The 57,413-nt window shown below is 51.4% G+C and carries 58 protein-coding genes, 2 tRNA genes and 1 pseudogene (1 of these 61 running past the window's edge); 27 read left to right on the top strand and 34 right to left on the bottom strand.

Annotation, left to right across the window (positions count from 1 at the left end):
- The 3 genes from OR1_RS22355 to OR1_RS17970 form a co-directional block, all read left to right on the top strand.
- Nucleotides 1–52 carry the final stretch of a hypothetical protein gene (locus OR1_RS22355; protein WP_160295279.1) on the top strand. 95 nt of this gene lie to the left of the window's left edge, so the window shows 52 of its 147 coding nt (coding positions 96–147); its start codon lies off the left edge, out of view; it ends in the stop codon at nucleotides 50–52.
- Entirely contained in the window at nucleotides 52–816 is a 765-nt protein-coding gene (locus OR1_RS17975) for a hypothetical protein (RefSeq protein ID WP_041973873.1), read from the top strand. The genes OR1_RS22355 and OR1_RS17975 overlap by 1 nt, the downstream gene beginning before the upstream one ends.
- A 234-nt stretch (nucleotides 817–1,050) precedes the next feature.
- Nucleotides 1,051–1,647 (top strand): tyrosine-type recombinase/integrase, encoded by a 597-nt coding sequence (locus OR1_RS17970; RefSeq protein WP_041973870.1) that lies wholly within the window; start codon nucleotides 1,051–1,053, stop codon nucleotides 1,645–1,647.
- Nucleotides 1,648–1,655: 8 nt separating this feature from the next.
- Here OR1_RS17970 and OR1_RS21150 read toward each other — a convergent pair whose 3' ends face one another.
- The 14 genes from OR1_RS21150 to tilS all read right to left on the bottom strand — a co-directional run bounded on the left by OR1_RS21150 (nucleotide 1,656) and on the right by tilS (nucleotide 15,463).
- The gene (locus OR1_RS21150) at nucleotides 1,656–2,684 is read right to left on the bottom strand and encodes a hypothetical protein (protein WP_052440637.1); all 1,029 of its coding nucleotides are present in this window, start codon (nucleotides 2,682–2,684) and stop codon (nucleotides 1,656–1,658) included.
- Between the two features lie 2 nt (nucleotides 2,685–2,686).
- The gene (locus OR1_RS21145) at nucleotides 2,687–4,405 is read right to left on the bottom strand and encodes an N-6 DNA methylase (protein WP_052440635.1); all 1,719 of its coding nucleotides are present in this window, start codon (nucleotides 4,403–4,405) and stop codon (nucleotides 2,687–2,689) included.
- Between the two features lie 189 nt (nucleotides 4,406–4,594).
- Nucleotides 4,595–4,671, bottom strand: a tRNA-Arg gene (locus tag OR1_RS17960).
- Nucleotides 4,672–4,737: 66 nt separating this feature from the next.
- Complete coding sequence (locus OR1_RS17955; RefSeq protein ID WP_041973868.1) at nucleotides 4,738–5,253, bottom strand: adenine phosphoribosyltransferase; 516 nt, start codon at nucleotides 5,251–5,253, stop codon at nucleotides 4,738–4,740.
- A gap of 17 nt (nucleotides 5,254–5,270) precedes the next feature.
- Complete coding sequence (locus OR1_RS17950; RefSeq protein WP_041973866.1) at nucleotides 5,271–6,248, bottom strand: RNA polymerase sigma factor RpoD/SigA; 978 nt, start codon at nucleotides 6,246–6,248, stop codon at nucleotides 5,271–5,273.
- Nucleotides 6,249–6,276: 28 nt separating this feature from the next.
- The gene (locus OR1_RS17945) at nucleotides 6,277–6,924 is read right to left on the bottom strand and encodes a protein-L-isoaspartate(D-aspartate) O-methyltransferase (RefSeq protein WP_041973924.1); all 648 of its coding nucleotides are present in this window, start codon (nucleotides 6,922–6,924) and stop codon (nucleotides 6,277–6,279) included.
- Between the two features lie 87 nt (nucleotides 6,925–7,011).
- Complete coding sequence (surE, locus tag OR1_RS17940) at nucleotides 7,012–7,758, bottom strand: 5'/3'-nucleotidase SurE (protein WP_041973864.1); 747 nt, start codon at nucleotides 7,756–7,758, stop codon at nucleotides 7,012–7,014.
- A 139-nt stretch (nucleotides 7,759–7,897) separates the two neighbouring features.
- Nucleotides 7,898–8,617, bottom strand: a complete 720-nt coding sequence (locus OR1_RS17935; protein ID WP_041973861.1) for a pyridoxine 5'-phosphate synthase — start codon at nucleotides 8,615–8,617, stop codon at nucleotides 7,898–7,900.
- A gap of 4 nt (nucleotides 8,618–8,621) precedes the next feature.
- Complete coding sequence (gene glmM / locus OR1_RS17930) at nucleotides 8,622–9,977, bottom strand: phosphoglucosamine mutase (RefSeq protein WP_041973858.1); 1,356 nt, start codon at nucleotides 9,975–9,977, stop codon at nucleotides 8,622–8,624.
- 34 nt (nucleotides 9,978–10,011) lie between these two features.
- Nucleotides 10,012–10,398: a hypothetical protein gene (locus OR1_RS17925; RefSeq protein WP_041973856.1), complete on the bottom strand. Its 387-nt coding sequence runs from the start codon at nucleotides 10,396–10,398 to the stop codon at nucleotides 10,012–10,014.
- A complete protein-coding gene (gene cdaA, locus OR1_RS17920; protein WP_041973853.1) occupies nucleotides 10,395–11,165 on the bottom strand; it encodes a diadenylate cyclase CdaA in 771 nt (256 codons plus the stop codon). Before cdaA ends, OR1_RS17925 begins: the two co-directional genes overlap by 4 nt.
- Before the next feature lie 54 nt (nucleotides 11,166–11,219).
- Nucleotides 11,220–12,089: a dihydropteroate synthase gene (gene folP / locus OR1_RS17915; RefSeq protein ID WP_041973851.1), complete on the bottom strand. Its 870-nt coding sequence runs from the start codon at nucleotides 12,087–12,089 to the stop codon at nucleotides 11,220–11,222.
- A complete protein-coding gene (gene ftsH, locus OR1_RS17910; protein WP_041973849.1) occupies nucleotides 12,089–13,927 on the bottom strand; it encodes an ATP-dependent zinc metalloprotease FtsH in 1,839 nt (612 codons plus the stop codon). The genes folP and ftsH overlap by 1 nt, the downstream gene beginning before the upstream one ends.
- Before the next feature lie 114 nt (nucleotides 13,928–14,041).
- The gene (gene tilS / locus OR1_RS17905) at nucleotides 14,042–15,463 is read right to left on the bottom strand and encodes a tRNA lysidine(34) synthetase TilS (RefSeq protein WP_152609967.1); all 1,422 of its coding nucleotides are present in this window, start codon (nucleotides 15,461–15,463) and stop codon (nucleotides 14,042–14,044) included.
- Between the two features lie 245 nt (nucleotides 15,464–15,708).
- Here tilS and OR1_RS17900 point away from each other — a divergent pair, with 245 nt between their 5' ends.
- The 3 genes from OR1_RS17900 (at nucleotide 15,709) to OR1_RS17890 (ending at nucleotide 18,003) form a co-directional block, all read left to right on the top strand.
- Nucleotides 15,709–16,194, top strand: a complete 486-nt coding sequence (locus tag OR1_RS17900) for an isoprenylcysteine carboxylmethyltransferase family protein (protein ID WP_041973848.1) — start codon at nucleotides 15,709–15,711, stop codon at nucleotides 16,192–16,194.
- A gap of 76 nt (nucleotides 16,195–16,270) precedes the next feature.
- On the top strand, nucleotides 16,271–17,227 hold the full coding sequence (locus tag OR1_RS17895) for a rhomboid family intramembrane serine protease (protein WP_052440630.1): 957 nt from the start codon (nucleotides 16,271–16,273) through the stop codon (nucleotides 17,225–17,227).
- A 284-nt stretch (nucleotides 17,228–17,511) separates the two neighbouring features.
- Nucleotides 17,512–18,003, top strand: coding sequence for a MucR family transcriptional regulator (locus OR1_RS17890; protein WP_041973845.1), 492 nt, complete (start codon nucleotides 17,512–17,514; stop codon nucleotides 18,001–18,003).
- A gap of 55 nt (nucleotides 18,004–18,058) precedes the next feature.
- Here OR1_RS17890 and OR1_RS17885 read toward each other — a convergent pair whose 3' ends face one another.
- The 3 genes from OR1_RS17885 to OR1_RS21140 are packed head-to-tail and all read right to left on the bottom strand — an operon-like array spanning nucleotide 18,059 to nucleotide 22,760.
- A complete protein-coding gene (locus tag OR1_RS17885; RefSeq protein WP_041973843.1) occupies nucleotides 18,059–20,194 on the bottom strand; it encodes a bifunctional diguanylate cyclase/phosphodiesterase in 2,136 nt (711 codons plus the stop codon).
- A complete protein-coding gene (locus OR1_RS17880) occupies nucleotides 20,191–20,580 on the bottom strand; it encodes a response regulator (protein ID WP_041973840.1) in 390 nt (129 codons plus the stop codon). Before OR1_RS17880 ends, OR1_RS17885 begins: the two co-directional genes overlap by 4 nt.
- The gene (locus tag OR1_RS21140) at nucleotides 20,577–22,760 is read right to left on the bottom strand and encodes a PAS domain S-box protein (RefSeq protein WP_152609966.1); all 2,184 of its coding nucleotides are present in this window, start codon (nucleotides 22,758–22,760) and stop codon (nucleotides 20,577–20,579) included. The genes OR1_RS17880 and OR1_RS21140 overlap by 4 nt, the downstream gene beginning before the upstream one ends.
- A gap of 274 nt (nucleotides 22,761–23,034) precedes the next feature.
- Here OR1_RS21140 and OR1_RS17870 point away from each other — a divergent pair, with 274 nt between their 5' ends.
- From OR1_RS17870 to OR1_RS17860, 3 genes are all read left to right on the top strand, one after another.
- Nucleotides 23,035–25,653 carry a cation-translocating P-type ATPase gene (locus tag OR1_RS17870; protein WP_041973837.1) on the top strand — a complete coding sequence of 873 codons (2,619 nt, stop codon included), beginning with the start codon at nucleotides 23,035–23,037 and terminating at the stop codon, nucleotides 25,651–25,653.
- A gap of 101 nt (nucleotides 25,654–25,754) precedes the next feature.
- Nucleotides 25,755–26,150 (top strand): hypothetical protein, encoded by a 396-nt coding sequence (locus tag OR1_RS17865; RefSeq protein WP_041973834.1) that lies wholly within the window; start codon nucleotides 25,755–25,757, stop codon nucleotides 26,148–26,150.
- Between the two features lie 89 nt (nucleotides 26,151–26,239).
- Nucleotides 26,240–26,314, top strand: a tRNA-Gly gene (locus tag OR1_RS17860).
- Between the two features lie 72 nt (nucleotides 26,315–26,386).
- Here OR1_RS17860 and OR1_RS17855 read toward each other — a convergent pair.
- The 4 genes from OR1_RS17855 to OR1_RS17840 form a co-directional block, all read right to left on the bottom strand.
- On the bottom strand, nucleotides 26,387–27,688 hold the full coding sequence (locus tag OR1_RS17855) for a tyrosine-type recombinase/integrase (protein WP_052440625.1): 1,302 nt from the start codon (nucleotides 27,686–27,688) through the stop codon (nucleotides 26,387–26,389).
- An 89-nt stretch (nucleotides 27,689–27,777) separates the two neighbouring features.
- The gene (locus OR1_RS22185; RefSeq protein WP_152609965.1) at nucleotides 27,778–28,299 is read right to left on the bottom strand and encodes a hypothetical protein; all 522 of its coding nucleotides are present in this window, start codon (nucleotides 28,297–28,299) and stop codon (nucleotides 27,778–27,780) included.
- Between the two features lie 9 nt (nucleotides 28,300–28,308).
- A complete protein-coding gene (locus OR1_RS17845) occupies nucleotides 28,309–28,761 on the bottom strand; it encodes a hypothetical protein (protein ID WP_041973830.1) in 453 nt (150 codons plus the stop codon).
- A 1-nt stretch (nucleotide 28,762) separates the two neighbouring features.
- Nucleotides 28,763–29,560 carry a hypothetical protein gene (locus tag OR1_RS17840; protein WP_041973827.1) on the bottom strand — a complete coding sequence of 266 codons (798 nt, stop codon included), beginning with the start codon at nucleotides 29,558–29,560 and terminating at the stop codon, nucleotides 28,763–28,765.
- Between OR1_RS17840 and OR1_RS21795 the strand changes: the two genes are divergently transcribed.
- From OR1_RS21795 to OR1_RS21135, 7 genes are all read left to right on the top strand, one after another.
- The gene (locus tag OR1_RS21795) at nucleotides 29,541–30,176 is read left to right on the top strand and encodes a DNA cytosine methyltransferase (RefSeq protein WP_082003030.1); all 636 of its coding nucleotides are present in this window, start codon (nucleotides 29,541–29,543) and stop codon (nucleotides 30,174–30,176) included. The genes OR1_RS17840 and OR1_RS21795 overlap by 20 nt on opposite strands.
- A 16-nt stretch (nucleotides 30,177–30,192) precedes the next feature.
- The gene (locus OR1_RS17830; RefSeq protein ID WP_041973824.1) at nucleotides 30,193–30,684 is read left to right on the top strand and encodes a DNA cytosine methyltransferase; all 492 of its coding nucleotides are present in this window, start codon (nucleotides 30,193–30,195) and stop codon (nucleotides 30,682–30,684) included.
- 2 nt (nucleotides 30,685–30,686) lie between these two features.
- On the top strand, nucleotides 30,687–31,253 hold the full coding sequence (locus tag OR1_RS17825) for a very short patch repair endonuclease (protein WP_082003028.1): 567 nt from the start codon (nucleotides 30,687–30,689) through the stop codon (nucleotides 31,251–31,253).
- A gap of 44 nt (nucleotides 31,254–31,297) precedes the next feature.
- Complete coding sequence (locus OR1_RS17820; RefSeq protein WP_041973821.1) at nucleotides 31,298–31,945, top strand: hypothetical protein; 648 nt, start codon at nucleotides 31,298–31,300, stop codon at nucleotides 31,943–31,945.
- Nucleotides 31,946–32,610: 665 nt separating this feature from the next.
- Nucleotides 32,611–32,919 (top strand): type II toxin-antitoxin system MqsR family toxin, encoded by a 309-nt coding sequence (locus OR1_RS17815; RefSeq protein WP_041973817.1) that lies wholly within the window; start codon nucleotides 32,611–32,613, stop codon nucleotides 32,917–32,919.
- Nucleotides 32,916–33,419, top strand: coding sequence for a type II toxin-antitoxin system MqsA family antitoxin (locus OR1_RS17810; protein WP_052440623.1), 504 nt, complete (start codon nucleotides 32,916–32,918; stop codon nucleotides 33,417–33,419). The genes OR1_RS17815 and OR1_RS17810 overlap by 4 nt, the downstream gene beginning before the upstream one ends.
- A complete protein-coding gene (locus OR1_RS21135; protein ID WP_052440621.1) occupies nucleotides 33,409–33,852 on the top strand; it encodes a protein-export chaperone SecB in 444 nt (147 codons plus the stop codon). The genes OR1_RS17810 and OR1_RS21135 overlap by 11 nt, the downstream gene beginning before the upstream one ends.
- A gap of 224 nt (nucleotides 33,853–34,076) precedes the next feature.
- On the opposite strand, the gene OR1_RS17800 is transcribed toward OR1_RS21135, so the two are convergent.
- Both OR1_RS17800 and OR1_RS17795 read right to left on the bottom strand, forming a co-directional pair.
- Nucleotides 34,077–35,537 carry a tyrosine-type recombinase/integrase gene (locus OR1_RS17800; protein WP_052440618.1) on the bottom strand — a complete coding sequence of 487 codons (1,461 nt, stop codon included), beginning with the start codon at nucleotides 35,535–35,537 and terminating at the stop codon, nucleotides 34,077–34,079.
- Between the two features lie 149 nt (nucleotides 35,538–35,686).
- Complete coding sequence (locus OR1_RS17795) at nucleotides 35,687–36,376, bottom strand: hypothetical protein (protein WP_041973814.1); 690 nt, start codon at nucleotides 36,374–36,376, stop codon at nucleotides 35,687–35,689.
- A 327-nt stretch (nucleotides 36,377–36,703) separates the two neighbouring features.
- Here OR1_RS17795 and OR1_RS17790 point away from each other — a divergent pair, with 327 nt between their 5' ends.
- The 4 genes from OR1_RS17790 to OR1_RS17775 all read left to right on the top strand — a co-directional run bounded on the left by OR1_RS17790 (nucleotide 36,704) and on the right by OR1_RS17775 (nucleotide 38,700).
- Nucleotides 36,704–36,904, top strand: a complete 201-nt coding sequence (locus tag OR1_RS17790; protein WP_041973812.1) for a hypothetical protein — start codon at nucleotides 36,704–36,706, stop codon at nucleotides 36,902–36,904.
- Nucleotides 36,905–37,115: 211 nt separating this feature from the next.
- The gene (locus OR1_RS21130) at nucleotides 37,116–37,802 is read left to right on the top strand and encodes an AAA family ATPase (RefSeq protein ID WP_052440616.1); all 687 of its coding nucleotides are present in this window, start codon (nucleotides 37,116–37,118) and stop codon (nucleotides 37,800–37,802) included.
- A complete protein-coding gene (locus OR1_RS17780) occupies nucleotides 37,799–38,131 on the top strand; it encodes a hypothetical protein (RefSeq protein ID WP_041973810.1) in 333 nt (110 codons plus the stop codon). Before OR1_RS21130 ends, OR1_RS17780 begins: the two co-directional genes overlap by 4 nt.
- Before the next feature lie 296 nt (nucleotides 38,132–38,427).
- Nucleotides 38,428–38,700, top strand: a complete 273-nt coding sequence (locus OR1_RS17775) for a hypothetical protein (RefSeq protein WP_041973808.1) — start codon at nucleotides 38,428–38,430, stop codon at nucleotides 38,698–38,700.
- Nucleotides 38,701–38,847: 147 nt separating this feature from the next.
- On the opposite strand, the gene OR1_RS17770 is transcribed toward OR1_RS17775, so the two are convergent.
- The 4 genes from OR1_RS17770 to OR1_RS17760 form a co-directional block, all read right to left on the bottom strand.
- Nucleotides 38,848–39,180, bottom strand: coding sequence for a hypothetical protein (locus OR1_RS17770; RefSeq protein ID WP_041973806.1), 333 nt, complete (start codon nucleotides 39,178–39,180; stop codon nucleotides 38,848–38,850).
- Between the two features lie 253 nt (nucleotides 39,181–39,433).
- Entirely contained in the window at nucleotides 39,434–39,583 is a 150-nt protein-coding gene (locus OR1_RS22350) for a hypothetical protein (RefSeq protein WP_160295278.1), read from the bottom strand.
- Nucleotides 39,584–39,623: 40 nt separating this feature from the next.
- Nucleotides 39,624–39,818, bottom strand: a complete 195-nt coding sequence (locus OR1_RS17765) for a DUF6166 domain-containing protein (protein ID WP_041973803.1) — start codon at nucleotides 39,816–39,818, stop codon at nucleotides 39,624–39,626.
- 467 nt (nucleotides 39,819–40,285) lie between these two features.
- Nucleotides 40,286–40,702 carry a hypothetical protein gene (locus OR1_RS17760; protein ID WP_152609962.1) on the bottom strand — a complete coding sequence of 139 codons (417 nt, stop codon included), beginning with the start codon at nucleotides 40,700–40,702 and terminating at the stop codon, nucleotides 40,286–40,288.
- A gap of 925 nt (nucleotides 40,703–41,627) precedes the next feature.
- Between OR1_RS17760 and OR1_RS17755 the strand changes: the two genes are divergently transcribed.
- From OR1_RS17755 to OR1_RS17735, 6 genes are all read left to right on the top strand, one after another.
- The gene (locus OR1_RS17755; protein ID WP_152609961.1) at nucleotides 41,628–41,930 is read left to right on the top strand and encodes a hypothetical protein; all 303 of its coding nucleotides are present in this window, start codon (nucleotides 41,628–41,630) and stop codon (nucleotides 41,928–41,930) included.
- Between the two features lie 414 nt (nucleotides 41,931–42,344).
- Nucleotides 42,345–43,178: a tail fiber protein gene (locus OR1_RS21125; RefSeq protein ID WP_052440613.1), complete on the top strand. Its 834-nt coding sequence runs from the start codon at nucleotides 42,345–42,347 to the stop codon at nucleotides 43,176–43,178.
- 58 nt (nucleotides 43,179–43,236) lie between these two features.
- A complete protein-coding gene (locus OR1_RS22595) occupies nucleotides 43,237–44,061 on the top strand; it encodes a tail fiber protein (RefSeq protein ID WP_052440611.1) in 825 nt (274 codons plus the stop codon).
- 19 nt (nucleotides 44,062–44,080) lie between these two features.
- The gene (locus OR1_RS22425; RefSeq protein ID WP_041973796.1) at nucleotides 44,081–44,872 is read left to right on the top strand and encodes an RHS repeat-associated core domain-containing protein; all 792 of its coding nucleotides are present in this window, start codon (nucleotides 44,081–44,083) and stop codon (nucleotides 44,870–44,872) included.
- The gene (locus OR1_RS22170; RefSeq protein ID WP_160295277.1) at nucleotides 44,859–45,326 is read left to right on the top strand and encodes a hypothetical protein; all 468 of its coding nucleotides are present in this window, start codon (nucleotides 44,859–44,861) and stop codon (nucleotides 45,324–45,326) included. Before OR1_RS22425 ends, OR1_RS22170 begins: the two co-directional genes overlap by 14 nt.
- Nucleotides 45,327–45,604: 278 nt before the next feature.
- Entirely contained in the window at nucleotides 45,605–52,207 is a 6,603-nt protein-coding gene (locus tag OR1_RS17735; RefSeq protein ID WP_041973793.1) for a chitobiase/beta-hexosaminidase C-terminal domain-containing protein, read from the top strand.
- Nucleotides 52,208–52,392: 185 nt separating this feature from the next.
- Here OR1_RS17735 and OR1_RS17730 read toward each other — a convergent pair whose 3' ends face one another.
- Nucleotides 52,393–53,367 (bottom strand): hypothetical protein, encoded by a 975-nt coding sequence (locus OR1_RS17730; protein ID WP_041973790.1) that lies wholly within the window; start codon nucleotides 53,365–53,367, stop codon nucleotides 52,393–52,395.
- A 265-nt stretch (nucleotides 53,368–53,632) separates the two neighbouring features.
- Here OR1_RS17730 and OR1_RS17725 point away from each other — a divergent pair, with 265 nt between their 5' ends.
- Nucleotides 53,633–54,220 (top strand): recombinase family protein, encoded by a 588-nt coding sequence (locus tag OR1_RS17725; protein ID WP_041973787.1) that lies wholly within the window; start codon nucleotides 53,633–53,635, stop codon nucleotides 54,218–54,220.
- A 66-nt stretch (nucleotides 54,221–54,286) separates the two neighbouring features.
- Here OR1_RS17725 and OR1_RS21790 read toward each other — a convergent pair whose 3' ends face one another.
- From OR1_RS21790 to OR1_RS17700, 6 genes and pseudogenes are all read right to left on the bottom strand, one after another.
- Nucleotides 54,287–54,727 carry a thioredoxin domain-containing protein gene (locus OR1_RS21790; RefSeq protein ID WP_082003024.1) on the bottom strand — a complete coding sequence of 147 codons (441 nt, stop codon included), beginning with the start codon at nucleotides 54,725–54,727 and terminating at the stop codon, nucleotides 54,287–54,289.
- Between the two features lie 82 nt (nucleotides 54,728–54,809).
- Nucleotides 54,810–55,250: a hypothetical protein gene (locus OR1_RS17720; RefSeq protein ID WP_305047301.1), complete on the bottom strand. Its 441-nt coding sequence runs from the start codon at nucleotides 55,248–55,250 to the stop codon at nucleotides 54,810–54,812.
- 56 nt (nucleotides 55,251–55,306) lie between these two features.
- On the bottom strand, nucleotides 55,307–55,531 hold the full coding sequence (locus OR1_RS17715; RefSeq protein ID WP_041973784.1) for a ribbon-helix-helix protein, CopG family: 225 nt from the start codon (nucleotides 55,529–55,531) through the stop codon (nucleotides 55,307–55,309).
- A gap of 25 nt (nucleotides 55,532–55,556) precedes the next feature.
- Nucleotides 55,557–56,495 carry a TerC family protein gene (locus tag OR1_RS17710; RefSeq protein WP_041973781.1) on the bottom strand — a complete coding sequence of 313 codons (939 nt, stop codon included), beginning with the start codon at nucleotides 56,493–56,495 and terminating at the stop codon, nucleotides 55,557–55,559.
- A 36-nt stretch (nucleotides 56,496–56,531) separates the two neighbouring features.
- Nucleotides 56,532–57,101, bottom strand: coding sequence for a formylmethanofuran dehydrogenase subunit E family protein (locus OR1_RS17705; protein WP_237754344.1), 570 nt, complete (start codon nucleotides 57,099–57,101; stop codon nucleotides 56,532–56,534).
- Nucleotides 57,098–57,298, bottom strand: a pseudogene (locus tag OR1_RS17700) (protease HtpX); the annotation flags it as partial. The gene OR1_RS17705 and the pseudogene OR1_RS17700, both read right to left, overlap by 4 nt.
- Nucleotides 57,299–57,413 lie beyond the last annotated feature (115 nt).

Here is a 57,413-nt window from a genome sequence, read left to right as displayed (position 1 = left end):
GAAGAACGCCGCTTCACTCGGTAAGTCCAACGGCGCAAAAGGGGGCAACTGATGCCGACACCCGCAGAGGTATTAAAGAAGATTCACCCCGGCCTTATCAGTCGGAACAGCGACATAAATGAAAGCCTGTTCGATTTTCATAATTCCCTCGCCTACGCTTTCAACAACTTTCGGCAGGCGATAGAGTCGGCGGGGAAGGTATCGGAACGCCTCAAGCCGGAAGAACGGTTGAAGGATCAGCAGGAGATTATGAAAAAGGCCTTCACCAACCTACAGGCCGAATTCGATAAAGCGGCCCATCCCTACAAGTCAAGAACCGGAACCATCCTGCAGGAGATCGAAACGGCAAGCCGACCCGCCACCCATAAGAGCGAGACGGCGGAACTTATCGCCCTATTGAGGGCGCAGGAGATCAGGCGGGAATTGTCCACATTACCCCCTGATGAGAGAACAGCCCTTTTACGGTCAACGGTCGCGGCTGGTGATCCTTCCATCCTCTTTGCTTTGGAGGGGTCAATCCTTCCCCTTATCCCGGCGCCGGTTGTTGAGTTGGCGAAAGTCCGTTATCAGGAAACGGCCCTCCCCGATAAGATCGAAGCCTTGAACGTCGCGGGGATCTTTGAGGACAGCGTTACAACCTCCGAACGCTTTATGAAGTCAGCGGCGGCGGATATCGCCAAAGCGGAGGGGTTGGGGGCCATCTTCGATTCTATGAGCGACCCCGACAAGGCGGCGTTTATGAAGATGACTGAAGGGGAGAAAACGGCCTTCATCTCTGATAATGGGTTGGACGCCTTCAAAGAGTCGTTACGGTAAGAAATCCGGCAGGGCATGGGGCCTTGTTGGAGATAGGGGGAAACGGCTTTGTATGAGGGCCGTTTCCCCCTCTGAATCCCAACTATAGCCTAAAAGTTTACATTCGGTGAAACCCGTAGACCCTTATAGACAAAGGATTTACGGGTTTTATCGTTTTTTCATTTTACATTCACTCAAAATGAATATAAAGTTTTCATCATATTACCTCAGAACTTTATATTTCCAGGGTGAAAAATGGCGGCTCTCAATCATCCCAAAATTGGCGACAATATCAAGGTTGACCCGATCCGAAACGTGAAGGACATCAAGAACATCAAAAAGCTGTTGGCCGACCATCCCCGAAACCTTGCCCTATTCATCACAGGGATAAATACCAACCTCAGAGCGTCGGACCTTCTGAAAATTACAGTTGGACAGGTCAAGCACCTTTCACCCGGCGACCACTTCACCACCAAAGAAAAGAAAACGGGGAAACCCCGAAACATAACCATCAATACTACAGTTTATGATTCGGTTCGGGCTTTACTCGATACCATGCCGGAGGCCGGAGACGATGAACCTATTTTCCAGTCGAGGAAGGGAGGGAAACCCCTTTCAGTTCCTTATCTCAACAGCCTAGTTAAAGGGTGGTGTGATGCGGTAAACCTCAAGGGGAATTATGGCAGCCACACGCTAAGAAAGACTTTCGGTTATATTCACAGGACCATTCACGGAACCGATATTCCAACCCTGATGACGATGTTTAATCATTCCACCCAGAAACAAACCCTCGCTTACTTGGGCATACAACCTGAGGAGATCAAAGCGGCCTATCTGAAAACGATAGGCTGATATTCAAGTCAATCCATCTCGTTATCACCTTCCGGCAACTCCTCAGCAAGTCCTTCGTCAATATCCTCGATAAGCTCGTCAGTAAGCTCGTCTGCACCTGCAACGTAAAAATGGTGGTCACCGACAGATTTAAGGTAATCAGCTAAACCTATCCTCGCGGTAGAAATCGACTGATAGTAATTGCGAAACGCACTTGAGGCCTTATCAGCCTCTTCTCTACTCGATGGGATCGGTATTCTGATTTCCAAAAACCTTTTTCCCACATCCTCCCTGTTTGTTTGCATGAAGACGATGCGCTTCCATTGATCTCTGACAATTTTCAAAGTCAATGCCCAAAGCAAATAAAATACATCGAAGTCCGCTTCGGGGCCTGGTCGAATAATTATGATCTCTTTTGTCAATACGACCCGCTCTTGACCAGGCATCAAGACGCAAAAATCGCCGATATTTTTTGACGTTCTCTCGGGACAAAGTAGATCATACGGTTCAAGGTTTGATGATTCCCCATGCCAAAATTTTCTCGCGACAGACAGGGGCACCCTATTTGTCGGATTGATATTCACGAAACCAGCCCTCAAATCTGAAACCTTGATGTAAGGAACCTCTCCGATTCTTTGGTCATGAGATGGTGAACCATGCCCACCCCTTATAGTAATCAAATCCTCTCCCAGTAATTCCCCGAGGGTTGCACTAGAATAACCGGAAAATCGGGGGGTAGCTAGGGCATCTGTAAACTGCTTGTTGAACCTTTGATCATAGTAAACGGGAACCGCACAACTAAGGCTGACTTCCGCGCTATCAACAAAACGGAGGGTATTTGTTGTCTCTCCTTGAGTTAAAGCAACCATGTCATCAAGTAGTGCATCATCGATTGCATCGACACTCTCCCCCGTATCTGGGTCGGTGGTTTGAATCCGCATCCCAGAAGCATGATCAATCTTCGGAAGAAGCCTCCCGCCTTTTGTCAGTCCGCAGGTAGGGGCGGTTGACACCATAATCTTGTCATTTGAAAACCATGATGGTTTATTTATAGCCATTATCAATTCTCCGTATCTGCACTGGGTTGGGTATTTGCGGGGCCGTTTCCTACTTTTTCGAGGATGTAAAAATTCGTCTTTGCCCGACAGAATTCCTCAAAAGCCTCCATAGGGATGTTCAGCATACCTCGGAGTTCAAACCGATCCTTTACCCACCCCGGCAACCACCTGTAGGAGTGGCTAAAAAAGTACGTCTCAGGCAAAACGATACCTACACGCCCCCCAGTTCGTAACAGCCTATGGGCGAGTTCCAGATATACAAGACCAATTTCAAGATCCGCATGATCATCAGCGCCACGCATTGCAGCCGCAATCGATATTGTATATCCCGCTGCTTTACAATCGGCAGCTTTGACTTTGAGGTCTGAACCGAAAGGGGGATTTGTTACAACAACAGTAAATTGCTCGTGAACGTATGGTGGTTCTTGCTTCCCTAGTTCTTGCCCCAACTTCGGAAATTTCTGGAACCACTGATTGACCCTAACCGCATCGCCAAGTAACGCATGGGTGGACCCGTCCCGCATTGCAACCATAATTGCACGCGTAAGTTTCACGCCTATATCGTCTTTATCAACCCCGTATAGGTTGTCGTTGGCCCATTTAATCAAATTCCACGCTTCATCTTCAGCAGGAAATTCATTTTTGGCTACCTGCCTTAGAGCCTCGACAAGAAAGGACCCCGTTCCGCAAGCAGGGTCGATAACTTTGTCCTGAGATGTAATCTCTAACGCCATTATTGCTGGCCTTACAACCCGCAAGGGGGTCAAATATTGTCCTTCTCCGCTTTTGAGTGCCGATGTTCTTATGATCTGAAAGGCCTTTGCCAACAAATCAACATCGTCCCCGAGTATCCTGAACGGTGCTAATTCGGCAACCACGGCGAAAACAGTTTCATCTGTTAGCAATATCTGGTCACGGTCGTTGGGATTGAAAATCCTTGTTCTTTGCTGGCTGAAATATTCCTTAAATTGCTCATGGATTGCTTTGGCTGTGATAGCAACTTTTGTTACGTTGTCGCCATAGATGCGAAAGTTCACCGGCTTATCTCGGTTTGCTGACCTGCTGGCAAATGCGTCACTGTCGAGCTTTACAAGTAGGACATGGATTAATTCCCGCAGTTGATCTTCTCTTCGATTAACATTGGTATCCCCGACGACAGTTGTAGCCACAAGACGACGGAGTGCCCCAGCAAGTTCAACCTCTGATGGGACGCGTAAAGTGTTCCATGTAGGGGGAGAATCAGGGGGCTGGGTTAGATCGTCGCCGGGGTGAGGAAGAGATGCACCCTCAACAAACACCCAGTCGGATTGATGGCGTTTATAGACGGCTAGACTTCTTGAGCCATTTGTCCAAAAACCCATTTTCGCCATCGGTTCATTACTGAGATAGCGGATAAGCTGCGACCGCCCCTTATCTATATCGGGGGCTTTGAATTCAAATATGACCTGCAAAGCATGCCATTGGCCGCTTTCGTCAGCAAAAGCAACTAAATCGGCACTTCCGCACGTTGCATACTTCTGGCCTCGTTCTCTCTTTGTCAGGTCGTGAGGAGTATCGGGAATGGGCCATTCGGGTTTCCACCTAAGTTGACCATCACCCCATCCAAGTTTTTTGAGGTCGTGAATAATCCTCTGCCTGACCGATTCCTCAGGTGCAAGTGTTGAAGTATTGGGTTTACTATCGTCACCGCTGACAAGTAACTGCTTTTTGGGTCTGGCCATGCAAACTTACCTCACTCGATAAACATCGGGATATCCCATCGAAAAATGGGTTACTCTTTTTAGCGCAATTTATAAAAAATGGGTAGCTCTTTTTTTAACGGCGGGGATTAAAAGTACAACTAGAGTACAACTGAATTAATTACAAAATAAAAAGGACTTAACCGAAGCTGGCTAAGTCCTTGTTTTTATTGGCGTCCCCGAGACGATTCGAACGTCCGGCCCCTTCCTTAGGAGGGAGATGCTCTATCCTGCTGAGCTACGGGGACATGAAATTTGTTTATACCGCACGGAACCGTTAATTGCAAGGTTCTTGTGCCTGGTAAGGCATGGCGTCAGAACTGGAGCAGCGAGTAAACCTTCCCTTCGGGGAGCCTCTTCTTCCCTTCCAGGAACAAAAGCTCGACCATGAAACAGCACTCCACGATGTCGCCCCCCATGCTCTTCACCATATCCACGACGGCAGCGGTGGTACCGCCGGTGGCCAGCAGGTCGTCGGCGATCAGGATCTTCTCCCCCGGCTTGATGGCATCGGTATGGATCTCAAGGGAGTCTGTGCCGTACTCCAACTCGTAGCTCTTTTTGAACGTCTCGGACGGGAGCTTGCCCGGCTTGCGGACCAGGACCACCCCGGCGCCGAGCTTGTAGGCCAGGGCCGAGCCGATGATAAAACCGCGGGCCTCCACTCCGACCACCTTGTCGATATGCTGACCGACATAACGGTGCGAAATGAGGTCGATCATCCGCTGATATGACTTGGCGTCGGCAAGGAGAGTCGTGATATCCTTGAAAATGATCCCTTTTTTGGGAAAGTCGGGGATATCCCTGATGATGTTCTTCAACTCGTCCATCGATCCGCTCCTTAAAATTACGATTTATATTCCGTGGCCTCGGCCATTTTACGCAGTTTTTCCAGAGATTTTGCCTCTATCTGCCTGATCCGCTCCCTGGTAACGCCGACACTCCGGCCGATGGTGTCCAGGGTCTCCGGCTCCTTGTCGTCAAGGCCGAACCGCTTGGCCAGGATGCTTTTTTCGTTATCGGACAGGGTCTCGAACCATTCCAGCACCAGTGCGTGTTTGTTCTTGTCTTCAAGCAGGGCGGAAGGGGAGATGGTCGAGGTGTCTTCAATGGTGTCGATCAGGAAATAATCACTGTTCTCACCCATGGGACGCTCGATGGAATAGGTCTTCTTGAGCAGGACCATCAGCCGGCGGACATAGGCGGAGTTCACCTCCATAACCGTCGCCACCTCTTTGACCGACGGTTCGCGATTCATTTTCTGCATCAGCTCCCGGGTGATCCGGAGCATCTTGTTGATATCGTCGGAGACATGCACCGGCAGCCTGATGGTCCGCGACTGGTTCACCAACGCCCGCTCGATGGACTGCCTGATCCACCAGGTCGCATAGGTGGAAAACCGGCACTCCTTGGAGAGCTTGAACCGCTCTACCGCCTTGATCAGCCCCATGTTCCCCTCTTCGATCAGATCGAGAAACGGGAGCCCCCGGTTGATGTAACGCTTCGCAATCTTGACCACCAGTCGCAGGTTGGATTCGATCATCCGGTCCCGGGCTGCCTTGTCTCCCTTGGCAATCTTTGCCGCCAGTTCTTTCTCGTCATCGGCGGTCAACAGCTTGGTCTTCTGGATTTCGCGCAGATAGAGCTTGATCGCGTCATCAAAGTGCTCAACCTCGGGAACCTTTATCTCTTCTTCTTCCGCTTCCTCGGTATCCTCGGCTTCTTCAGCCTCGAACTCCAAGGAATCAGGCTCTGCCTCCAGAAAAATCTCCGGAGGAGTATTTGAGTCGTCGTCAATCTCCTTGATCAGATCATCCCTATCCATGGAACCTCCGCTCGTGCGATGCAGATTTTTACTCTTCAATGCCCCAACCTGCCTTTCCCACAAGCTTTACAAATCGGCAGCCGACAGATTGCTCACTCTGAAATCCATCGGCAGTTCTGGTTACGCGCTTTAGCACTTGTTCAAACTGATTACCTACCGGGATCACCAACCGGCCACCCACGCTCAGCTGTTGGAGGAGCGGGGCCGGAATATCCGGGGCGCCGGCAGTAACAATTATGGCGTCGAATGGCGCCTCTTCCGGCCAGCCTACGCTGCCGTCGCCGATCTTGAGGTTCACATTCAGCAGATGCAGACTGTCCAGAACCCTTCTGGCCCTCAACGCAAGCGGCCGGAACCGCTCGATCGTATAGACCCGATCAACGAGCGTTGCCAGTATTGCGGCCTGATAGCCGGAGCCGGTTCCGATTTCCAGGACCCGCTCACCTCCCGAGAGATTCAGGAGTTCGGTCATCAGGGCAACCATGTACGGTTGGGATATGGTCTGCTTTTCTCCGATCGGCAGGGGCGAATCGCTGTAGGCATTGGTTGCCATAGCCTCTTCAACGAAAAGGTGGCGCGGGATCTTCAGCATGGCGTCGATGACCCGCTGGTCTGCTATGCCGCGGGCGATCAGCTGCGTTTCCACCATCCGCTTTCTGGATATTTCGAAGTTAATCACGGGTGCGCTCCAATCGCGGCAAATTTATACCAGAGGCAGAGGAAAATGTCCAGCAGAAGCGGGATACAACGGGCAATAACGCGGTTACCCGGAAAACCAGGAGGCAATCTTGGGGATGGAGGAGTGATTGGTGAGATCAAGGTGCAGCGGGGTGACGGAGACATGCCCCCGGGAAACGGCATGATAGTCGCTCCCCTCGATATCGTTGAACTTGAGATCTGCGGTACCGATCCAGTAGTAATTCCGCCCCCGCGGATCGACCTTGTCCACGATGGTGCCGTCGTAGCGCCTCTTCCCCTGGATCGTGACCAAGGTTTTCCCGAGCCGATCGTACGGCAGGTCCGGGACATTCACATTCAGGAAGGTATCGACCGGGAGGCCGTTTCTTAACAGGTTGCGGGCGATTTCCTGCGCTACCTTGGCAGCCGATGGATAGTTTTCCCCGTCAGCCATGGTGACCAGCGATACGGCAATGGCCGGTATCCCCATGAGCGTCGCCTCCATCGCTGCCGAGACAGTCCCCGAATAGGTGACGTCGTCACCGAGGTTGCCGCCGCGGTTGATGCCGGAGACGACCAGGTCGGGCGTGAAATCGAGCAGGCTGTGGATACCGAGATTGACGCAGTCGGTCGGGGTGCCGTCAACCGCAAAACGCCGCTCGCCCAGACAATGCGCCCTGAGCGGATGGTGCAGGGTCAGCGAATGACCCACGGCGCTCATCTCGCGATCAGGGGCAACCACTGCCACCTCGCCGATCTCCGCCATCGCCTCGGCCAGATGCGCCAGACCGACGGCATTGATTCCATCATCGTTAGTAACCAGTATCTTCATGTCGGTTTATTACCAAGCGGATTCGGAAAAAACTCCATATGCAAGGCTTGCGAGTCCTGAGAAGTGAGGCGTACCTGGAAGGTACGTCGCAACGACGTGGGATGAGCGTAACGCAGCAGATGGACTTTTGCCGGATTCGTCATGCGTACTGGATAAGGGCAACCATGTCGCGTACGGCCCGCTCCAGCCCGGCCAGAACGGCGCGGGAGATGATGGAATGGCCGATGTTGAACTCCTCGATGCCGCCGATGGCTGCGATCCGTTTGATGTTCGAGTAGTTGAGGCCATGGCCGGCGTTGATGCCGAGCCCCAGTTTCTGGCCGAGCTTGATGGCGTTCTCGATTCGGGTCAGCTCCCGGTCTTCCGTCTTCCAGTCCGGGGCGTCCGCGTAGCTGCCGGTATGGATCTCGATGCAGTCGGCCCCGCATTTGCTCGCCGCCTTTACCTGGTCCGGGTCGGGGTCGATGAACAGGCTGACCGTTATCCCCCCCTGCTGAAGCCGCTCCACCGCCTCGGTTATCTGTTCCATGGCGACCCGCACGTCAAGCCCGCCTTCGGTGGTCAGTTCCTGGCGCTTTTCCGGGACCAGGGTACAGCAGTCCGGCTTAGTGGCAAGCGCAATCGTTATCATCTCCTGGGTTGCGGCCATTTCCAGATTGAGACGGGTCTTGACCGTCTGGCGGAGGATCTTCAGGTCGCGGTCCTGGATGTGCCGCCGGTCTTCGCGAAGGTGAATGGTGATGCCGTCGGCGCCGGCCAGCTCGGCAATGGCAGCCGCAGCTACCGGGTCCGGCTCCGCGCCTCCCCTGGCCTGACGGATGGTTGCTACATGATCGATGTTTACTCCGAGGCGCGCCATGCTATCAATGCCCTCCCAGCTTGTTTTCAACCAGGGCCGCAATCTCTTTGGCCCATGAGGTTATCTGGTACTTGTCCTGCCCTTCCATCATGATCCGCAAGAGCGGTTCGGTGCCGGAATACCGGATCAGGATCCGTCCCTCATCCCCAAGTTTTGCCTCGACATCGTTGACCAGCGCGGCGATTTCCGGGATGGTCATGATATCCTGCCTCTCGGCAACCCTGACGTTTACCAGCACCTGCGGCAGCGGGGTCATTACCTGGGCAAGTTCGGAGAGGGTCTTGCCGGTACGCCGCATGATCGCCAGGACCTGCAGCGCCGTCAGCATGCCGTCACCGGTGGTATTGTGGTCCAGGAATATCATATGCCCGGACTGCTCACCGCCGAGGTTGTACCCTCCCCTGCGCATCTCCTCAACCACGTAGCGGTCCCCGACCGCGGTCTTTACCACCTTGCCGCCCGCCTTTTTCACCGCAATGTCCAGCCCCATGTTGCTCATTACCGTGGCCACGACCGTCGACTTCCGGAGCATGTTCTGTTTCAGCATGTCACTGGCGCAGATCGCCATGATATGGTCGCCGTCCACTTCGTTGCCGAATTCGTCCACAAAGATGACCCGGTCGGCATCGCCGTCCAGGGCGATGCCGAGATCGGCGCGGTGCTCCTTGACCGCTTCGCTGATCACCTCGGGGTGGAGCGAGCCGCAGCCGTCGTTGATATTGGTGCCGTTGGGCTGTACCCCGAACTTTATCACCTCGGCCCCCAACTCGCTCAACACGGCAGGCGCCACCTTGTATGCCGCGCCGTTGGCGCAATCAAGGACAATCTTCATGCCGGACAGGTCGAGTTCCTTGGGAAAGGTGCTTTTCAGGAACACCACGTAACGGCCGATCGCATCCTCGATCCGGTATGCCTTGCCGACCTCGGTGGCGATCGGGCGGAGCGAATCGATCTTCTGGGAAAAGATCAGCTCCTCCATCTTCAGCTCCATGGCATCCGGGAGTTTGAATCCGTCCTTGAAGAAGAACTTGATGCCGTTGTCCTGGAACGGGTTGTGCGAAGCAGAGATGACCACTCCGGCGTCGGCACGCATCGAAGAGGTTATGTAGGCTATCCCGGGGGTCGGCAGTGGGCCGACCTGCAGGACATCCACCCCCATCGAGCAGATGCCTGCCATCAGGGCGTTTTCGATCATATACCCGGAAAGCCGGGTATCCTTGCCGATTACAATGCGGTGACGACGGAGGCTGTTCTTGAATATATAGGCAGCAGCACGGCCAAGTTGCATGGCCATTTCCGATGTCATGGGGTAGACATTTGCCACCCCGCGAACCCCATCGGTTCCAAAGAGTTTTTTCATAACAAACACCTCCAGAGGTAAACCTGACGCCAGGTCAACGCGCGAGCCTGGCCAGGGATAGTTCTATGTGTGCCGGATAGATGCGGGTGACCCGGATCCTGCTGTCGCTGATCAGGGTCTTATCCAGGTTGGTGAACGAGACGCTTCCCTCCCGAACCCCGGCCATGTCGAGAATCAGCCGTAACGAATCCTTCCGCAAGGTCATCAGTGACAATCTGCTGCCGCGCAGCTCCACATCGAGCGCCACCGGCGGTTTGTCCACGATGGTCAGCCCGCTATCGAGATTGATCATGACGACCGGCACCTGCACCCTGGTTTCGGCATCCTTGCCGGCCATTACATACAGCCAGAAGAGCGATCCCATCACCAGGGACACGATCTTTAGCGACAGGTTGTTGGCGATGAAATCCGGCAGGTTCATTGCGGCCGCCTGGCAATCAGATAACGTTTCAGCTCTTTGCGCAGCGTTGCGCCGGTCAGATCTTCGTTGATCTTGCCGTTACCGGCAATGGCAACCCGGCCGGTTTCCTCTGAAACGATTATGACAACGGCATCGACTATTTCCGTAAGTCCGATGGCTGCCCGGTGCCTGGTTCCGAGGCTCTTGCCCAGTTCATGGTTCTGGGACAAGGGGAGAAAACAGCCCGCCTTGGTGAGTTTCCCCGCTTGAATAATCACGGCGCCGTCATGAATCGGCGAATACGGGAGAAAGATCGAAGTCAGCAGTTCGCTGGTCACCTTGGCGTCGATGTCGGTCCCCACGGCGAGAAAGTTATCCAGAGACATCCCCCGTTCCAGGACTATCAGCGCGCCGATCCGCCTTGCGGACATCGATTCCACGGCAATGACAAGTTCATCGATCAGTTCGGTCAGATCGTCCTGGCGGGTCAGATGGCGGTCCCGGTCCCGGCTCAGGCTGACCAGGGCGCGCCTGATATCGTGCTGGAAGATAATTGCCACGATCAGCAAGCTGATCGAGAAAACACTTTCAAGCAGCCACCCCAGTGATTCCAGACCGATCATTCTGGCGCCGAGATAGACCAGAAAAGCGATAGCCAGCCACAACAGCAGACGGAGCGCGATCCCGCCCCCCCGCAGCAGCAGGAGGAAATGATAAATAATGAAAGAGACGAGAAATATATCGAGGAGGTGCAGCAACCAGTTGGTTCCTCCCGTGATCTCGGTCATGGAACCCTCTATAACCGGCATAGGACAAGAGTTGACAAACGAGTATACAGGTAGTCAAGCATTATGCGGAGGGGTGTATCCGTCACGTATCGCCTGCGCCATGACCGCAACATCACGCATCTGACTGACGTCATGAACCCTTACAACCGCTGCACCGTTCAGAACAGCGGCAGCGACCGTGGCAGCCGTCCCGAAGAGACGCTCCTGCACTCCCCGGTCGAGAACAGTCCCGATAAATCTTTTCCTGGAGGTGCCGGCCAACAGGGGGAGATCGAGAACGGCAAACTCCCTGAGACGCCGCAAGATCTCCAGATTGCCGTGGATATCCTTGCCGAAACCGATGCCCGGATCAAGCACGACGCGATCCCGTGATATCCCTGCCATCTCCGCCCGCCCTAGGGCATCGGTAAAATATGAAAGCAGCTCTGCTACAATATCGTTATAGGCCGTGTCGGTCTGCATCTCGGTGGGCCTGCCGCGGGTATGCATGAGAACGACCCCGGCTTCGTATTTCGCCACTACACTTGCCATTCCCGGGTCGAATGTCATGGCGCTTATGTCGTTCACAATTTCCGCGCCGCTAGCCAGGGCCGCTCTGGCAACACCGGACTTGTAGGTGTCGATGGAAATCGGTACTGAAAGCCGGTGGACCAGCTGCTCGATAACCGGTATTACCCGGCTGAGTTCGTCGGCTTCTGGTAACGGCTCTGCAAACGGGCGGGAGCTTTCACCGCCGATGTCGATGATATCGGCACCTTCGCCCTCCATCTGCACCGCCCGGTCAACCGCCCGATCGATCTCCAGAAAGGAGCCGCCGTCCGAAAATGAATCCGGGGTTATATTCAGCACCCCCATGATGCAGGGGGCGCCGGCAAGGTTGACAGACCGGCGGGCCAGCCTCCATGCCTGACCGGGAACCGGCATTACTCTTCCGGAGCCCCGCTTGCCGGAGCCTCAACAACGGGTTGCGGAGCAATTACCGGATTAACGATCCGCTCGACCTCGTCGCCGGTCAGGTTCTCTTTCTCGATCAGCTCTTTTGCCAGCTTATGCAGCAGATCGACCTGATCGCCGAGCATTTTGACTACCCGGCTATAGTTTTCGTCCACGATGCGCCTGATCTCGTTGTCGATCTCGACTGCCGTGGCTTCGCTGAAGTTCTTATGCATCGCCATGTCGCGGCCGAGGAATATCGATTCATCCTTCTTGCCGAAGGTGACCGGCCCCATCTTATCGCTCATCCCCCACTCGCACACCATCTTCCGGGCGATTTCGGTCGCGCGCTCGATATCGTTGCCGGCGCCGGTGGTCTTGCTGTTGAAGATGATCTCCTCGGCGGCACGCCCTCCCATGAGGACCGCAATCCGGTCAAGGAGCGATTCCTTGGTGTAACTGTGCTTGTCCTCGATCGGCAGCTGCATGGTAACGCCCAGGGCGCGGCCGCGCGGGATGATCGAGACCTTGTGCACCGGATCGGTGCCCGGAATCAGTTTTGCCACAAGGGTATGGCCGGCCTCGTGATAGGCGGTATTCTTCTTCTCCTCTTCGGAGATCACCATGCTGCGGCGTTCCACACCCATCAGGACCTTGTCCTTGGCATCGTCGAAATCGATCATCTCGACCACGGTCTTGTTCTTGCGTGCTGCCAGCAGCGCGGCCTCGTTGACGACGTTCGAGAGGTCGGCGCCGGAAAAACCGGGGGTTCCCCGTGCAATCACCTCAAGGTCAACCTCAGGCGACAGGGGAACCTTTTTGGCATGCACCTTGAGGATCATCTCCCGGCCCTTGACATCGGGACGGGGCACCACCACCTGACGGTCGAACCGGCCGGGTCTGAGCAGCGCCGGATCGAGCACGTCCGGCCGGTTGGTGGCCGCAATCAGGATAACACCCTCGTTGGATTCAAAGCCGTCCATCTCCACCAGGAGCTGGTTCAGGGTCTGCTCCCGCTCGTCATGGCCGCCGCCGAGGCCGGCACCGCGATGCCGCCCCACGGCGTCGATTTCGTCGATGAAAATTATGCAGGGTGCGCTCTTCTTGCCTTGGACAAAAAGATCGCGAACCCGGCTGGCGCCGACGCCGACAAACATCTCGACAAAATCGGAACCGGAGATGGAAAAGAACGGCACCCCGGCCTCGCCGGCGATCGCTCGGGCCAGAAGGGTCTTGCCGGTACCCGGAGGCCCCATCAACAGCACCCCTTTCGGGATCCGGCCGCCGAGCTTGGTGAATTTCTTCGGGTCCTTGAGGAAGGAGATGATCTCTTCCAGCTCCTCCTTGGCCTCTTCTATGCCGGCCACATCCTCAAAGGTGATCTTACCCTGCGCCTCGGTGAGGAGCTTTGCCCGGCTCTTGCCGAACGACATCGCCTTACCCCCGCCGGCCTGCATCTGGCGCATGAAAAAGATCCATACCCCGACCAAAAGAATCAGCGGGAACCAGGAGATAAAGATCGAAAACCAGGAAAATTTCTCCTCGTCAGGCCGTGCCGAAACAGCGATCTTCTTTTCCAGAAGCTTAGGCGTCAGGTTGGCATCCGCAGGCTTGAAGCTTCTGAATTCCTTACCGTCGGAAAATTTGCCGATAATATCGTTCCCCTGGATAATGACCGACGCCACTTTGCCGGCATCAACAGCGGTCACGAACTCGCTGTAGTTGAGCCTTTCCTGAGCGGGCTTCGGCTTGTTGAACAGATTGAAGAGGAGAATCATCATCAAACTGATAACCAACCAAAGTGCAAGGTTCTTGTAGAACTGGTTCAAGAGCAACCCCCTGTGTGAGTACCGTGCGCAGGCCGATCACAACCGGAACGCGCCGTGTTTATTGGCAAAAACGAGTTGTGAAAAGTACCATAACGGTCATAAGTTGACAAGCGTTTAGGCAAGCATAGCAGTATCCGGCGCAAATTCAAGCAATCTGACCCTCGCCCTGCGGCTATCCTGCTCAAGATGAGTACCAATCCCCCCTTTTCTGAGTCCCGCTACCCAGAAAAGTCGTTCCCCGGAGAAAAACAGCGGGATTCTGGCGCGCAGAGAGCGCGGGATCTTGGCGTCGATAAAGATTTCTTTGACTTTTTTATGGCCGTTCAACCCGCGTGGGGCAATCCGGTCTCCGGGGAGAAATCCCCTTACCACCCACGGGAGGGGGAATTCGGCCAGATCCACCAGCATTTCCAGGGCGCCGGACTCGGCAGCAGGAGGGCCGTCGCAGTACTCGACCGACACCGTGCCACCTCCGGGGATCTCAAAACACCCGGCAGCAGGGATGGTGATGGCGTACTCCGGGACACTCTCCGCCCATCCGGACAATGAGAAAGAAAGCCGGTTATAACAGCGGACGACCCGCAAACCGCCGGGGAGATCGAGAGTGCCGTTCGGCGGCCCCTCAATGGCCAGTCGATCGACGGACTGCAGATGACGGAACGAAATCCGGCGGAGATTTCCGGCAACACGTGAAATCCCGTGGCGATAGAGACGAAGCCGCATGCCGGGCAGATCGCCTGACAGCACCGTCAGATCCAGCAGTACTTGAGAACCGCTTACGGAACCGGCCTCTCGCCAGCGTCTTTCAATAGCGGCCGTTAGAAGCGCCTCGTCGGCGCTCATGATGGCAGCGGTATCTGCCAGCCGTTCCACAATGGCCGGATTGTACCCCTTGAGGAGCGGCAGAAGCTCCAGCCGAATCCGGTTGCGGAGAAAAGCAGGATCTGCATTGCTGCTGTCGGTCCGGAAGAAGAGGCTTTGCTGTCGGGCATACGCCTCGATTTCTCGTCGACTCACCTCCAGCAGTGGCCGCACATACCGGCCATCGGCCGACCGTGGTGCCATGCCGGCCAAGCCTGCCGGGCCGCTGCCGCGGATGAGCCTCATCAAGACGGTTTCGGCCTGGTCGTCGGCATGGTGGGCCAAAGCGATGACATCGGCGCCGGCCTGTTCGGCGACCTGTGAGAGGAAGCGATAGCGGGCCTCGCGACCGGCCTCTTCCAGGGAGAGCCGCCCTTCCCGGGCCAGGGAAGTCACATCGACTCGGGCCGACTCGAAGATGAAGCCATGGCGTCCGGCCAGGCCGCGGACAAAGGCCTCGTCAGCGTCCGACTCCTCTCCCCGCAGGGAGTGGTTCAGGTGGGCAACCACCAGGGAGAGCGCCAGGTCGCGCCGTGCGGCCAGATAATCCAGCAGGACAACCGAGTCGACGCCGCCGGATACGGCAACGACTACCGTCTGCCCGGGCTGAAACAGCCCGTGTTCCCGGATGGTCCGGTCAGCGCCGCGCAGCATGGTATGATTTCGAGCGTTCAAACAGGCCTCTGTGCTTCAAGGGGATTGATCACGATCGCAAACCAATAGTTTCTTACCGAAGTTTCCGGATGGAAACTCAGTATCTCCACTAATACCGGCAGCAGCGGCTCCAGTCAAGAAGTGTGCTCGAAATGCCACCATTTCGGGTCATAGCTGATCATTGTATCGGAAGTTTTTCAGTGATAGCATGGAATTGTGAGGAACAAAAGAGTTCATGAGCATCTTCGAAAGGTGGCGAGCATTCAGTGAATATACCTGTCGAATCAAAGTGGAAAGGGGCTCGCGGCGAATGGTACGTCGTGGCGCAGATGGCCCTGTTTGCGCTGGTGATCTTCGGGCCGCGTTCCGTAACGGCCTGGCCCCGGCCGTACTCAGGGTTCGCCCTCCTTGCGGGCGCACTCCTGATGGTTGAAGGGGTGCTGCTGGCCGCTACCGGGACAGTGAACCTGGGGAGGAACCTCACGCCGCTGCCACGGCCAAAGGACGATACAGAGCTGGTCATGACCGGGGCGTACCGGCTGGTGCGACACCCCATTTACAGCGGTCTCATCTCCATGGGCTTCGGCTGGGGTCTCTGGGTCCAGAGTTGGCTCACCCTCGGTTATGCGCTTCTCCTCTATCTCTTCTTCGAGATCAAATCAAACCGCGAAGAGCGCTGGCTCATGGAGAAGTTCCCGGAATACGCCGCCTACCGGCAGCGGGTCAAGAAGCTGATCCCCTTTGTGCGCTGAGCATGCCCCTGACCTGCCGGTGATTTTTCACCATCGCCCCTGGCAAAAGTGTGTAGCCGTGCCTATAGTATCCAGTATGGCTATTGAAACGGAGCAAGATGAAACTCAAAACCGCGAATGGGTTTCCCTGCATACGGCAACCGGCAGGTGGGGCTATTTGACGGCGCTGTCCAGGCGACGGGCCGACACCTGGGCTCTGGTACTGGAATCGCAGCAGATCCCGAGCAGGATCGAGCGCTACGGGATTCTCTGGCACCTGATGGTGCCGCAGGACAGGCTGGATGATGCCTTAAACCAACTGTCTCTCTACGAATCCGAAAACCTCGGCTGGCCGCCCCCGCCTCCCAAGCCGAATCCGCTGGTGGAGAACACGCTGGCAACGCTCTCCGTTCTTGTGCTGCTGGCAACCTTTCACAATATCACCGGGATTACCACCCCGATTTTAGGGCACCTTCCCCCTGACTGGACGGATATCGGCAGCGCCAAGGCAGCCAGAATACTGGATGGCGAATGGTGGCGGCTCATTACCGCGCTGACCCTGCATGTCAACTGGCTCCACCTGCTGAGCAACCTGGCGATAGGCGGGCTCTTCATCATATTCCTCTGCCGTGAACTCGGCTCAGGGCTTGCCTGGAGCCTCCTGCTCGCTTCCGGGGCGCTGGGAAACCTCGCCAACGCCCATTTCCACCTCCCGACCCACACATCGGTTGGATCGTCGACACTGATATTCGGCGGTGTCGGATTATTATCAGCAATCAATGCAATCCGTTACCGCCATCATCTGAAAAGGAGATGGTATACGCCGATGGCAGGCGCAATGGCGCTCCTGGCATCACTCGGGACCGAAGGGAACAACACGGATCTCGGAGCGCATTTCTTCGGTTTTGCATTCGGCATGTTGCTCGGCCTGGCAACCGGATACCTTCTGGAAAAACATGGCCGTCCCGGCAAAGGAGTAAATCGGCTGCTTGCTTTGTTATCATCCTTCACAGTGACAATGTCGTGGTGGGCTGCGATAAAGTTTGGCGGCTAAGCTGAAAAAGTCAGTGACCAGCAAATCAATGCGTTGTCGACCGACAATAAACAAGCCACTCTTACAACTCCGGCCAGCTCTGTTTCACTGACATCATGACTGAATCCTCAATTTACCTGTTTTATTGTCGCTATCAATATTTTCCCCATAGCTATTGAAAAGCAATCAGCACGTTTTAACAATTACTACAAATTTGTTGACTCTTTATTATTGTTTTGCTACTTGACATATCTTAATCAAGTTGTTTAATAAGCATAATCAACTCTATCAAAGGAGAGTAATTAATGGCATCAACAATAATCGAAATGGCAGCCGAAATTGTAGCGGCTCATGCCTCAACTACCCCTATGAGTTCCGAAGAATTGATTGCCGAACTTCAGAAAATCCATTCTGCCCTACAGTCACTGGAAACAGGGAAAGAGGTGGCAACTGCCGGAGAAGAGACAAAGACCACTGTTACAGTAAAAGAGGCCTTCAAGAAAAATGAAGTAATCTGTCTTGTCTGCGGAAAAGGTGGGTTCAAGACGCTCACCAGACACCTCAATTCGGCTCACGGCATGAAACCGAAAGAATACCGGAAGCAGTTCGGCATTTCGAGCAAGCAGTCTCTTTCGGCACGGAGTCTTACCGAAGCAAGGAGAAAGGTCGCGCAGGAGAGAGGATTGGGGAACAACCTGGCCAAGGCGAGACAGGTGAAGGCAGCCAATGCGACAGCCAAAAAAGCCAAGACGGCAAAAGCGGCCCCAAAAGCCAAAACCGCCAAGACGAAGAAATAACCGGATTCATAACCCGGAACTAAATAAGCCCCCCGAAGATCCCGGGGGGCTTATTTTATTTGATCTTTGATAAGACATTATCCGGAACCCATGCCATACAGAAATTCTCGAACTCCGCTACCGGCAAAGGTTTACTGAACAGAAACCCCTGGATATACCCGCATTTTTTTTCATTCAGATAGGCAAGTTGTTCGATCGTTTCAACCCCTTCCGCAACCAGGTCCATTCCCAGCCCATGCCCCATTGCAATGATGGTGTTAACCACTGCCGCATCGTTCTTGGTGTTGGACATCCTGCGTACAAAAGACTGGTCGATCTTCAATTCATGAATCGGCAGCCTGCCGAGATATTCGAGAGACGAGTATCCGGTGCCGAAATCGTCCAGCGACAGGGTAATACCGAGCTTGGTCAGAGATTCGAGCTTTTCCATGGTCCGCGAACTGTCGATCATGATCATGCTCTCGGTCAATTCCAGGCAGAGTTTCTTCGGATCAAGCCCAGAGGTCTGAAGCACATTCCGCACCGTAACGTCGAGATCGCTCCGCATGAACTGCAGGGCAGATATATTTACGGAAACGCGCAAATCCTTCAGTCCGCGTTGCTCCCAGACGACAGATTGCCGACAGGCCTCGTTCAGCACCCACTCCCCGACTTCCAGCACCAGCCCTGTTTCTTCCAGGATCGGAATGAACTGAGCCGGGGAGATGTAGGTGTCGCTTTCCGTTTGCCACCGCAGCAATGCTTCCATACCGATAATGGAACCGGTATTGAGGCAGATCTGCGGTTGATAGTGGATGGAGAATTCGCCCCGCGCAAGCGCTTTATGGAGCCGGGTTTCCATTGAGAGGCGGTTTTCCACCTGAACGTTCAGTTCGCTCGTGTAGAACGCCACCGTATTTTTCCCCTGCTTCTTGGCCTCATACATCGCGACTTCGGCGTTTTTCAGCAGGTTTTCAACGGTTTCGCCATCCTCGGGATAGGCCACCACCCCGACGCTTGCGGTTGCGAGGACCTCAGTCCCCTTGACCATGTATACCTCGTTCAGGGCCTTTCTGAGGATTTCCGCATGCTCGGCAAGATTTTCCGGCAGCGACGAGATATCCGGAATGATCGCAAACTGATTGCCGACGAACCTGGCGACAAAACTCCCTTCCCCATAAAGCGTCTTCAGCCGCTCGGCAATCTCCTTGAGGAGCAGGTCTCCGAATGCGTGCCCAAAGGTATCGTTGATGAACTTCATGTTGTCGATGTCGAGCATCATCAGGGTAGCATAGAGACATTCCTGGTTCAGCCTGCACAGATGCGCTTCCAGAAACCCCTGGAGGTAATAGCGGTTGGGGAGCCCGGTAAGGAGATCGTAATTGGCCTGATAGGCAAGCTGGTCCTCGTATCGCTTGCGCTCGGTGATATCCTCTTTGATCGCCACATAGTCGGTAATGTTCCCAAGTTCGTCGCGAATCGGCGCAATGCTGCACATCTCCCAGAACAATTCACCGTTTTTGCGCCGGTTGCAGAGTTCCCCCCGCCAAACGTTTCCCGACTTTATGCTCCGCCATAATTCCCGGTAGAACGATTCCGGCTGTTTCCCCGACTTCAGGACGCTCGGCCGCTGCCCGACAACCTCATCGATGGAATAGCCGGTAGTATCGGTAAACTTGGGATTCACGTATTCGATGATGCCGTTGACATCGGTTATGATTACCGAGTTGGCGCTCTGTTCAACCGCCTTGAACAGCTTCCTGATCTCCGCCGAACGCTGTGCGACCAGCATTTCGAGGTTTTCATGATATTCCCTGTTTTCCCGGATCAGCCTAGCCCGCTCCAGGCACCGGCCGACAATCAGTTCGAGTTCCGCCAGATCCTGGATCGGCTTGGTGATGTAATCCCATGCGCCCAGCCTGAGCGCTTCGATGGCGTCGCCAATAATGCCTGTGCCTGAAACCACGACCACCGGGAGGTTATCGTCGATCGCACGCAGAGCTTCGATGAATTCATGGCCACCCATCCGCGGCATGCGCAAATCGGTGACCACAATGTCGGGGCGTTGCCGGTTGACAATTTCCAATCCCTGCACGCCGTCCGCAGCCTCATCGATAACAAAACCGCAGTCCTCGAAATAGACCGAAATGCTGTTCCGGATTGACGCCTCGTCATCGATTGTCAGTAAACGTAACGGTTTGACGCTGCTCATTCGGATACACCCGGTTTTCCGGCAAGCATGTGGATCCTTTCGGAAAGCAGCTCCAGCCTGATGATCGGTTTGGACATTACATTCTCTCTGGTAAAACCTATCAGCTCCAGTTCTGCGGACGGGGTGAAATTTACGCCGCTATGCATTATGAAGCGGGTTTTAGGGCTTAAGGAGTAGGCGGAGAGGATCAACTCTTCGCCATCCATCCCCGGTAAACTGAAGTCGGTTATGCACAGATCATGGTGACCCGATTCGATTCGTGCCAGCGCCTCTTCGGCTGACGAAGCGGATTCAACAATAAAACCATCGTCTTCGAGGAAGGCGGAAATGCTTTCCCGAACCAGTTGATCGTCATCAATTATCAGAACCCGGATAGCCTCGTTCATGTGCCGCCCCTGTCAATAGGGAGCGAGATTGTGAATCTGGCCCCCTCTCCCGGCTCCGACCAGACATCGATAAACCCGCCATGGTTCGTGGTGATTATAGTATACGATACCGACATCCCCAGACCGGTACCGCTGCCAACCTCCCTGGTAGTGAAAAACGGCTCGAATACCCGTCTCCGGACAAGCTCAGTCATCCCCGGACCATTATCCTCGATCTCGATAACGGCAAAATCGTCTTTACGGCTCGTCCGCAGAGTAATACACGGATCAGCGGAATTTGCCTCGGACAATGCCTGCGCAGCGTTCTTGACAATATTGAGCACAACCTGCTCGATTTCAGGGACAGTAATCGATACCATCGGCAGATCTGAGGCAAAATCCTTTTCGATCCTGATCTGTCTGAAATCATACCGCTTCCTCAGATCGTAATCGCTTGCGGCAAGCTCCAGAGACTGGTCCAGGAGCGTATTCAGGTCCGACAACTCCTTGCGTGACCCGCTTTTGCGGCTGAATTGCAGCATGTTCGTGATAATCTTAGATGCCCTTGCCCCACCTTCTCTGATGCTGGTAACAAAGCCGATAATCCCTCTTCTTTCCAGGTAATCCCTTACGGAGAGAAGATCTATCCCGATTTCACGCGCTGCTTCAAGATTTGCCGGTATTTCCGGCGAAATCCGCCGCTCAATGTTCTGGGCATTCTGCAGAATCGCGGCCAAAGGGTTGTTTATCTCATGGGCGGTTCCTGCAGCAAGCCCACCCACCATCAGCATCTTTTCCGATTGCAGCAGCGCCTCCTGAATCCTGACCTTGTCGGTGACATCTTCGAACCGTATTACGGCACGAGAACTCTCTTTAGATTTCATCGGATATATTTGAAAATTATAAAATCTGTTTTCAAATCCGCCAGCAACGGCCAGCTTTTCCCTGGCATAAGACTCTTTACTCGATATTACCTGCGGGATCAGGAGCAGCTCATTCTCAAATGCCGGTAACACCCGCAGTACTGAAACCCCTTTAGCCTGGCTCAGCAAAAAACCGCAAAACTCTTCAGCCAGGCGGTTCATCAGCTCAATGCGCAGATCGCCGTTCACAACAATAATCGCCGAAGGCAGGGTCTCGACAATTTCCGCAAACGAACTCTTAAGCTGGGAAATCTCCTCAAAAGCACGGGTACGATCGGTAACATCCCTGAAAGTCCCCTCAATGCCGGCAACAGCGCCCTGTTCGTCATAATAGAGATGCGAATTGGCCGACACGGTAATGATGCGGCCGTCCCTATGCTTCAACAGCAGGTCGTAATCCTCCACCAGCCCATCCCGGGAGGCCTCGGCAAACAACAGCGCCCTGGAACCGGAAAGAGCGCAGAAATCTCCGAGGTCCCTGCCGATAACCTCGGACTGGCAATAACCGAGCATCTTCTCGATTGAAGGCGATACCAGTCTGACAATACCATCTTTGTCTTCCCGGTAAAAAACATCCTGTATCGATTCAAACAGAGACCGGTACTGTTTCTCCGCATCGGCGAGCTGGCCGATTTTTTCCTCAATCCGGTCCGCCATCCGGTTGAACGTAATTGCCAGGGTCCCGATTTCATTTTCCGATGCGGTCTGCACCCGTGCCGAAAGATCCCCGGCGCCAAACACCCTCGCCATGTTGAAAACCGCAGCAAGAGGCGTGAGCAACAGCTTTGAGATCCCCACATAAAGGACCAGGCAGACGATGAACAGCGGGATCACGGCCTGCGCAAACTCCTCCAAAAGAAGAAGTTTCAGCTTGTTGTTGATCTCTTCGTCATTCAGAAACATTTCCACATGACCGATCAACCGCCCGCGACTAAGTACCGGATGCGAGTCGAATCTTTTCGACTCGGACACCGGAATATCCGTCGCATCCAGGACATCCGCCATTTTTCCGGTCCCGTTGAGCTTGCGTTTACCGGCTACGATCCTGCCATCCGCCCCTTTTATGACGATCGCATTGACATCGTCATCGTTCATATTCTGCAACAGCAGTTCATCCAGATAAGGCTTGTCCAGATCCCCAACCGGGGTCGAGACAATATGGGCTATCCGCTCACCTCTTAATTTCGCATAGTGCCTCTGATCATTTATCAGTTGTTTCTGGTGATAAAGCAGGACTGATATGCCGCTGATAATCAGATATGAAGCGAGACATATCACCAGGAGAGTGATTATTTCCCTGCGAATTGATCTGGGAGTCTCAGAGATTATGACCAAATTCGTGTATTCCCCGAAAAAACATTATGACAAATGTCTTAGAGCTTATCAGACCGGGGCGAATAATCAATGTCGGCGCAGGTGCAAAAGTGACAGGTTCCTATATAATTTGCAGCACATCCCAGTGGTTGCCCCGGGCTGCGGTCATATACTTATCGGTAAGGAACGGGGCGGATTCCATGGGAATGGGCAGTAGCGCCTGCCGGACGGGAAATATATGAACTGGCATCAAGCAACGATCGCAGAAACATTCCGGGAACTGCGGAGTTCGCAAGACGGGCTCTCATCCGCAGAGGCAACCGCCAGGCTTTCCCGGAACGGGCCGAACATTATCCCGGAGAAATCCGGGCGGTCACTGTTCTCCATGATTCTGGCGCAGTTCACTGACCTCCTGATAATAATCCTCCTCATTTCGGCAATTATTGCCGCAGTTATCGGCGACATCGAAGATGCAATACCTATTATCGCTATTGTCGTGATCAACGCCGTAATCGGCCTTACCCAGGAATATCGCGCCCAGCAGGCAATCTCGGCGCTGAAAAAGATGGCCGGCCAGACGGCCGTAGTTATCCGTGACGGTCTCAGGCAGGATATAGCTGCTGCGGAGCTTGTTCCCGGCGATGTCGTTCTGTTGCAGGCAGGGTGTGTGATCCCCGCCGATCTGCGGCTGATTGAGTCGGCGCGGCTGCAAATTGACGAATCGGCCCTGACCGGGGAGTCGGCACCGGTTGAAAAGGCCGTTGCCCCCCTGGCGGACCCGGATCTGATGCCCGGAGACCGGGTCAACATGGCCTGGCGGGGAACGGTGGCGGTTTACGGGCGAGGCGCCGGCGTGGTTATTGCCACCGGGACTGACACCGAACTTGCAGGAATCGCCCGGCTGCTGGCCGAGGGGACTGAGCAGAAGACCCCGCTGCAGATCCGGCTGGCGCATTTCGGCAAACGGCTTTCCGCAGGGATCATGGTAATCTGCGCCATACTCTTTGCCGCCGGCCTGCTGCGCGGCGAGCCCCTGGTGCTGATGCTGCTCACTTCGATTGCCCTCGCAGTCGCAGCCATACCCGAGGCCCTGCCGGCGGTGGTCACCATAGCCCTGGCACTCGGGGCGCGCAAGATGGCACGCCGGAATGCCCTTATCCGGCGGCTCCCTGCGGTGGAAACCCTTGGCTCGGTGACATGCATCTGCACCGACAAGACCGGCACCCTGACAATGAACCGGATGACCGTTACCGAGATCGGCATCAACGGCAACCGCCTCTCCCCGGGCGAGATCAGGGCGGTCATGCCCAAGTCCGGTTCCGGCCTCCCCAGCGACAAATCCTCCCTGTTGCTGCTGGCGGCAGCATTGAACAACGACTCGCGTCCGGCGGAAGAAGCCGGGGCATTCGGAGACCCAACCGAGATCGCACTGGCAAACCTGGCGCAAAGCTGTAATTTTGCCGTTACCGAACTTGAACAACTGTTCCCCCGCATTGCCGAACTCCCTTTCGACTCGGACCGGAAGTTGATGACCACGTTCCACAGCGTAGAGAGCCGCGTCGTGTCTTTCACCAAAGGTTCGCTTGAAGCGATTGCCTCGCGCTGCCTGCCGGACGAGGCACCGGACGCCGGAACGATTGCCGCAGCCGAGGCCATGGCAGCCCAAGCGCTGCGAACCATGGGGTTTGCCTTCAGATACTGGGAAAAACTGCCGGAAGAGATCGATACCGCCACAGCCGAAAATGGACTCTCGTTTCTCGGCGTAACCGGTGTCATGGACCCGCCCCGTCCGGAGGCGGCAGAAGCCGTTCGTCTCTGCAAAAGCGCCGGCATAACCCCGATCATGATAACCGGCGACCATAGCGCCACAGCCACGGCCATCGCGATTGAGGTCGGCATCATGACGCCGGACGACCCGCCGGCAGTCATCGGCAGGGAACTGTACGGCCTTGACGCCGGCGCCCTCGCCGAATTGTCGGGTAAGGCAAGAGTCTACGCCCGGGTAGCCCCGTCCCAGAAGCTGGAGATCGTCAAGGGGTTGCAGAGTCGCGGCGAATTCGTGGCAATGACCGGTGACGGGGTTAACGATGCGCCGGCCCTGCAGCGGGCCGAGATCGGGATCGCCATGGGGATAACCGGCTCGGATGTCGCCAAGGGAGCGGCAGACATGATCCTGCTGGATGACAACTTCGCCACCATAGTCGGCGCAATCCGCGAAGGGCGTCGGATTTACCGGAATATTCTCCGTTTCATCACGTATTCCCTGTCATCCAATGCCGGCACCATCTGGCTGGTTTTCCTGGCCCCGTTTGCCGGCCTTCCGCTGCCGCTACTGCCAATCCAGATACTCTGGCTGAATCTGCTCTGCGACAGCCTCCCCGGCCTGGCCCTCACTGCCGAGCCCGCAACTGATGACCTCATGTGCAAACCGCCGATACCGCCGCAGGAAGGGATCTTCAGCAACGGCAGAGGGACCTGGATCATGACCTACGGCCTGCTCCTCGGTATCGTCGGACTGCTGCTGCAGCGCTGGGGCATCTCCGCCGGGGTCCCTTGGCAAAGCATGGTGTTCACATATCTCGTCCTCTCGCGGCTCGCCATTGCCATGCTGGTCAGGTCAAAACAGCCGCTCTTCAAGATCGGTCTCTTCTCCAACAAGCCGTTGCTTGGCGCCATTGCGGTCACCATGCTGCTGCAAGCCGCCGTCCTTTATCTGCCCCCCCTGCAGCAGCTGTTCCGGACGGAATCGCTGGATCGACATCAAATGGCAGTGGTTATCGGTGCTGCAGCCCTGATACTGGCCACTGGTGAGCTGGCAAAAATCCTGCGGCGCTCGATCGGCAAAAGCAGAGCCTGACCATCATACTATTTCTATCTGATTTCTATGGCATATTCCGGCATAATCCCGTAAATTATCCCGAAAATAGCATCGGCCATCGGCTGAATCGGGAGATAGTTATGTCGCAAACTGCTGGAAAAATTGTTGCAATTATCGGCGTCACCGCAGTGCTGGTCATCTTCGGGCTGGTGCTCCAGTTCAACGCCGCGGCCAATGCCGTGGCCGTATTTCAAACGGAAGGGATCGATTCGGCAGCCTCTGCGGCAAAAGTCCGGAGGGTATTCTGTGAAACAGCTGGAGTTTCCCTGGTCCGAATCGATCCGGCTAAGGGTTACGTGATCGCACTGTTCGATGCCAGAGCTGTCGACCCCAGAACCGTTGCCGCATCAGTAAGCAGCAGCGGTTTCCCGACCCAGATCAGGGATTTACTGACCATGAGAGAGTACGACGCCCTCGTTTCAGGCGGCAGCGGCTGCGGCACCGGGAACTGCGGCGACTGTTCGAAGGGCAAATAATGAAAAGGGGATAATGCGAATATCTCTCTTTTGAGTGAAAAAAATATTGACTCAGGTTTCATGCTTTGCTATAAAACGAAACTCGTTGAGCGGGAATAACTCAGTGGTAGAGTGCGACCTTGCCAAGGTCGAAGTCGCGGGTTCGAATCCCGTTTCCCGCTCCAGTTAACTATAAGGAATCCTTCGGGATTCCTTTTTGTTTTGGCAAACTTTCGCAAAAACTTTCGCAATTGCGCCTAAGCCGCCTTCTTCAGTTCCGCCTCTACAAAGTCCCTGCCGAAGTAATCGAGAATCTTCTCCCGATCCTTTTCAAGCCCTTCAACGTAGTTTCCGTACACCTCATAGACCATCTGCTTCGAACCATGCCCCATGAGGCTGACAAGCCTGTTTGGGTCGATTCCTATGGTCAGTGACCAGGCAGCGAACGAATGCCTGAGCACGTAAGGTACGCGGTGAGTCAGTCCAGCTTTCTTTTCAGCCCTGACCCAGGCATGGTTGAACTCCGTGGAGGTAAGCGGTTGGCCCCCTTTCAGGGTGATCAGGCGCCTGCCATCTCCTAAGCGGGCAATAAAAATATCCAGAACCTTCCTGATTGCCGCCGTGATTCTTATCTCTCTCCGTCGGTACTTCGTCTTCCCCTGCTTCCTCTCGACGCCACGACTGATTGACCGGCGAATGTACAGATAGCCGTCTTTGATGTGAAAGGGAGTTATACCTGCCATTTCAGATGGAATTAGCCCTGTCAGCATCCAGAGTTCCGCCACCGGCCGATACCATGGGTCGATCTGCTCGAGGTAGGCCATGAAGTCGTTGAAACGAAGCGGATCCCGAGCCCCGACAACCTTCTCGGGGACGTTGCCGTCATCATCAACGCATTCGTCAACCGCCTCCTCTTTAGGCATCTGGGCCGGAACCTTACGGAATGGGTCCGGCAATTCCCAGCGGAATTTCTCGCACGCATCTTTCCAGATAGCCCGAAGCGGCAGCAAGACATTGGCGATCCTCTTGCGGGACAGCTGCTTTCCCTTGTTTTTGCCGTCTTTCTGTTTCATTGTGCGAATGAAATCGCCAACAGTATTTGTATTGATTTCAAAAAACGTCTTGTTGCCGAAAAAAGGGGTAATCCAGTGGTCGATTGCCGATTTCTGATCGATCTTCTTCGAACCTGAATCACAATGCGACCAGACTTCCTGGTACCAGACTTCGACATAATCGCCGAATCTGACATGCTGCGGTTTTGAAGTAACGGCCCCACCCTCTTTAGCGGCAAACAGCGCTTTCTTCTTCGGTGAAGCCTGTGGAAACGCCTCACTGAATTTGAATTCACCAGACTTCATCTTCTCGCGCTGGCAGAAAAGCCAGGAGAGGGCTTTTCTCCGATTTTCCGGTGTATCCTTCAAACCAGTGGAGATTTCCACACGTTCACCCAAGTACATGAAATCATAGTAAAGACGCTCTGAGCCTGATTTCTTTACTATGTTTCCATCGCCCCAGTCGAGAATCGACGTGGGCTTTTCAGCTTTTTTCTTCTTTCCCACCGCACTTCTCCTTCCCGTCCACCTCCTTCCTGTTGGTCTTGAGTCCAATTAAAGACTAACAAATCAGATAGGAAATGGGCAAGGCTTAATCAATAATCCCAGTTAATCCTCTTTCTGGTTGGCTCCGGAATTTGCACCGGCGTAATCTGCTCATTTTTTGTCGAGTGCTCATGATTGCTTATCTGGTGTATTTCAATGATCCTGTCCTCAGACCAGAAGTAGAGTACAGTACTGCCGATTTTGATGTAATGTCGTCCTGGCAGCAGCCATCCCTTGGATCGCCAAAGATGCAAGGTGCTTTTTGCGATTCCTAGCCGGTGAATGAATTCTTCCGGTGGTATTAGTTCGAATTGATTTGCCTCAACCGATTCTCTCGCTACGACCATAAATTTGCCCTCGACACAAAATGATGTGATCGATATCACCGATTCACTATTTATTTGTGCGGGCCAGCAATAGCAAAATGGGGGTTGCGACTCATAACCCACTGAAAAGATGCAAATAAAAAATTTCAATGGGCCATTTGAAGACCGTAGCGGTGCGCTTGCCAGAAGATCCGGGCTTGCCGCAATTGACAGCAAGCCCGGCGATTTCATATCTGTATCAGGCATTGTGTTCTCTTACCTGAATTCTCCAAGAGCCCGGCGCCGTTCGAGAACAAACCCGTCGTCGATCCAGGTATACTCCTCGTTAATTACCGGCTTGGAAAAATCAGGGAACCGCTGCCGGAACATTATTTTTCCACTTGTTTCCGAAAAGCAAAAGACATCGAGCATTGACAAGCGGTACAGCAGGCTAACGACCGTCGATTCCTTCTCGTTCAGATACCGGCATATCCTGCGGAAATCGCCTTTATCAATGCCTATCCGCTTCCTGAGAAACGGCTTAACGCCGGCAAACTGCCACCCGTCAGCTGTCTTTCTCCAGACTGGCAGTTTCATGTAGTCGTCTGGAAGTTCATGCGCCATTTTCTTGCCAAAGATCTCGGGTGCACTGACCAAGGCTCGCGACAACCTGGCCAGAAGAGTAATGTCTGTGGATGTGATGTCTTTCCTATGCAGTGTCGTGCTCATGCTACATCTCCTCTCTGTAAGGGCTGAAGAAGGTCATGTAGACCTCCTCGGTTACGGTTTTGGGGTCGTAAAAAAAGTTGGGATGCGGAAGATGCAACCGGCTGTCAAGGTGTTGGTGCCACTGATAGATCAGCTCATCCGGCAACCGCTTGAATCCCAGGTTGTTTCCCGCAAGCCCCCTCACCTTGGTAGCCAGCCATCTTTTCAGCTCCATAACCTCCGGACCGGCAGAGCGGGCAAACCTCGCCCGCTCACAGAAGTCATGAATCTCGCCACGAAGCTGAAAGAGTTTGTGCTCCGGATTCGAGTTTCCACTTACAATCATTTTGACCCGTTGTATGAACGATGCCGTCACATCATCCGTCATAGTGATCTCTAAATGAGATCCCTTCCTGCCGTTGTTGTCGGGAGAAACTTTTATCAGGTGCCCTCCCACCCTGAACTTCAAATTGCGCAGATCCACGCATCCAGGGAAAGGCGTCTTCTCTATGCGGTAAAATCTGTTGGCAACTCGCAGTTCGAACCCCTCTCGCTGGTCATGCAGCATGATCGGGTCGAACAACGTATTGGCCAGCCTGCCCCTGGCTGTGACCTCACCGTATGATCTGCGAAAATGGTCCAGCAACATCTCTAGTAAACCGCCGTCACTGACACCCAGCGCTGCCAGGTTGGCGGTTAAACGTTCTTTGTCGAACTCCCGTGAGACCTCCCGCACGGCAGCAAACACCCTTTGCGGAGGCCCCGCGCAATTGGTGCGAAACCAGCCAAGCACATGACCTCTGTGCCAGTCGGGTTTCATCGAGTACTCCATTATCGGACGCGCAAGAAACTCAAGGGAAAAGGAAAAAGCTGAAAAGGACATAAGAAACATTCTCTATATCGAGTACTTGGAAATTGTCGCCAAGCATCAGCCGGCTGTTTTCATCATGGAAAATGTCAAAGGAATGCTGTCTTCGAAAGTTGACGGACATAGTGTATTTGACCGGATTGTTTCAGATCTTGAACAGCCATCCAAAGACATAAAGTACAGAATTTTTTCAATCGTCAAACGTTGTTCAGGTACTTCATGCGATAAAGTTTCATCACGCGACTACATAGTGGAATGCGAAAAATATGGAATCCCACAAGCCCGACACAGGGTGATTCTTCTCGGAATCCGTGAAGACCTAGCTCAAAAAACTGAACCTGGAATACTGAATCTCCAAGAAGAAGTTACGCTGACCGATGTGCTTTTCGGCCTGCCAAAACTTAGAAGTGGCCTCTCAAAGAATCTGGATGCTCCTCACATCTGGGCTCAGCTAGTCCGAGAAGGATTAGGGCGTAGATGGGTCACTAAATCACACAAAAAAGCAGGGGAACAAGTAAAAAAAACGGTTGTCAGAAGTTCTCGAATCTGTTGCCGCTCCTCATTTTGATAGAGGAGGTGAATTTTTGCCCTACATTCCGACAGTATCAGAACAACTTTCATGGTGGTATCTTGATCCTTTGCTTGGTGGCATCTGCAACCACTCGTCCCGCGGTCATATTTTAAAAGACATTTACCGTTACGTGTATGCATCGTGTTTTGCCGAAGTCAATGGTACCTCCCCACTTCTAAACGAATATCCTCCTGACCTCCTTCCCAAACACGAAAATGCGAAATCCGGCCACTTTAATGACCGGTTCCGTGTTCAGATTTTCGGAAAGCCATCTACTACTGTTACCAGCCACATCTCAAAAGACGGTCACTACTACATACACCCAGACCCAACACAACTCCGGAGCCTCACAGTTAGAGAAGCTGCAAGGCTGCAAACTTTTCCAGACAACTATTTTTTCTGCGGGAACAGAACCCAGCAGTACACCCAGGTCGGAAACGCTGTTCCCCCGCTTCTGGCATACCAGATTGCTGAAATTGTCAGGGATTTCCTTCAAAAGGTATAGTCATGGCAGATATTGTATCTTCAGACAAACGAAGCCAGATGATGTCGGGAATCAAAGGCAAGAATACCAAACTGGAGATTTTAGTCAGACGTGGCCTTTTTTCCAGACGCATGAGGTTCCGTCTGCACGTCACTAAGCTTCCAGGGAAGCCAGATCTGGTATTTGCAAAATACAGAACTGTTGTTTTTGTTAATGGCTGTTTCTGGCATGGGCACAACTGTAGCCTTTTCAGGCTTCCGTCAACCAATTCGGACTTCTGGAAGCAGAAGATTCAGAAAAACCGGGAAAATGATGCCAAACATAAAAAACAGCTGGCTGAGACAGGTTGGAAAACAATAACAATCTGGGAATGTACAGTCCGGGGGAAAAAACAAGAAGTAGTTACACAGGTTCTTGATGCTTTGGCGGAAATGATCAGTCAACCCTCTTTGTTAAAGGAGTTGTCTAAGCCCCCCTACTTTGATTCATATCAAAAGAACTACGTAGTAACTGAGGCGGAAATATTAGGAAGAATCTTAACAACGTTTATAAGGAAAAAACCAACAAAGCGCAGCAGTAATAATCTTTAGTCGGAATAAAAAAGAAGATCCAAGACAACCGACAGGAGGTAGACGTGAACAAGGTCTCATTGGGCAGACTGGAGAGCATCCGCAATGAACTGACAGCCCAGATTGACGCCATGCGGGTTTTGGCGGAGAGTGACTCAGCTCGTTCAATAGAACTTGGAGCCTTGCTAACAATACTGGCGGCATCGCTTGGGAAGTCAAAGATGATGATCAGGGAAATGGATGAGATGCTAATTGATGTTGAAAGAATTTTGGCAGAACATGAAAGACATAAACATAAACTCGCAGAAATAAAAAAAATAATAGAAATTAACTTAAAATCTATATTCACTTCATTCATATTTAATTTTAATTATACAGATAACTGCAATTTATCTGACTTTGTAAGATTGAAAGAGTTACTCGAAATTAGTAGCGGTCAAACGACTATGGAACAAGCTAAATGTTTTGACAACAACAGAAATAATCGGACGAATGTATATTCGGAGGTCATTGAAAAAACAACTAAAATGATTATAAAAGAGACCAATAAATGCCAATTCATGAATAATATAGCGCTACGCACATTCTTCCTCTATATAGCCGCTGATTTAATTCATCATACTACATCTCCCTTGGGTAAACAGAAACCTACGACACAAGAAATTAAAGATTTTATTACATATATTGAAAACTATCACTTTAGTTGTGGATAATGACTAAGGCGAAACCTGATTACCTAAACGGCATATTTTTGCATTTGCGGTATAATTGTAAATTGGCATGTGATTTTGACCCGTTAGCTACTAATCGGCGTCGAACGCTTACCCACAATATTTCGGATAATGACTGGGACTCTATAGACAATTTTCAGCATTGCCTGGGTCACGATTGGACGCCGATGGTGGGTCAAGACTCCATGCCGATTCACACTGTGACGTGTGCGATGTTGCGGCATGGACTTCTACTCTCAAATTAGGGCGGTTCATTTCTTATCCACAGTCTTTTTGATGCATTCTCCAATGACAGATCCTGCTCAAATATGGCGCGGGTTATTGCCAAAGGGGTTTTCATGTGTTATTGATTCTCTTTAATTCCCAATCTTGTTAGGCGCAAAAAATGAAACTGACTGGTCAATTAATCTTGGTGAATCAGTCGGCGACTAAATGGTCTTTGAACTGACCGACACCTTGCAATATTGAGCTTGGCGATATTGTTTCCGGGGATTTCGACGCCTTTGGCGCCGGCTGGCAGACAGTGCGGATTATACTACAAGTTGTTTTTTTTTACGCTCGCTTCCACAACATGTAGGCCCGATGAATAAAAGTATCATAATGATACTTTTAATGCTTGACTTATGAGGGTAACAAATCATACTTATATGCAAAAGACACCTACCTACGACCTAGAAGAAATAAAAGAACTGCTCCAAGACGAGGACACTCGGATCGTCAGCCGTGACGATCTAGTTCTCGCAGCAAAGCTCGGATATCCTGATGAGGATGCGATCGTGAACCGGGTCTTGAAAGTTAAAAGAAGTGAGTTCCACAAATCAATGCCCTCCAAAAAATTAGCTAAGGTATGGCAAGACGTCTATTACACCAAAGACGGCGCAACACGCATTTACGTTAAATTGCAGATATCATTTAACGGAAAAGGTGTCGTTGTGTCCTTTAAGGAGAGTTTATGAATTACAATCAAGGCGATCTGTGTCCAGTTTGTGGATCTGGTGTTCTCGTAAGCAAGCAAGTTACCGAAACATTCGAGTATAAAGGTCAGTTTCTTGATGTGCCGAATTACACGGTATGGGATTGCCCCACATGTGAAGAATCTCTAGTGGCAAGCAAAGATAGTAAAGCTACTGGCCGACGTCTCAGGGACTTTTATCGCAAAGTGGATGGGTTATTAACGTCCTTAGAAATCAAAGAGATACGACTCAGACTAGGGCTTAATCAAAATGCTGCTTCTGAGTTGCTTGGGGGGGGAGCAAAAAGTTTTGCTCGTTATGAAAACTGCGAAGTTATACAAAGTGAAGCCATGGATAATCTGTTAAGAGTCCTAGATGTCGAACCAAGGCTATTGAAGGTTATCGAAAACAAAAACAATCCTCAAGTAGAAACAACCATTCCCTTCAAGGCAAAGTTTGGTGCTGTTATGCATGGGAGTATGGTGGTCAACTATGGCAAATGAAGCACACGAATTTACATTTGAAGACTTTAGAATAATTTCAACCCATTTTGACCTTGATCTGAAAAAGATTTCAGAGCTTACGGAAAACAAGGAAGTTGGGGCTAAGTTATCTTTACGACATGAATACTCGGAAGAAATTAATACCTTACGTTTATTTATGAAAGTGGAGCTTGATGGCGAGGAAACTCCCTTTAAATTGCTTATTGAATGCATAAGTCATTTTTCGTTCTCTAATAAAATCACTAATATGGCTGCTGTAGCTCAAGTAGCAGAAATCAACTGTGCCGCTATAATTTACCCATATATGCGTGAAACCGTAGCGGACCTAGTAAGAAGGGCAGGATTCCCCCCGTTGCATTTACCAAGAATGAATTTCGTAGAGTTCTATAAGTCACTTCACCCGGGAGTCCCACCTGTAGAATCAGAGTGCTAGTTGCCAGGAGAGAAGGGAAACGGGCTGAGAATTGTATCGTAACTACTTTCGCAAAGCTTTCGCAATTTGATCTGATTTAAGCTGGAATCTGATGGACTCAAATGGACTCAAGACCAATCAGAAAACCGGTTGACATGTTGAAATTATTATGTTTTTATGCTGTTTGCTAGCTTACAGAGCGGATAAGGATGAGTTTTCGAATCCCGTTTCCCGCTCCAATTTTTCTACAATGTTTTCAAATAGTTGTCTGCGAAAAGCCCGAAACTTTGTCCATCACTTTGTCCAAGAGGAGTGGATACGTTCTGGGCTTTTTGTGTTAGAAACGCCGGCAATCCGACAACCATCTTCTGCCTCTCCGCAATAAACGCCGAATTTCGATGAATAGTTACTGATGGCAGTGACAACACTTGCGGCAATCTCTCAGAAATTGATCCTGCCTCCTGAGCATCTAGAAAATCTGCACCGAAATACTCCAGAATTCTTGATCTCTCCGATATCAACCCATCTCGATAATTGCCGTACACCTCGTTGATCATTTTCCGTGATCCGTGCCCCATCATCGCCTGCAGGCGGGACGGCGCCACTCCAATCAGCAGTGCCCATTCTGCGAAGTTGTGCCGCATGACATATGGCACCCTGTACGCGATACCGGCCTCACGCGTTGCCTTCTTCCAGAGATTCAGCAGTGTCGTGTAGTTCAGCATACTTCCGCACCTCATATCGAAAACATACTCCCCGCTGCCCTGAGACATTGCCGTTTTCAACTCCGACCGAAGTCTTGCGGTCAGCGGTATTTTTCTGACTCGGTACTTGGTTTTCGGTTTTAGTTTTTCCCTGCCGCGGACAATCACTGATTTCACTTCAATGTGTCCAAGTTTAATGCTGTCTCGCTTGAGACCTTTCATTTCGGAAAAAATCATCCCTGTCATGGCCATAACGTTGAAAAGTGGCTGATAATAGGTATCGATCTTTTCCGTAAGCCGCATCCACTCAGAAAAAAGCAAAACACTACGTGCCAGACTTTCTTCAGCGGGATCTTCATCAGTTTTTCGTCTCACAGCATCGATTTTTTTCTTGATCGACTCAACAGGGTATCGAAGGTCTTTCCATTGATACCGATCGCAGGCATCTTCAAAAATCGCGCGGAACACCGTCATAACGTTTTTGATCCGCTTGATAGATAGATACTGCCCCTTTTTCTCCCCTTCGCGATGGCGAAGATCCTCGATGAAATCCTTGATACAGGTAGCGGTGATATGATCAAACGCGATGGATCTGAAATATGGACTCAGCCTGCTGTTGATTATGTTTTCATAGTCCTCTTTCAGTTGGTCCGTGTACGTTACCAGTTCAATCTTCTTCCATCGGTTGAGATAATCTCCGAACGTGACCTGGTGAGGTTCAGGGTTGTACTCACGTCCTTCCAACAGACTGAATCGTCGTTTCAGTGGCTCTGGCGCTTTAGGGAATGTTCTGACAAAACTGAATATCCCTTGTTGGACTTCTTCTCTGATTCGGCCGAGGAGTACTGTCAGTAATTCTCTGTTTGTAATGTTGTCCTCATATCCTGTGCTGAGTCGCACACGCTCTCCAAGGTAACTGAATGTTATCTGCAACTTGCTGGAGTTTTTGAGCCTGAAAATACTACCAAACCGAGTGGCTCTTGCTAGTGGTTCCCGTTTCATCGTTATTGCCCTTTCTATTAACCTCCTTTCTGCGTGGCTATCGCGTAATGAGCATATGCCATTGCTTGCCTGAAATCAATCTGGCCATTTGGATATTGTCTTGTCATGACGAACGAGTCTTCAACTATTTTGAAGTCTATAAGTTCAGGCTAATAGATTAACGACACAGTAGTTTCAATAGGATACCCCAGCATCAACCCTACTAGGATATAATCGAGATACCCTTTGGGATTGGCATAATCATACTCCAAGTAGTCAGATATGTTTTTGTTGTGTAGTGATGAAATCAGCGCCGTAATTGCTAAGCATTCTCTTTCTTTATCGGGACATGAAGAAGCATTGACATAACTCATATAGTCTAGTTGCAGAGAAGTAAGGTCAAAAACTTCTCCGAATGTACCTTTGGCCGTTATCACGATATCGTAATTTATGCGATCATCAATCTTTATGATTGTTGATCTGTACGGCAGCCCAGATTTAAAACACATTTCAAGTAATGGCTCTATTTCAGATTCATTGTATGAGCAAAAGGCGCCCATAGGCTTCACTCCCTCAATCACCCTGGTGATGCACTTGTAATCTAACCCTTTGAGCATCCAACCTCCGCAAAGATAAAGGTTGTGGTCATTCACCATAGTTGACTGAAACTTTGCATCAATTTTAGGGTATCTATACTTGCGCATAAAATGCCCATTACGAATAAGCAGTCTATGGAATGTTTTTTTGTATTCACGAAGATACACCCCATGCATGAGTGTTCCATCAGCCTCTCGATATTTGCCGGGGAAAGAATTGTTTGCAGGGAGTAAATCTTGACAGATTTTAGTAAAAATTGGCATTTCGACCTCCTATCCGTATGGTCTTCACTGTTTAAATATGTATAGGCAACTGACAAATTGACAACATTTTTTTGCAATTATTATGGAGAAAATGATCAAGGAGGAAATTTGCCAATCCCCCTTCCATATTGATTTTGAAAGTTACACATTGCCAGTTATTAAGAAACATTGTTTCTTATGTCAATCAGTTAACAAGATATTCAAGTCACTTTTGGCTAGAGTATGCCCACTACTTGATGATGCCTTTCCGAACATTGAGTGAAAAATATATCTTGACTGTATAAGCGATGCTGGTAATGGCATATGCACTATGATTACGGGGTGACTATGCAAACCAGCAACCAGGATCAATTCGTACGTGATGCAAAAAAATGCGGATTTGATGTGATTTATTTTCGTGGGATCTTTGCCGCTAAAAAAGAAGAATATCCGGCAATTGTTGTTAGTCACGGAGAAGTATTCATCACCAGCGCTGTATGCACTGTTGAAATGTTCAAGTCGGGACGTCTTTATTACGCCGAACACTGATTCAGTACAATAATTACAAGTAAAGCACACTATTATCCCACATAATCAATCACACGTTTGTGGTCACACTTCATCGTAGTCCTCTTGGCGCAATTCCGATCAATCCTTGCATTACATGCTATGGAACACTCCCTGCATTTCCTGGAATAGTAATAAATCTTGCATAAGTTGTAATAGTGGGATTGGTAAACTTAGATATGCAATGGAGGTTATGGCGATAATGTTAATTTCAGTTGCCACGCGAAAGGGGGGTGTTGGGAAAACAAGCATTGGGATAGGATTGGCAGTGTGTGCAGCAGTAATTGATAACAAGTCTGTCCTCTTGGTGGACGCCGATGCCCAGCAGAGCGCTTTATATTGGGACCGGCTCCGATCATGCGAAAAGCCTGTCACGATCGCCCTGCCATCCCCAAGGCTCCATGAAGCGCTTACAACGCTGTCCCAACCTTACGACGTTACGATTATTGATTGTGGAGGCGGCGATACAGGCATTATGCGAAGCGCCATCCTTGCTTGTGGCAAAAATATCGTTCGCCCAGAGGGGGGCATTGTGGTTGTTCCTGCAAAACCGAGCCAGATCGACATTTGGGGACTAGGTGACACGATCGACATCGTTAACGCGGCCCGATCAATTACGGCGATTGAGGGTAGAATTCTTCTCAACCAAATCTGCCGAGGAACGAAAACCGTCCAGAGTGCTCTTGATGCGATCGGAGAACTGGATATGCCGCTCCTTCAATCGCGTCTCCATGATCGTGTGGCCCATAAAGTGGCAATCGAACATGGTCAAGGTGTTGTTGAAACAGATCCTAAGAGCAAGGCTGCTACCGAAATGATAGCCTTATGGAACGAATTGAAAAACATTCACCAGACAATGGTTGCGGAGGTGAGCGCATGAAATCAGACAGGCCGCATGTTGACGATGCAGAGATCTATGCATTTATCCATCAGAATGGGATGCAACACTCAGAGCCGCCACAAGTCTCCCAGGTGTCGGCACACAACAATGAATCAAAAGCGACGAAGTTGGTTGATACGATACTTAATGCTGATGAACGGTTCACCTCTTATGCTTCTTCTACATCGCGCGAGCATAAGCCGATCGTTAAGTTCCTTCTTGAAATGCCGGCCGAGTTGCGCAGGGCGATCAAATTTAGGTCCATAGACAACGAAATATCGATGAATGATCTGATCGTCGCTTGCCTGCAGGAAAGGTTCGGCGTTTGACCAGTAAATGGCAACCGTGGCGCACTAGTTGCTTAATAATTTTCGTATAGCTAGAGCAAACTCCAGGTGACATCAAATAGCCATACATTCGATAGTATTTCGAAACAATCCAGGTGATGCGTGAAACCACCTGGACATCAATTTGCAAATCAGAACCTAATTTTTGTACACCGATGAAAAGAAGGATGGAAATAGGTAAAAGTCTGAAAGAATATGAGTTATGGCTTGGGCACACTAGTTGATAATGATTATAGTGTAACAAAAATCGACTTCTTTCAGGGGGAGGAACCCGACGAATGATAATTTCCGTACCACGCTTTGCGATTCTAAGTGCCTTGCGAAAAGGTGATTACTATTTCAATGAAGAGATTAACGCAGAAGGCAAAATACAATTTACACTCATTGTGAATGAAACACCTATTGCCGAATCTGTGAGAAACGAGGGATTCGGATCTCTTATCGATGAGATATCCATGCAAGAAATCATTGAATGTGATAAGGAAAAACTGATAATGAAAAAATTTATCTCTGAACTTTTTCACTCAGAAGACGGTAAAATTTATATTTGAGGGTGTAATTAGCCTTGGCGAATCCCAGAATGAAGGTATCAACTGCCATGTAATCCCAACTTCCATATAGAAGTTGGGATTGGTTAGGTTCAACCTTGTGTGGTATGAAAGTGTCGCGCTGCAGACAGCGACACTTCACATTAACCGCTACGGAAAGTAAATGATCGTACCGTCCGGGCAAAGCGCCCTGCAGCTATCACAGAAGTAAACACCGTCCGATGCTTCGACCCGCCAGTAGAGTTTCATTGTCACCCCATCGAAACCGTCGTCGGCCCAGATGATACCGTTCTCACTATCGAGGATTCTATATGCATGGGTACGATCTCTTGCCTTATCGGAAATACCATGAGGATACTCGTGCGCAAGCATGGCTTGCTTGAACGTCATGCCGGATACCCTCATCCTGTAGGCGGCTTGTTCAAGAACAAACTTCCACTGTTTGTAGAAACTCTCGTCATCTGCTTTTATTAAGACCTGCATAAAATCTCCTCCGTAAGTTTTTTACTCTGGTCACTACCAGAGGCCTGACGCGAACAGTCCTAATTATGCGGAGTGATGGTAGCGTCCTAGAATTTGGCCGCCCAGTTACCGAAGTTATTCAACCCTAACGCTGCCAGGAGACACTTATGGGCTTCCCAGAAGGTTGTGCCGGTAGTGTTCCAATCGCCCCCGCTCCCGACGATGCTCCCTGTGAAGTGTTGGCCCCACCACTGAACCTTATCAGCATTGCACGCTATGCCTCGGCATCGAATGACACATACAGACGCGCTGTCAATCCGTCATAATTGGCCTTGTAGGAAACCCTTTTCGCACCGATCGGCCTCATCGCATCACGAAGTGTCGTAATTGCAGCCACTGGTCCAGAAAATCTAACGCTTATCATTCTCTTCCCCTTTTTTTTGTGGATTTGGTGAGCAACTCTCTTAACGACACAACCTCTTCAGCAAGAGTCGCGGCACGCCCTTCTGCTTGTGCGGCACGCTCGCGGAACCGCTGCCGTTATAGCCCCAGTTGAAACCGGCGGGCGAATGGATGCGCAGTGCAAGCGAGTGGTCTGGGTGCAAAACTTCTCCATCGACAAAAACATCGCAGTTACCTGCATTCCCAATTATTTTCATGACCCTGCCTCCTCTCCATTTTCCGGACCTCACTCTCATATGATGTTAGCCAGGTTGGAAATCGTAAACGAAAAACTTTCAACATCGACACCACCTGTCACCTAACTTTGCTAATACAGTCATTAAAGCACGATGGCTCCAGAAAACACTTTTTTTGCTGCAACCTAGCAATTAATAACTTGTGTTACTGTTATTAGTTACGCTATCATATAAGGTTTTAAATAGCAAATGACCACCATCATCGCAGCCGGACTGCGCTAACACAGCATAATTACTGCTGATTGTCGTAGGATGTTTGATTCAGTCTAAGGGGATGCGGATCGAGGTAATGTTCAGTGAGGATAACTTTACCGTGAAGTGTGATAGTTCGAAGATCTGACCAAATCTTCCCATCGACTTTAAAAGAAAAACCCCCACGGTGTAGTAGTTGTTTTTTTTAAACCTTTAAACCTTTTAACACCTTTAAACTATTTAGGAGTGGAAATAGCTAATAATATCGGACCGTTAGGCATGCTTATTGGGAAAAAATCAATGGCTTTTGGGAAAAAATCGATACTTGGTGGGAAATTATCAATGCCTATCGGGAAATTATCAATGCCTATCGGGAAATTATCGATAGACATTGGGAAATTTTCAATACCTGCGATTTGACCGGTTGGCACCATGACACACTGGTACCAACCGGCGAGGAACCAGACATCACCAATCTTCTGACGAGTGCGACCACGTGTCATCGCCAGAACTTGAGGAATACCAATCATCCGATGTTGAGGACCAAGAGTTGTCACTTGAGGAACACCATGAATCTTCGTGCGACGAGCATGATGACCACGTATCGTCAGCCCATGAACTGGAACTGTTGTCGTTGTTTGACCAGGAATCATCTGCTGACGCGGTAGCTCCCCAATAATCGTCCGTGTGAGAAGAGGACCAACTGTCGTCGGAACAGGGCGAAGTTGCCCAGGAATCATCCGAGGTATTCCAAGCGGGCCACTGCTCCTCATGGATGTTATGGCCGAAGGTGCTTCCTCCGATGTCAAACCCGCCTATATCGCCGTTAACCATCTCAAGACCCGTTGCAGGATTGAACAACGTGTCATGCTCTGATGAGTATGACAATTGATCATCATGATGCAGATCAACGCCGTACGGATTGCCGGCGACATCGACACCTGCCATGCCGCCTATCATTAGTAAGCCAGTCGCAGGGTTAACGACCGTTTCATTCGACAGAGATGAGCATGTATCGTTACACAACCCGCCATCATCATTCGACGAATAGCAGCCAGTTGCATCATCCTCATCCACCCCTAAACCCAGTGACCCGATAAATTCTCGCCACAACCTTCGAATGCCCATTCGCACCTCCTTGATATTATTAATTATATCACATGAGAGGCGTATCCCTTCATATAAACGTTATGCGGCAAACAGTAGGCTTGCAGGATTTCTCTCGTATTACGATGGAATCCTGTATCCTCCTATGTCACTCACTCCAATTCCTCCAGCCATCTCACGTATACATCCCTCAGGCATCTCACATCAATAGTTTCATAACTGACCATAATTACACTACTTCTTTAAATTTGTCTGACTTTCAAAAAGTTCCGTTATTTTGAAAATACATAGTAATTTCGCTGAGTTTTGACATCGGGATTGTGAATGATCTATTCTGAGCATAGTGACAGATTCAAGAAGACGTTAACAATTATATAAGAACTACCCCCAAGGGTTGGCATGATTGTTAGAAACGTAAATGGCATCGGTGAGGAAATATTTAGCAGACAAATAAATGAATGGGAGGATGCTATGAGAGTTGTAGAAAAACGGGTCAGTGACGGCGCATACGACATGACCTATGATGAGGTAATCATGGATACAGAGGCTGGCCGCTTTTATGCCTCGGAAGGCAGGGGTGTTAACGAAATTGGGGGGGAGACGTACCGGTGGTCCCACGGCATCGGCATCAGGCTCAAGGCAGACGACAATTTCGCGACACTAGGCAGCGAGTGGAACGAGTGTATAACGTTGCTGGAGGCTGCAAGAGGTGGTTATGACCCTGAGCGTCCGCTGGTGACTTTGGACTTTGAGGCTGTAAGGGCACTGATCTGATCTATTACACATAACTTCATGGGGCGTGATGGCAAGGCGGAGTCATGCGGTGTCAGCGACACTTTCATACCACACAAGGTTGAACCTAACCAATCCCACTTCTACATGAAAGTTGGGATTTGCTGTTTCCGAACACTGATATCAGCAACAATATTCTTGCGAGTCGAGGCTGATTGTGTATAATTGGCGATGTTTAATGTCATGTGCGGAGGGGCAATGTTGTGACCGAGGGTCATAACGATAAGGGTGCATCAGCCTCTTTAACATCCTTGTTAACGAAACAAGGGATGTGCATCACTGTGAGCGTTGCATCGCAGTAACACCAATACCGGTTTCAGGGCCACTCCTGAGCCGGTTTTCTGTTTTTTTGATCTTAACTATTCAATTTGCGAAGAATACCGGAGGAGAATTGTCATGTTCGTGATGAAGTCGTGGAGAGCACTCTTTATTATAGCGGCAGGATTGATCGCGATTGCGGTGAGCGCGTGGGGTGGGTCAGTCCCGCAGAAGATTAATTATCAGGGAACGCTCAATAATAAGAGCGGCGGGCCTGCAAATGGCAATTTCAACATGACGTTCAGGATCTATAGTACGGCGACTGGCACCACGCCACTCTGGACGGAGACTTGGAACACCGGCACTTCCAGCCCTGTGGTGGTTACTGATGGAGTGTTCAATGTCATGCTTGGTAGCATTACCCCCTTCTCGAATGAGTTTTTTGCAACTCACTCGAAAACTTACTTGGGAATATCAGTTGCGAACGATTCAGAATTTCTGCCACGCCAAGTTATAGGGAGTGTCGGCTACGCTTTGGCAGCAGGCAATGGTGTCCCTAAGGGGGCCATTCTTATGTGGAGTGGCACCAATATTCCTGAAGGATGGGCCTTATGTGATGGTACAAATGGTACACCAAACCTTAAGGACAGATTCATAGTTGGCATCGGTGACAGATTTGGCGATGGGAAGTTAAGGGGTGTGACAGGAGGGGAAGAAGACCACGTCTTGAGTATTAATGAGACTCCGAGCCATACTCACGTTCAAAATGCACATGCCCACACAGTCACTAACTCTAACGGTACTGCAGCAGCATTGAAGCCTGATGCACTGGGAACATACACAGGTTACATGCAATCCGGTTATGGGTATCCTACCTCAAGTGTTACAGCAATAAACCAATACACTGGTGGGAATTCTGCTCACAATACCCTGCCGCCGTATTACGCTCTGGCCTTCATAATGAAACTATAGGAGAGAGCATGTGGAGATCACTGCTTATTAAGTGCATCAAGCATCGGGAGGATTGAAGATGTTCGACATATTCTCAATGAAGACACTGAGGGTTCTGTTTGTAATAACCCTTGCATCAATCACTATTGGGATGAGCGCCTGGGGCGGACCTATACCGCAAAAAATCAACTACCAGGGGACGCTCAATAACAAAAGCGGTGGTCCTGCCAATGGTAGTTTCAACATGACGTTTCGAATTTACAGCACAGCCACAGGAACCAATCCAATCTGGGCCGAAACCTGGAGCACGACCAACTCCAGCCCGGTAGTTGTTTCCGATGGGGTGTTCAACGTTATGCTTGGAAGCATAACCCCACTCTCCAATGATTTTTTCGCTTTACATCCAAAGACATATTTGGGGATTTCAGTTGCAAACGATTCAGAGTTCCTGCCACGGCAAATGCTTGCCAGCGTCGGATATGCCTTTGCCGCCGGCAACGGTATCCCCAAGGGCGGCATCATCATGTGGAGCGGCACTACGGTGCCAGAAGGATGGGCGTTGTGTGATGGGACAAATGGGACGCCGAATTTGCTAGATAAATTTATTGTTGGAGCAGGTAGTGGATATACACTTGGCGCAACTGGTGGAGAATCAACCCATATTCTGACTGTAGCGGAAATGCCAAGACACAATCATACAGATGCTGGACATTTACACGTTCAACCAGGTGGCTGGTCTCCGCTGTATATTCAGCCAGGAGGGGGCAACTATTCCAGAAGTAGCGGTTCTGGATATGCGTCAGTTGATGCTTACGGCTACGCAAACATTTCATATACTGGAAGCAATGCAGCCCATGAAAATCGCCCACCTTACTATGCCCTTGCCTTCATCATGAAACTGTAGGAGCAACTCAGGAACGACCATGATAGCGCGCCTTGTCGTCTACATATTGCTTGTCATGTTCTTTATGCTCCCGAAGCAGGAAGCGTATGGGGAGGATGCAGTTCTCCTTAACCAGTACGATGCCAACGGCAGCCTGGTGAACGGTGACGGCAAGTTTTATCAGTACAACGACGCAAACCAGTTGGTGAAGGTGTGTGGGGATGCCGCATGCGCCAGTACGGTGGCCGAGTATTTGTACGATCACACCGGGCAGCGAGTAAAAAAGATCGAGAATGGCGTGACCACCTACTACCTCGGCAAGCATTACGAAACCCAAGTGAAGCAAGGGCAGGCGCAGAACACCCGTTACTATTTTGCAGGCAGTGACAGGGTGGCGAAGAAGGACATTGTCGGCACCTATTTCTACCATCCTGACCACCTTGGTGGCGTCAGTGCTGTAACTGACTCGTCAGTGCCTGTGAAGGTTGTCAACAGCACCAGTTATCTGCCTTTTGGTGAAGTGCGTCAGGGTGGATCAGAAAATTATTACACCGGCAAGGAAAGCGACAAGGCGTCTGGCTTGTATAACTTCGAGGCGCGATATGTCAGCCCCGAACTGCGCCACTTCACGCAGGCGGATATTGCAGAACCTGACTTTGACGACCCGCAGGATTTGAATCGTTATGCCTACGTGGGCAACAACCCGCTTAGTTTCGTTGATGATGACGGATACAAGAAGAAAAAGAAAAATGACAAAAAGAAAAAGAAAAAGAAGAGTAAACATAAATCCAAAAATATTAATTATGTCGATGACTCTGGTGAGTATAGTTAAAAAAACATATGAAGCAAAACAGATGATAGACATTGTTAAATCAACAGCGATAGGTAGGTATATTTGGGATGAAATCAACAACAATTCAAAAAGTAATGTAATTAATATAGGGTTCACATTTAATGAATCAGTATTGGGAAGTGGCAATAGAGGTTTGGCAAGAATTAATAACAATAATGAAATAGACATTATTATTGATGCTGACAGAACCAGGAATCCAGTCGAAACAGCATTGATATTTGTACATGAAGCCTCTCATGTGTTGATGAAACTAAACAAAGATTATTCGTGTGGCCAAAGAATTACTCAAGAAAAATATGCAAGAAGCATGGAAAGTGAAATGTGGGAACAACTCGGTAAACCAAGTATAGAGAATGATAAATCGTGGATGTGGGAGTTGAGACATCCATCATCATCAGCATCTATACAAACATTACTAAGGGATTGTTGGTAACACATTGCATCATGAAATTATTAATAAATAAATTATATGCATTGGTTAAAGTATGCAATGTATCAATTTGTTCACTATGCCGTGAACAACTTATTTATTTGTTTATTGTTTTAATGTTTGTAACCATTAATCAAAGTGTTTTTGCTTATGGTCAAACCTATTGGAATGCTTACCAGACCTCAAAATTTTCCGGGAGTGAAAATTACAACCTCAATATTGAATCTCCTGCTGGAACACGTGGCCTAGCACCACAATTATCAATTGCGTACAACAGTTACTTGGCAGAAAACATCATCAATCAGGTTGGAGCAGGTTGGGAAATTCCCTTCAATTACATTCAGAAAAACAGCAATGGCTCATTCTCGCTCATCCTCAACGGGGCAAAGCATGACTTGGTCGACACCGGCAGTGGCCGTTATCGCACCAAGATCGAAACATACCTGAAGATCGAGAAGAAATCCTTCACCACCAACAGTTCCGGTGAATGCTGGGAAATGACCTCAAAGAACGGCACCAGATTCTATTTCGGCACCACGCAAGACTCGGACAATCTCGTCTATCCCGGCGATCCGGGGTCCCCGCAGGGTTGGCGCTGGAGCCTCGACAGGATTTCTGACACGAACGGCAACGCGATCTACTATACGTACCAGGAGCAAGAAGGCGCAGTTTATCTCGCCAGCATCGACTACAATAACGACCGGCAGCGATCGATTGCTTTTACCTGGGGAGATCGACCGGATGCATACTGGACTGTTGACCAGGGATCACAGGTCCATGTAACAAAAAGACTGAGCCAGATAACCGTGAAAGTCAGCGGGGGCACTGTTAAGAACATAAACCTCGTTTACGAGCCGATCACGTCCTTGATGCCGAAATCACTCCTATCCGCTATCACCAAGTCCGACTCTGGCGGCACTCCATTGCCGTCATCCACCCGGTTCACCTACAAACCACTTGATGCCGGATTTTCGAACTATTCGACTTGGGCTCCTCAGAGCGCCCCTGTGTTCCGGCAGGTAAGTCCCGCCACCGTGTCCGACGCATATGACATGAACGGTGATGGGATACTGGACCACCTGGACAGCACCACGACACCGTGGCAGGTTACCTTAAATACCGGTTCCGGCTCCATGACGCCGACGGAGTGGCTAAACGCCCCTGCCGGCGGAATTGTGGAAGCCGATGCAGGCGGCAATATCACCCGTGACCTGATCGACATGAACGGCGACGGCCTGCCCGACGTGGTTATTGCCAAGTCCGATGGTACCTGGGATGTCCACCTGAACACCGGCAGCGGTTTCACCACAGCCATTTCGTGGAGTGTGCCTGGATCAGACGGCAATATCCGGAAGGAGACCGATACGGTTGTCACCCGCGACCTTTTGGATGTGAATGGCGACGGAATTCTCGACCTGGTCAATATAACCGGTGAAACCTGGCAGGCTGCAACCAACAGATCCGGTCAGGCCTGGTTGCTGGACACGATAACCAATGATCTAGGCGGAATAACCACGATTGACTATGTATCCTCAGCCACTTGTCAGAACAGCCAGTTTCCTGGCAATTACTGGGTAGTGTCATCGGTGGCCAAAGACAATGGCATGCCAGTCGGCAGTCCTCACCGGACAAGTGACCGGACTACCTTTACTTATGCAAATGGCCTCTACACCAGCGAGTTCCGAGGCTTCGGCCAAGTGACTGAGACCCGGGCCAATGGCTCGAAGGTCATCCATACCTTCAATCAGGACGATGCCCTGAAGGGGACTGAAGCGCAGACACTGGTTACGGATGCTGCTGGCAACCCGTATACCGGGACCGTCAACACCTGGTCGTCGACCTCTGCCGGCGGGGTCACAACAGTAACGCTCGATCGGGTCGAGACCTCTACCTATGACGGCAACCCAGTCAACCCGAAGCAGGTTGTAACCGACTATCAGTTCGATCAGTACGGCAATATAATTGTTGAGTCCCATTATGGCGACATCGTCGTGCCAGGTGACGAGACCTTTACCAAACGGGAGTATGCCTACAACACTGACTCATGGATTATGGACAAGGTGAAGCACACGGCTGTCTCCTACACCAGCGATGGCGCAAAAGTGCGCGAGAGTTGGTTCGCTTATGACGGCGCAGTTAGCCCGGATGAACCTCCGACCGCTGGCAATCTGACGCGAGAGGAGCATTCCCTCGATACCGGCGAGAACCCGGTGACAACCTATCGTTATGACAGTTACGGCAACCGCATCGAGACCACGGATCCGGAAGGACGGGTGACCAAGGTCGATTACGACACCATTTCCCACACCTTCCCGGTAAAGGTGACCAATGCCAAGGGGCAGGTGACGGAGCGGGAGTTCGACTCATCAACCGGCAAGCCAACTCAAGAAATAGATCCAAACGGCGAGGTAACCAAATATGTATATGACACCTTCAAGCGGCTGGTGAGGGTGATCAAGCCGGGGGACAACAATGACTTCCCCACCACTGAGATTAGTTATAGCCTGGATGGTATCGCACCTGAAACTGTGACCGTCAAGGCCCGAGAACAAGCCGGTACCGCCGGCACCCTGGACACCATTCAGTCGGTGGACGGTTTCGGCAGGGTCATCCAGACCAAGACCGAGTATCAGGATACTGCCTCCCAAGTGGTGGTGGATAGTTATTACGACAGCATGGGACGCGAGTCAGGCCATACTGTGCCGTATCTTATAGCGGCAGGCCAGGCGTATTCCGAGCCTCAATCGAAACCGAAAACGGTCACCGATTACGACCTGATGGGGAGACCGGTGAAGGTGACCAACCCGGATGGGACGTTCTCACAACGTCAGTATGATCACTGGTCTATTACCGAGACCGACGAGAACGGACATCAGAAGCAGAAATGGTTCGATTCTGGCGGGAAACTGGCGCAGGTAGCAGAGGTGAACGGCAGTGATGTGTATCTGACCCGGTATGCCTACAACCCTCTCGGCGAACTGCTCTCGACCACTGACCACATAGGGAACACCACCACGCATTCCTACGACACTCTTGGCAGAAAAACCAAGGTGGTCGATCCTGATCTCGGCACACGAACCTCAAGTTACGATCGCGTCGGCAACATCATTTCCACCACCGATGCCAAAGGAACCACCACCAGATACCTTTTCGACCCGATGAACCGGGTGACGCTGGTCGATTACCCCAATGACCCGGACATCTCCTATGCTTATGACGAGGGGAAGATCGGCACCCTGTCTCGGGTGACCGATGCGGTGGGGACGGTCACTTACGCCTATGACGCACGGCTGCGCAAGACCAGCGAGATGCGGATAATGGACGGCATGACCTGGACCACATCCTGGGTATACGACTCTCTCGATCGCATGGTGAGCCAGACATTCCCGGACGGCCAGGTGACAACCTTCTCCTACAACGGCATGGGAAAACTGTCTGGCATTTTGTCGGGAATGTCAGTCATCCTGAACTCAATCACTTATAACGAAGCAGGCCAGGAGACTCAGCGCAGTTACGGGAACGGCCTGGCGACGACCTTTGAGCATTATCCGGAAAACCAGCGGCTGAAGCGCATATTGACAAGCGGAATCCAGGACTTCAATTATGAGTACGAAAATACCGGCAACGTGAAAAAGATCCTCAACAATACGGTGCCGGCAGCGCCGCGCACCGAGACTTTCAGCTACGATCCCCTCAACCGGCTAATGTCGGCTGAGGATGCCGGTACCGGTGGCTACCGCAAGGACTACGTTTACAATGCAATCGGCAACATGTTGACCGAGACCAGCGTGCAGAACGGAACGACCAGCGTTGCGCAATACACCTACGGCGAGGCAGGGGCAGGCCCCCACGCCGTGACCGGCAAGACCGACCAGAAACCGATCGTGGCCCTGTTCTCTCTGAATGGCGGCACGTCATATACCACCAGCCAGCAGGTAACCCTCAATAACCTGAGTATCGGCAACCCGACCGAGTATATGGCCAGCGAAGATGTGAACTTTGTCGGCGCTACCTGGCAGAGTTACACAGTCGCGCCGACCTTTACCCTGAGCGCTGTTGGCAAGAGGACGGTCTACTTCAAGGTGCGCAAGAGCGGCATCGAGTCAGCCCTCAAGATCGCCGAAATCGAGTATCTTTCGAACGATGTCGATAATGACGGCATTCCCGACGCATACGACACCGATAATAACAATGACGGCTTTGCCGATGCCTGGGCAAATCGGTACGCCCTGGTTGGAGTGATAAATCCATTAGCCGACCCGGATGGCGATGGCTGGAACAATCTGCGGGAATACCAGCAGGGAACTGATCCGACCAAGTCAGACAACCCGCAGATGGATGGCAGCAGCGAGAACTATGTGCTGAAAAGGGCCAGTTTCTCGCAAACAGGTTTGGCGCAACAGAGCGACAACTTCATCTTGCGGGATTCATTGCAGGAGGTGGGATTTAACCAGGGGAGCGGGCGCCGCGAAAGCGAGAATTTTGTCATAACGTATGCACTGGGTCGCCAGACTGGCTATCTGGGGTTGGCCGATCTGGATGGTGACGGCATCCCTGACATCGTTGATGACGATGACGACAACGACGGTATGCCCGATGCCTGGGAGATCGCCAACGGTCTGAATCCGCTTGAACGGTCCGATGCGCAAAGTGATCTGGATGGTGATGGCCTGATCAATCTCCAGGAGTACCTGAAGGGGACCGACCCACGAAAGGCCGATTCAGACAATGACGGCCTGAATGACTACAAAGAGGTCATGGTATTCCACACCATTGCAAACGGCAGTACCCCACAGAGTGCCGACAGCGACGGCGACTCTGTGCAAGACGCAACCGATCCTGATCCGATCCATTACAATCCCTATGGGCTGAGTGAGAACTACACCCTGCGCCATGGCAACTTCAATGCTGGCAGCGCCCGGAGAGACAGCGAATCCTATGATGCCCAGTACCGGCTCGGCAATGGCGAGGCAGGGGTTGCGCTGACCGTCAACAGCGGTGTCTATGTTACACCGGCGCAGATTGACTTCGGCACCTATGCAGGTGGCGGATCGCCGGTGCGGCTGACCGTTACGAATAGCGGCTCGGCAAGCATCGCTCTTGGTAGTCTGAATCAGGCAGGAGTCAATCCCTATGAGTTCAGTGTCACGGCAGATAACTGTTCCGGAACGAACCTGGCGCCGGCAACAACCTGTACGGTTGACATCCAGTTTACGCCTTCCTATGCCGGGGCAAAGAGCGCCCAGGTGGAGATTGCAACATCGGATGCAAATACCCCGTTGCTGGCGGTGTCACTTGCCGGAGTTGCCGTCGGGATGATCGACAATCAGCCGCCGGTAGGCTCATTTGCGATCAACAACGGACAGAGTTTTACAACTAGCCAGGCAGTGACGCTGAAACTTACCGCCCAGGACGCCAGCGGTCTTGCGCAGATGTGCATTAGCAATGATAATGTCTGTACTGCGTGGGGGCCATACGTCACTTCGAAAGTCTGGACCTTGCCTACAGGTGATGGCGCTAAAACGGTTCATCTCTGGTACCGCGACAACCTGGGCAACTCAACGCCTGTTCCGTTAACGGCCACCATCATTCTTGATACGGAAAAACCGGTTGTGAGCGCGTCATTGGCCGGTGGGCTTTACAAAACAGGTCAGATTGTCTCTCTTGCCTCCAACGAGGCAGCGGCAATCTATTACACCCTTAACGGCACCAACCCGACCACGGCCTCAACCGTATATTCATCGCCGATAACCATCAGCAGCAATACGACTCTGAAATTCATAGCCTATGATGTTGCCGGGAACACGAGTGGAGTCCAAACGGTACAGTATGTAATCGATACTACTCCGCCAGTCCTTTCTGTAAGTGCACCGGCGGCAGGCGTATGGACGAAAGTGGCGACAGTAACCCTGAGAGGTAAGACCACGGATGGGACACAAATAAAACGGTTTACGGTCAATGGCAATAATGTACCTCTTGCATATGATGGGACATTCGCACAACCCCTTACGTTGACTACAGGGCTGAACCAGATCACTACGGTAGCAGTTGATGATGCAGACAACCAGACTACGGATTCACGGTTGATAGGGCTTGACCAGCAGGCACCAAATGTTGCCATCAGCCTCCCGGCAATCGGTGAGGTTATTTATGGTTCCAGTTACACCATCCAGGGAACCGCCGGCGATGGGTCTGGTAGCGGAATTCAACAAGTGGAAGTATCAATGAATGGTGGACAGAGTTGGGTTGTGGCGTCTGGCACTAGCAACTGGAGCCTAACCTGGCAATTACCAACACCTGGTGTATATACCATTAAGGCCCGGGCAATTGATGCCGTCGGCAATGTCGGTAATTCCGCTGATGTGAATATCACAGTCCGGGCGGCATATCGTCTCGATATCGTTATCGATGGTACTGGTAAGGGAACCGTTACCAGCCCAGCGTTCGGTATTTCATGTAATAGTACATGTTGGGGCGTTTACGACAACGGGTCCGCAATCACCCTGTCGATTGATCCAGATTACTCCATATTCACAGGTTGGTCTGGAGCATGCACTGGCACGGGGACCTGCAGTGTCACGCTCTTATCAAACACTTCGGTGACAGCAACCTTCACCAAGGATCAGGCGCATACTGCCCGTATCAACGACCAATACTTCCCAACCCTCCAGGCTGCCTATGCTGCAGCATCTACCGGTAACACGCTCCAGATCTGGGGGATCGACCTGACAGAGAATTGCGTATTTGATCGGGATGTGTCCGTAACTCTGGACGGCGGCTACAACGAAACATATACCAGCAACAGCAGCGGTTATACGACTATCGACGGATCTCTGGAGATCAGAAAAGGTACCGTCAGAGTGAAGAACCTTAAAATCAGGTAGGCTGCCGATAATACGGCCCAAGAAGGCAAAGATAGCATATGCGGGAGAAGGTGCGTTATTGTCTCATAATCACTTGGTTTTGAGATGGCTGAAAACGGAAAAAGCACCCCGGAACCATGCGGCTTCGAGGGGTGCTATTTATAGGGGATTTTGAGACAGCCGCCCCTGTGATAGTCGGTTGGTGGTTACGCCGCTTTCTTTTCGTCGATCTCGTTTTTACTAACGATCTTGTGCTTTATCAGCACATCAAGGCGACGATGGTCGATATAGTATTTTTCAAGAAGTCTGTCGCGCAGGCGTTGATTCCTCTTCTTCCTACTATTTCGGTTTGGCGTCTCGCTGGCGATTCGTCTCAATTCTGTTGATACTTCATCGAGATATGCCTTTGCCCTGCGGCATTCTTCATCAGTGACTGACTTGAGAACCTTGGTTTCAAATTCTTCAAGGTCGCAGTTAATGCCCTCGTTGCGACTCGGCAAAGCACAGTGTACTGATGGTTCGCTTCCTCCCCACTTTTCTTCATACTCCTCCCCGCACATTGCACATCGCGAAATTAGCACTCGATCGGCAAAGCGAATATACTCACCGTATTGATTTTTGGTGCCGATTGCCTTCGTTCTTGAAACCACCCATGCAGCATCATCGGCAAGACGCATTCTTTGCGCTCGCGGGATGTTCGGGTACATTTCGTCAAGAATTTTACCTGCCATCACACGACCTGTTGATTTTGCATGTATCAAACGTTCTGCTACAGCACTGGACATAGATAACTCTTCTTTGTTCCGATTAAAGCGACGCGTTGCTGCAGCCTTTTTTGCTGTAGCAGAACGGGCTTCATAATCGGCCTTACTGAAGCCGGGAGGAATTGCGCGACAAAAGAATTTCGCAACCTTCTCAATTGTGATTGATGGACATTCGTCATGCCATGCGTAGATATCAGCCCTGCTGCCAAAAGATGTATGGTCTGAGCAGCGAATCTCTAGCGACTTGAGTTCATTAGCATCAGTCTCTTCATACACATTCACGTAATGGCTTGCTGAGACACGTGACTTTTCAATGCTAGCAGCAAGCCCCATCTGCCAAGCCGCTTTGGCTATATGTGCGGCTAACCGCCTGCATTCAGTTCTCTTGTTACTGTAGTTAGTTTTACAATAACCCATACTGGTCACTCCTGTTCGTCTAGCCATCTTGTTTCATTGTACAAAACTCCCATAACGATTTGCAAATTCCGGCCCCGGCGGTTTCAGGCCCCTCACGGCCATCGCCCGAATCAGTTGGCGTGTCGCCGAATTAGGATCGAATATTAGGTAGACAATCAACCGCCAATCTGGGGTTTACCCCAGATCGATTTCCTGCATCCCATGGTATAATGCGCATCTAGGGTAGTAACTCGATATTTTTAGACAGATGTGACAGGAGGTGTTCTTGGTTGGACAGAAAATAGGGTATGTACGGGTAAGTTCCGATGACCAAAACGTTGATCGGCAACTTGATGGATTAGAACTCGACCGTGTATTTGTCGATAAGATCCCCGGGAAATCGACTGACCGACCACAGTTACAAGAAATGCTCAGATTTTTACGCGACGGTGACCACCTACATGTTCACAGCATGGATCGTTTGGCGCGCAACCTGATTGACCTCAGGCAATTGGTTCAGAGCCTTACCTCTCAAGGTGTAAAAATTACGTTCGTAAAGGAGTCCCTGACCTTTACCGGCAACGATGAGCCAATATCAGTGCTTTTATTGTCGGTAATGGGTGCAGTTGCCGAGTTCGAGAGGAGTATCATCCGCGAACGACAGGCGGAAGGTATCCGGTTTGCCCGAGCAAAAGGGAAGTACAAAGGTAGGGCTGCAGCCTTAACTGCAGCACAAATAGAAGAAGCGAAGCAGAAAGCCGCAACCGGTGTCCCTAAAGCCAAGATAGCACGCGAACTCAAAATCTGCCGGGAAACCCTGTACAAATACATCGGCTCCCGGCAAACAACCGGTACTGGGACTACTGTGGTATGATAGTGTAATAACTCTCTGACACTACCATACCACAAACATTACTATGCTTGCTGCAGTGTCAACGTTTCAGAGATGTCGCCGAAACCATAACAATACGGATTCGATACTCTGAGCGCCTGGCAGTTGATCAATTACTTTCGCCTGCTTCAGAAGAATCATCACCGGAATACCTCGCACCCCGAACCGGGAGGCCAGCGCGGGGTCTTCATGCGTGTTTACCTGCAATACCGCCGCCTGCCCGGCCAGTTTTTCTGCAACTGTTCGCACCACCGGTGCGAATGTGTGACAATGCGGTCAGGTGGGAGCCCAGAATTCTGCGAGCACCGGTCCGGAATACGAGTTGATGAAGGAGTCGAAGGTATGCCCGCTCATCTGCTGCGGATGAAAATACAATGGCGGCAAGACTTCCTTGCAATTTCCACAGTGACCTTTTGTGCCTTCCTTCTCGACAGGTATCCGGTTGCCAGTTCCGCATGATGGACATTTGATGATGTATGTTGCAGGCATTGGCATACCTCGCTGATACAAAGTGCCGCTCTTTCCTATACTTTCTGAAAGAATAACATTTGCACTATATACAGCAAGCCGGTCACATTCTGTTGTACGGGTTGACGGAACTTTCGGCTCTTCTCTTCTTGATATACCGATAGATGAGATAGCCAATCCCTCCAAGAAGCACAATTTCAAACAGGCCGATGCCGCCACCGCCTCCCATGCCGCCGGTTCCCGCTCCGGCAACGCCGCTGAACAGCATGCTCCCAAGCATGCCGCCCATGATACCGCCTGCCATGCCTCGCAGGAATCCGCCACCTGCCTGCTGCTGGAAAGGGCTGGGGGCAGGCGCAACCTGCTGGCGTGACTGGTATGGCTGTGAATAGTTTGTTGCCGGTCGTGAATAACTGCGCGAACCGCGACTCCCCATTGATCGGCTTCCGCCGGCCCTGGCTTCTGCGTTGAGTTCCATCACGGTGATGCTCATGAACAGAACCGCTGCAAGAACTGTAAATACCCTGACGACATGCTTTTTCATCTGATTGACTCCCTGGTTGATTGATTTCGTATTGATTGATAACGTTATCCTGGCCATCAGGTGTTGAGGCAATACCGCCTGCGCGCCGACAACCAGTATTCAAGAGCCTCACGGGCTATTTCAGACACGCTTTTGGAACTTGTTTTGGTGATCTTCTCGAGTTCATGCTTTTCCTGATCACTGATCCGCAAGGAAAGAACATTGCTCAGCACATGCTCGTCTTTTCTCCGCTTGAATCTCCTCTTTTTCTCTCCTCTGGACTGTTTCTGGTGAAGTTGCATATGGGTGCTCCTTTCATGGTTGATGTCAGGTGCTTTCCAGCACCTGGGCGGCCTGGCGCCTGCCGAAGATGACCGATGTCAGAACGGCTACGGCCAGTGATATGAATATGACGGACAGTGAGATGGTAATCGGGATGTGGAAGCCGCTTACCGTCGCGATCATCTTGCCGCCGACGAACAGCAGTATGAACGAGATCCCGAACTTGAGATAGGCGAACATCCCGATGACATTCGCCAGCAGGAAGTAGAGCGCCCGAAGTCCCATGATGGCGAAGATGTTGGAGGTGAAGACGATAAAAGGGTCGAGGGTCACGGCAAAGATGGCCGGGATGGAGTCGATGGCGAAGACCAGGTCGCTCCACTCCACCATGAGAAGTGCAACCAGCAGAGGGCTGGCCACCAGTATCCTGCGCCGCCGGGTGAAGAACCAGTCGCCGAAGGTGCGCCTTGTGACCGGCAACAGTTTCCTGATGGCTCTTATCACCAGATTTTTTTCCGGATCGATCTTACCTTCGTCGCCGAACGCCATCTTGGCTGCGGTGACGATCAGCAGCGCACCGAAAAGGTAGAAGAGCCAGTGGAAACGGGTGAGCACCTCGATGCCGGCGAAGATGAAGACCGCCCGCATCACCAGGGCGCCGATGATACCGTACTTGAGGATGCGGGCCTGGTGCTGGCCGCGGACACCGAAGTATGAGAAGATCATGATGAACACGAACAGGTTGTCGATCGAGAGCGACTTCTCGATCAGGTAACCGGTGAAGAACTCGAGTGCCTTGCCGCTCCCCATGGTGTACCAGATGCCGGCATTGAACGCCAGGGCGAGTCCTACCCAGACAGCACTCCAGACAAGCGCCTCGCGGAAAGAGACAGTGTGGCTCTTCCGGTTGCGGCCAAGGTCGATGAAGAGCATCAGGCCGAAGACAAAACAGAATATTATCCACATGAGCGTGGTTTCAGGCATGATCGAACATCCCTTTCTGATCAGGCATTTTAGATGCTACCTTTTCGACAGCACGGTGACCGTCGCGATCTCCGCTGTCGGTGCCGTGCGGAGCCATGCGAATATCTCCTCCACCTCATGCTCAAGCCGCTTCCGTTCAGGCGAGCCTTCCGGCAGTGACTTGGCCTTCTTCCCCAGATCACGTGACCGTAACCCTGCCTCTTCGGCCTTTTTGGTGAGCCGGGCTTCAACCTGCCGCTTGTTGCCGTCGGCGGTCAGGATAAGCCGGTGCTCGTCCCGGTCTTCGACAGTGAGCGCGGCATTACCGTATGTTGTGCCGGCTGCCACCTGAATGCCGTCCACAGGGCAGGAGAGGTCATAATAGCGGGCCTTGAATTTCCCGGTGCCGCCTGCCTCCTTGAGTGCCTCCCTGGCGGCCAGCCCGAGCCGCGCCCCGAAGATGGAGCCGGCGCAGGCATGCCCGTGAAAGGCTTTCAGGGTTTCATAAATCGCTGGATCCGGTGCGACGGCGGATGCCGCATGGCCGTGTTCCAGCGAGACGGTCAGCGACATGACGCCGGCAAACAGGATGCAGGGAAGTATTCTTCTGGTTGGTGACATGCTCATGAACGCCATCCTCCTCTTGACATTGCCTCAAGCCGGGCAATCCGTTCTTCCATCGGCGGGTGGGTGGAGAAGAGCGAGACCAGGCTGCCAGCGGTGAGCGGGTTGACGATGAACATGTGGGCGGTGGCTGGCTGGGCCTGCTGCATCGGGATCGTTTGGCTGGCGCTGTGCAGTTTGCGCAGGGCATTTGCCATGGCTCCGTCAGACAGTTGTGACATAATGCCTCCCTATTAGTGGTTGACTTCAGTGCTGGTCGAATTCCGTCTTTATCCATGGGGAGAACGGCTCCAGCAAATTATCCCATACCTCCGT

Source organism: Geobacter sp. OR-1 (genome assembly GCF_000813145.1).
Taxonomy (GTDB): Bacteria; Desulfobacterota; Desulfuromonadia; order Geobacterales; family DSM-12255; genus Geoanaerobacter.
This window is presented reverse-complemented; position numbering and strand designations above follow the sequence as displayed.

Bases quoted from the DNA above. Each gene is read 5' to 3' on its own strand.
- OR1_RS17975 (WP_041973873.1), top strand. From the start codon at position 52: ATGCCGACACCCGCAGAGGTATTAAAGAAGATTCACCCCGGCCTTATC.
- OR1_RS17970 (WP_041973870.1), top strand. From the start codon at position 1,051: ATGGCGGCTCTCAATCATCCCAAAATTGGCGACAATATCAAGGTTGAC.
- OR1_RS21150 (WP_052440637.1), bottom strand. From the start codon at position 2,684: ATGGCTATAAATAAACCATCATGGTTTTCAAATGACAAGATTATGGTG.
- OR1_RS21145 (WP_052440635.1), bottom strand. From the start codon at position 4,405: ATGGCCAGACCCAAAAAGCAGTTACTTGTCAGCGGTGACGATAGTAAA.
- OR1_RS17955 (WP_041973868.1), bottom strand. From the start codon at position 5,253: ATGGACGAGTTGAAGAACATCATCAGGGATATCCCCGACTTTCCCAAA.
- OR1_RS17950 (WP_041973866.1), bottom strand. From the start codon at position 6,248: ATGGATAGGGATGATCTGATCAAGGAGATTGACGACGACTCAAATACT.
- surE (WP_041973864.1), bottom strand. From the start codon at position 7,758: ATGAAGATACTGGTTACTAACGATGATGGAATCAATGCCGTCGGTCTG.
- OR1_RS17935 (WP_041973861.1), bottom strand. From the start codon at position 8,617: ATGGCGCGCCTCGGAGTAAACATCGATCATGTAGCAACCATCCGTCAG.
- glmM (WP_041973858.1), bottom strand. From the start codon at position 9,977: ATGAAAAAACTCTTTGGAACCGATGGGGTTCGCGGGGTGGCAAATGTC.
- OR1_RS17925 (WP_041973856.1), bottom strand. From the start codon at position 10,398: ATGAACCTGCCGGATTTCATCGCCAACAACCTGTCGCTAAAGATCGTG.
- cdaA (WP_041973853.1), bottom strand. From the start codon at position 11,165: ATGACCGAGATCACGGGAGGAACCAACTGGTTGCTGCACCTCCTCGAT.
- folP (WP_041973851.1), bottom strand. From the start codon at position 12,089: ATGCCGGTTCCCGGTCAGGCATGGAGGCTGGCCCGCCGGTCTGTCAAC.
- OR1_RS17895 (WP_052440630.1), top strand. From the start codon at position 16,271: ATGGCTATTGAAACGGAGCAAGATGAAACTCAAAACCGCGAATGGGTT.
- OR1_RS17890 (WP_041973845.1), top strand. From the start codon at position 17,512: ATGGCATCAACAATAATCGAAATGGCAGCCGAAATTGTAGCGGCTCAT.
- OR1_RS17885 (WP_041973843.1), bottom strand. From the start codon at position 20,194: ATGAGCAGCGTCAAACCGTTACGTTTACTGACAATCGATGACGAGGCG.
- OR1_RS17880 (WP_041973840.1), bottom strand. From the start codon at position 20,580: ATGAACGAGGCTATCCGGGTTCTGATAATTGATGACGATCAACTGGTT.
- OR1_RS17870 (WP_041973837.1), top strand. From the start codon at position 23,035: ATGAACTGGCATCAAGCAACGATCGCAGAAACATTCCGGGAACTGCGG.
- OR1_RS17865 (WP_041973834.1), top strand. From the start codon at position 25,755: ATGTCGCAAACTGCTGGAAAAATTGTTGCAATTATCGGCGTCACCGCA.
- OR1_RS22185 (WP_152609965.1), bottom strand. From the start codon at position 28,299: ATGCCTGATACAGATATGAAATCGCCGGGCTTGCTGTCAATTGCGGCA.
- OR1_RS17845 (WP_041973830.1), bottom strand. From the start codon at position 28,761: ATGAGCACGACACTGCATAGGAAAGACATCACATCCACAGACATTACT.
- OR1_RS17840 (WP_041973827.1), bottom strand. From the start codon at position 29,560: ATGAAACCCGACTGGCACAGAGGTCATGTGCTTGGCTGGTTTCGCACC.
- OR1_RS17825 (WP_082003028.1), top strand. From the start codon at position 30,687: ATGGCAGATATTGTATCTTCAGACAAACGAAGCCAGATGATGTCGGGA.
- OR1_RS17815 (WP_041973817.1), top strand. From the start codon at position 32,611: ATGCAAAAGACACCTACCTACGACCTAGAAGAAATAAAAGAACTGCTC.
- OR1_RS17810 (WP_052440623.1), top strand. From the start codon at position 32,916: ATGAATTACAATCAAGGCGATCTGTGTCCAGTTTGTGGATCTGGTGTT.
- OR1_RS21135 (WP_052440621.1), top strand. From the start codon at position 33,409: ATGGCAAATGAAGCACACGAATTTACATTTGAAGACTTTAGAATAATT.
- OR1_RS17800 (WP_052440618.1), bottom strand. From the start codon at position 35,537: ATGAAACGGGAACCACTAGCAAGAGCCACTCGGTTTGGTAGTATTTTC.
- OR1_RS17795 (WP_041973814.1), bottom strand. From the start codon at position 36,376: ATGCCAATTTTTACTAAAATCTGTCAAGATTTACTCCCTGCAAACAAT.
- OR1_RS17790 (WP_041973812.1), top strand. From the start codon at position 36,704: ATGCAAACCAGCAACCAGGATCAATTCGTACGTGATGCAAAAAAATGC.
- OR1_RS21130 (WP_052440616.1), top strand. From the start codon at position 37,116: ATGGCGATAATGTTAATTTCAGTTGCCACGCGAAAGGGGGGTGTTGGG.
- OR1_RS17780 (WP_041973810.1), top strand. From the start codon at position 37,799: ATGAAATCAGACAGGCCGCATGTTGACGATGCAGAGATCTATGCATTT.
- OR1_RS17775 (WP_041973808.1), top strand. From the start codon at position 38,428: ATGATAATTTCCGTACCACGCTTTGCGATTCTAAGTGCCTTGCGAAAA.
- OR1_RS17770 (WP_041973806.1), bottom strand. From the start codon at position 39,180: ATGCAGGTCTTAATAAAAGCAGATGACGAGAGTTTCTACAAACAGTGG.
- OR1_RS22350 (WP_160295278.1), bottom strand. From the start codon at position 39,583: ATGATAAGCGTTAGATTTTCTGGACCAGTGGCTGCAATTACGACACTT.
- OR1_RS17765 (WP_041973803.1), bottom strand. From the start codon at position 39,818: ATGAAAATAATTGGGAATGCAGGTAACTGCGATGTTTTTGTCGATGGA.
- OR1_RS17760 (WP_152609962.1), bottom strand. From the start codon at position 40,702: ATGATTCCTGGTCAAACAACGACAACAGTTCCAGTTCATGGGCTGACG.
- OR1_RS17755 (WP_152609961.1), top strand. From the start codon at position 41,628: ATGAGAGTTGTAGAAAAACGGGTCAGTGACGGCGCATACGACATGACC.
- OR1_RS21125 (WP_052440613.1), top strand. From the start codon at position 42,345: ATGTTCGTGATGAAGTCGTGGAGAGCACTCTTTATTATAGCGGCAGGA.
- OR1_RS22595 (WP_052440611.1), top strand. From the start codon at position 43,237: ATGTTCGACATATTCTCAATGAAGACACTGAGGGTTCTGTTTGTAATA.
- OR1_RS22425 (WP_041973796.1), top strand. From the start codon at position 44,081: ATGATAGCGCGCCTTGTCGTCTACATATTGCTTGTCATGTTCTTTATG.
- OR1_RS17730 (WP_041973790.1), bottom strand. From the start codon at position 53,367: ATGGGTTATTGTAAAACTAACTACAGTAACAAGAGAACTGAATGCAGG.
- OR1_RS17720 (WP_305047301.1), bottom strand. From the start codon at position 55,250: ATGAAAAAGCATGTCGTCAGGGTATTTACAGTTCTTGCAGCGGTTCTG.
- OR1_RS17715 (WP_041973784.1), bottom strand. From the start codon at position 55,531: ATGCAACTTCACCAGAAACAGTCCAGAGGAGAGAAAAAGAGGAGATTC.
- OR1_RS17710 (WP_041973781.1), bottom strand. From the start codon at position 56,495: ATGCCTGAAACCACGCTCATGTGGATAATATTCTGTTTTGTCTTCGGC.
- OR1_RS17705 (WP_237754344.1), bottom strand. From the start codon at position 57,101: ATGAGCATGTCACCAACCAGAAGAATACTTCCCTGCATCCTGTTTGCC.